Raw genomic sequence first — 47,706 nt, forward strand, 5'->3', positions numbered from 1 at the left:
GCGCCCGCCGCCAAGCCGAGCTCCGGAGGGTCCGGCGGTGGTGCGAAGAAGATCGTGATCACCATCTCCCAGCAGCGCCTGCGCGCCTACGAGGGCAACCGCGTCGTGCTCGACACGGTCGTCTCCACCGGCAAGCCCGGACACGCCACCCCGCGTGGCAACTTCTCGATCCTGTCGAAGACGGAGAGGCACTGGTCGACGCAGTACCACGTGTGGATGCCGTACGCGATGCGCGTCTACAAGGGCATCTTCATCCACGAGATCCCGATCTCTCCGGACGGCCGGCGCCTGGGCGCGAACCAGCTCGGACAGCCCGTCTCGGCGGGGTGCGTCCGGGTCGGCATCGGACCCGCGGCCAGCCTGTACCGCTGGGCTCCCGTGGGGACACCGGTCATCATCCAGTAGCCCCGGACGCCGGCCCCCGGGCGGGGCGTCACACAGGTAGGGGCGATAGCTCGGCCCAGCGGCGAGGTATCGCCCCCACCTGCGTGTCCGGGGGTCCCTGCGCCCTGAGCCGTGGACGATGACTCGGTCCATGATCGAGGTATCGCCCGCGCCTCCCACGCTGCCGGAGGGGTCGACGCCGGCGGTGGTCCATCGGGGGTCCGCCTGAGCGCCCCCGGGTGGAGCGGGCACGGACGTCACGGGCGCAGCGGCGTCCCGTCCCACGCGTGGGAGCACGGGCAGGAGCGGTCCGTCGGCACGCGCTCGACGAGGCGGAGCAGGGCCTGGCGCAGCGTGTCCAGGTTGGCCGCGAACATCCGGAAGACCTCGTCCATCGTGATCGGCTCGACCCCGTCCCCGTCGCGCAGGTAGGCGTCGTGGTCGGTTATCAGCGAGACGTTCACGTAGCACATCTCGAGCTCCCGGGCGAGGTACGCCTCCGGGTACTGGGTCATGTTGATGACCTCCCAGCCCGCCGACCCGAACCAGGCCGACTCCGCCTTCGTTGAGAAGCGGGGGCCCTGGATCACGACGACCGTTCCCCGCTCGTGCACCGGGAGCCCGGCCTCGCGCACCGCCTCGCAGGCGAGCGGCCGCAGCTCGGGGCAGTAGGGCTCGGCGAACGAGATGTGGACCGGGTCCGGGCCGTCGTAGAAGGTCTGCTCCCGGGAGTACGTCCGGTCGACCAGCTGGTCGCAGACGACGACGTGTCCGGGCTCGACGTGGCGTTGCAGGCTGCCGGCGGCGCACGGTCCGAGCACCCGGGTGACCCCCAGCTCGCGCATCGCCCAGAGGTTGGCCCGGTAGTTGACCCGATGGGCGGGGATCTCGTGCTTCGGCCCGTGGCGGGGGATGAACGCGACCGGACGTCCGGCCACCTCGCCGAGGGAGACCGGTCCGGACGGGGCGCCGTAGGGGGTCTGCACCTCCTCGGTCCGGAGGCCCTCGGCCAGCGAGTAGAAGCCGGACCCGCCGAAGATCCCGATCTCGGCGGTCACTTGTCCTTCGGCTTGCTCGATGTGTCCGAGCTCTTCGTGTCCGAGGACTTCGAGTCGGAGGACGTCGAGTCGGAGGACTTCGAGTCGGACGACTTCGAGTCCGAGGACCTGCTCTTCGAGCTACCCGAAGAGCCGTAGTCGGTCTTGTAGAACCCCGACCCCTTCAGGACGATCCCCACGGGGTGGTAGACGCGCTTCAGGGCGCCGCGGCAGGTCTTGCAGCGCTTCAGCGGCGGGTCGGACATCGACTGCACGACCTCGATCTCCTCGCCGCACTTCTGGCAACGGTAGGCGTACGTAGGCATGCCACCGAGTATGCACGTAGAGCGTCGTTGCCGCCCTCTACGCTGCGGCCATGGACCGCGTCCTGACGATGATGAAGGCGCCCACCGGGGGGTACGTGGGCGACGGGCACGTCCACCCCGCCGTCCTCGACGCGGCCCGGCAGGAGCTCGCGGAGGCGAGGACGGCCGGACAGGTGACCGACGGGTACGTGGTGAGGTGCGGCGACGACATCGCCCTCGTCGTCCTGCACGCGGGCGACGCCGCGGCCGTGGCCGCCCTCGGCTCCCGGACCTTCTCCCGGTGCTGGACCGTGGCCCGCGAGCTGGGACAACACGGCTGCCGGAACGGCGGACCCGTGCACGAGACGGTCTCCGTCACGCTCGACGGGGAGCCGGAGACGGTCCTCTGCTTCATGGCCGACAAGGCTCCCGCGGGAGCCTGGAACCTCTTCCTGTACCGGGTGTTCGCCGACCCCTTCAACACCCCGTCGCTGCTGAGCGACCCCCGGATGATCGACGGGTTCGGGTTCGCGGTGCGGGCACCCGACGGCACCGAGATGGCGTTCGGGCTGCCGGGCGACCTGCACGCGTTCCTGGGAGCGGCGTCTGGTAGCGCGATCGTCCGCCAGGTCGACTCGCGGTTCTCCAGTCGCACGGCGGCGGTGGCGTCGGAGGGGCCCGACCCGATGCTGGTGGTGCGCTGCCACGACGGGTTCCCGTCGGTGGGGGAGACGCTCGAGCCGTTCGCCTTCCCCTACGCGGTCGCCGGCCCGGCGGGCCCCCTCGTGCCGGTGTCCACGAACGAGGACGCCACCACCCGGGTGTTCGGACGGGCCATCGGGCTCGGGTTCCAGGTGACCGACGAGCGCCTCGTGGGCCCGCGGGACCTGTTGGGAGACAGGGCTTTCGACGGGTCGCGGCTGCGTGCCGTGGCGGCCGCCGACGACCTTCGGCGCCACGGACCTTTCTCGCCGGCGGCCGCCACCCTGCGTCCGTTCCACTCGCACGTCTGACCTCCGCTGGCCCCCCGGGCCGCGTCCTGGCATCCTTGTCCGGCGATGTCGGTGCGCAAGGCGGTCATACCTGCGGCAGGGCTCGGCACCCGCTTCCTCCCGGCGACGAAGGCTCAGCCCAAGGAGATGCTCCCGCTCGTCGACAAGCCCGCGATCCAGTACGTGATCGAGGAGGCGGTCCGGGCCGGTTGCGACGACATCCTCATCATCACCGGGCGTGGGAAGCGCAGCCTGGAGGACCATTTCGACCGGTCCTTGGAGCTCGAGTCGGTCCTGGAGGAGAAGGGCGACCGGACGTCCCTCGACGAGATGCGCGCCATCTCGGAGATGGCCGATATCCACTACGTCCGCCAGAAGCGGCCCCTCGGCCTCGGACACGCGGTCCTGGCCGCCGAGAAGCACGTGGGCAAGGAGCCTTTCGCGGTCCTGCTCGGTGACGTCGTGGTGTCCGAGCGCGACCCGCTGCTCTCGGATCTGATGTCCGTGTACGAGCGGTACGGACGCAGCGTCCTGGCCGTGCAGGAGGTCCCACGCGAGGACATCCACCTCTACGGGGCCGTCCTGCCGGAGCCGGTCGAGGAGGGGGTGGTCCGGATCCGCGACTTCGTGGAGAAGCCCCCCGTCGACAAGGCTCCCTCCAACCTCGCCTCCCTCGGGCGCTACCTGCTCACCCCGGAGGTCTTCGAGGACCTGCGCCGCACCGAGCCCGGGCGCGGGGGGGAGATCCAGCTCACCGACGCGATCCGGTCACTCGCCCAGCGTCAGGCCGTCTACGCCCACGTCTTCGAGGGGAAGCTCTACGACGTCGGCCGCAAGATCGACTACCTGCGGGCGACCGTCGAGCTCGCGTTCGAGCGCGAGGATCTGGGCAAGGAGTTCCGAGACTTCCTCACCGAGTTCGCCGTCCGGAACAAGCTGATCTAAGTGATCTCCGTCAACGAGGCCCGCGAACGGATCCTCCAGCGGATCGAGGTGCTCGACCCGCTCGAGCTCGCCGTGACCGAGGCCCACGGATGCGTCCTGGCCGAGACGGTCACCGCGCCGGAGGACCTCCCGGCCTTCCCGTCGTCCGCGATGGACGGGTTCGCCCTGCGGTCGGGGGACACGTCCGCCGCCGCGCAGAACCCGGTCAGTCTCACCGTCACCGGGGAGGCCGCCGCCGGACGCCCGTTCGCGGGCAGGGTGGCCTCGGGGGAGGCCGTGCGGATCATGACCGGGGCGGCGATCCCGGAGGGAGCCGACGCGGTCGTCGCCCAGGAGGAGGTGGCGGTCGTCGGGTCGTCGCTCGCGGTGGGACGGGTGGTCAAAGCGGGCGACAACGTGCGTCCGGCCGGTGAGGACGTGGCCCGCGGCGAGGAGGTCCTGCAGCCCGGACAGCGGCTGCGCGGCATGGACATCGGCGCCCTGGCCGCGCTCGGACGCAGCCGGGTTCTGGTCCGGCCGCGCCCTCGGACCGTCGTCCTCTCGACCGGAGACGAGCTGCGGGAGCCGGGCAGCGACCTCGGACCCGGCCAGATCCGCGACTCGAACTCCTTCACGATCGCCGGCATGGCCCGGGAGGCCGGGTCGGCTCCCGTGCGGGCCGGAATCATCCCCGACGACCCCGACGTGCTGAGGGAGACGTTCCAGTCCTACCTGCCCCAGGCCGACGTCTTCATCTCGTCGGGGGGAGTCTCGGTCGGGGACCACGACCACGTGCGCGACGTCCTGTCCCAGCTGGGCAAGGTCGAGTTCTGGAAGGTGTCCGTCAAGCCGGGCAAACCGCTCGCGTTCGGGTTCATCGAGGGCCGCCCCTTCTTCGGCCTTCCCGGCAACCCGGTCGCCGTAGCCGTGACGTTCGAGCTGTTCGTGCGGCCCGCCCTGCTGAAGATGGCCGGGCGGCGCACGCTCATGCGCCCCCAGATCGACGCCGCCTTCCAGGACGACTTCCGTCAGCGGCCGGGCCGGGAGACGTACCTGAGGGTGCGGGCGTGGCGGGACGCCGAGGGGTGGAAGGCCCGACTGACCGGGCGCCAGGGCTCCAACATCGTCTCGTCGGTGGCCAAGGCGAACGCGCTCGCGGTCATGCCTGGGCACCTCAGTCACCTGCGGCCGGGCGACCAGGTGCGCCTCATGCTCCTCGAGCCGCTCGAGGGCTGGTGACATCGAGCGCCCACCTCGACCCGTCCGGACGGCTGAGGATGGTCGACGTGGGAGCGAAGGCGGAGACCCGACGGACGGCCACGGCCGTCTGCCACGTCCACATGTCGGACGAGGCCCGACGCGCGGTGGCCGAGGGGACCGCGTCGAAGGGCGATGTGCTCGCGGTCGCGCAGGTCGCGGGGGTCCAGGCGGCGAAGCGCACCCCTGAGCTGATCCCCGGCTGCCACCCGTTGCGGATCTCGGGCGTGGACATCACGTTCGCCGCCACCGACGAGGGCTACACGGTCACCGCCCGGGTGAAGGGCACCGACCGCACCGGGTTCGAGATGGAGGCCCTCACGGCCGCGTCCGTGGCCGCGCTCACCGTCTACGACATGTGCAAGGCGATAGACCCGGACATGACGATCGACGGTCTGCGTGTCACGGACAAGACCGGCGGGACATCGGTCCGCGCCGTCCGGCTGGACGGCACCCGGGCCGCCGTCCTGACCGTCTCGGACAGGTCGGCCGCCGGGGAGCGCGCGGATGGGTCCGGACCCGCTGCCCGCGCATGGCTCGAGGCACGCGGCGCATCGGTGATCGAGACGAGGGTGGTCCGGGACGACCGCGGGGAGATCGCGGCCGCCTTGCGCGATCTGGCGGCGGCGGCCCAGCTCGTCGTGACATCGGGCGGCACGGGGGTGTCTCCCACCGACGTCACGCCCGAGGCCACGCTGGACGTGGCCGACCGGGTGGTGCCCGGACTGGCCGAGCAGATCCGAGCGGAATCGCTCCGGGTGACCCCCAACGCCCTGATATCGAGAGGCGCCGCCGTCGTGGTCGGGGACGCTCTGGTGGTCAACCTCCCCGGCAGCCCGAAGGCGGTGGGGGAGGCGCTCGACGCTATCGCCGCCGTCCTCCCGCACGCCCTGACCCTGCTCCGGGGGGAGCAGCCTCACGCATGAACCACATCGATGTGATCACATCATTGAAAGTATCGGCACCGGCTGCTAGGTTCCCCATCAGCACAAGCGGCCCGTCTTCGGTTGGCGCGGGAGCACAGTGTGGGGATACTTGTACTGGTACTCCTTCTCACAGCATGGGGTCTGGTACTAGGCCCGTCGCTCCTGAGGAACGCTCAGCAGACGTCCCCGATCCGGACAGAGATGATGTTCAACCGCGCGCTGAAGGCGATGAGCCAGCCGCGGCGCCCGCGGAACGCGGCGGGGGGCCGCTGGGTCATGGTGCCGCGGACCGCTGACTACCCCGTCTCCTACCCGGGGCCCGGCGGACGGCCTCCCTCGGGGGGGCCGCGCGGTCCTCGTCAGAGCGCCGCGGAGAGGCGTCGCCGGAACATGACCGCGCTCTCCGTCTTCGTGATCGCCACCTTCTTCCTCGGCCTGCTACCCCCGCTTCGGTTCCTGCTGTGGCCGTGCCTGCTCGCGTCGGTCCTGCTGATCGCGTACGTGGCGGCGGCGATCGCGTTCGCTGCGCGCGCGGCCGCGCCCGGCGCGCACCTGGAGCCGACGAGCGTCCGCCCGCCCGAGGCGGCGGGCGGGGGGTTGTAACACCGACAAGGAACCAGGGCGGTCCCGAGCCGACGCCCGTCGGCCGGGACCCCGTCCAGGGCGCGGGTCAGGCCGAGACCCGCGCCCACCTTTTCTCTATACGGGGCTCTCGCCGAGCGTCAAACCGCCTCGTCGGCGACGAGGCGCGCGACCTGCTCGCGGTGGTAGGTCGGGTCGCCCAGGAGCATCTCGTTGGCCTTGGCCCGCTTGAAGTACAGGTGCATGTCGTGCTCCCACGTGAAGCCGATCCCGCCGTGCACCTGGATCCCGGCCGAAGCCACCCGGGTGTACGCGTCCCCGCAGTAGGCCTTGGCGACCGAGGCGGCCAGCGGGAGCTCTTCGTCGCTCGATGACGCGGCCCAGGCCGCGTAGTACATCGCAGAGCGGGCCATCTCGACGTCCACGAGCATCTCGGCGCACTTGTGCTTCACGGCCTGGAACGAGCCGATCGGACGTCCGAACTGCACGCGCACCTTCGCGTACTCCACGGACATGTCCAGCACCTTGTGCGAGCCTCCCACCGACTCCGCGCAGAGCAGCGCGGTGGACCGCTGCAGCGCCCGCTCGAGGACCGGCCAGCCCGCGTCCGCCTCCCCCAGCACCGAGTCCGCACCGATCTTCACGCCGTCGAACGTCACCTCGCACCAGCGGCGGGTGGTGTCCATCGTCTTCAGCTGGTCGACGGACACACCCGACGTCTCGCGGTCGACGAGGAAGAGCGTCACCCCCTGGGTCGGGTCGCCGTCGCCCGTCTTCGTGCGGGCGGCCACGACGATGTGGTCGGCCAGGTGGGCATCGGGGACGAACGACTTCTTGCCGTCCAGCACCCACGCATCCCCTTCCCGCCGCGCCTGCATGGTGATGCCCCCGGCGTCGACGCGTCCGGACGCCTCCGTGTAGGCGACGGTCGCCCGGCGCTCGCCGGACGCGATCGCCGGCAGGACGGCCTTGCGCTGGGCGTCCGTGCCCGCTTCCTGGACCGCGACCGCCCCGAGGCAGACGCTGGCGAAGAACGGACCCGGCACCAGCGCCCGGCCCATCTCCTCGAGCAGGACGGCCAGGTCGACGTAGGACATCCCCTGGCCCCCGTGCTCCTCGGGGATGGCGATGCCCATCCACCCGAGATCGGCCATGTGCTTGTAGAAGCCGGCGTCGAACCCGTCGTCGGACTCCATGACCTTGCGGACGAACGCGGGCGGACACTCCTTGTCCAGGAAGTCCCGCGCGTACGTCTGAAGTGATTCCTGGTCCGGGTTCAGCCCGAAGTCCATCTGTCCTCCCCTTTGGTCAGCTGCGGCCGGGGTCCTTGGGGAGCCCGAGGACCCTCTCCCCCAGGATGTTCCGCAGGATCTCGCTCGTGCCGGCCTCGATCGTGTTGCCCTTGCTGCGCAGCATGCTGTACTCCCACAACCCCCCGTCGGGGGCGCGCTCGTCCCCCCGGCGCAGCTGATGCGCCAGACCCAGGACGTGCGTCGCCGTCTCGTTGAGGCGCTGGTTCAGCTGCGACCAGGCGAGCTTCACGACCGACCCCTGGGGGCCGGGGGCGCCCCGGCGCTGGACGTCCGTCAGCGTCCGGTAGATCGTGAAGCGCAGGGCCATGGCGTCCACGTGGTGGCGGGCCAGCTCGTCGCGCGTCAACCGGTCGGACGCGTGGCCGGTCCTACGGGCCAGCTCTACCAGCTGGTTCAGGGCGTTCTCCAGCTGGATCTGCAGCCCCGTCCCGAGGTTGGCCCGCTCGTGCATCAGCGTCGAGATCACCACGTTCCACCCACCGCCGACCTCGCCGAGCACGTTCTCCTTCGGCACCCGTACGTCGGAGAAGAAGACCTCGTTGAACTCCGCGTCGCCGGTGATCTGCACGAGCGGCTTCACCTCGACGCCGGGGGAGTGCATGTCCACGAGCAGCCCGGTCATCCCCGCGTGGCGGGAGCCCGGGTCGGGGTCGGTCCGGGCGATCAGCAGGCACCAGTCCGAGAGGTGGGCGTACGACGTCCAGACCTTCTGTCCGTTCACGACGAACGCGTCGCCGACGTCGACCGCGCGGGTCTTGAGGGCGGCGACGTCGGACCCGGCGTCCGGCTCTGAGAACCCCTGGCACCAGATCTCGGTGCCGTCCAGGATCTTCGGCAGGTACCGCGCCTTCTGCTCCTCCGTCCCGAGCTGGGCGATCGTGGGGCCGGCGATGTGGGTGCCGATCACGGTCGGGAAGCCGGGCAGCTTCGCCCGGGCGAGCTCCTGGTTGTAGATGGCGACCTGCATGGGGGTGGCGTCCCGGCCCCCGTAGGCGGACGGCCAGTGGATGCCGATCCAGCGGTCCGCCGCCATCTTCGCCTGCAGGTCGCGCAGGAAGTCGAGCCGGTCGGAGTGGGAGGTCCAGTCGCTGCGGTCCATGCCCTGCCAGCCGTCCGGCAGGTTCTGCTGGAGCCAGGTGCGCAGCTCGGCGCGGAACGAGGCCTCTTCGGGGGTGTCGCGGAAGTCCATCGGTCCGGCGATGCTACAGCAGGACTGTCTCATAGGGCGACTGGGAGCGAGGGGCGGGACGGCGCGCGGCTGTCCTGCGCGCGGCTGTCGCGCGCGCCCGCTCTCGCGCGCGCCGCTGTCGCGCGCGCCCGCTCTCGCGCGCGCCGCATCCCCTGGCGCCCACCGCCGGCGCACCCCGGGCTGGGTGCCAACCCATCCCCGTCCGCCGGCGGAGCACGCCGCATGCGGCGTCACCCGCCGGCGCACAGCGTCGCAGGGGGCTCCCGTCCGACCTGCGCCGGCGGCGGGCGACAACCGAGGGACCGCGGGGCTCCCGGTCAGGCCGCGCCCGCGGGCGGCGCGGCGCCCCCGTTAGGATGTCCGGGCCATGCCGGAGCTGAACGAGATCCAGGAGCAGATCCGGGACCGCTTCGACCGCAAGAGCGCGGGACGGGAGCTCGCCCTCCAGGGCGCCCGCCGCACCATCCGCTCGTGCGCGAACGCGATCCGGGCCATCCACCGCCACGAGTGGGACACCGCTCTCGAGCGGATCGCGGAGGCGGAGGCGAGCCTGCGGGAGGCCGAGGACGCGCTGCGTCCGTTCCCCGAGATCTTCTTCGCCGGGTTCCTGCAGGACGCCCAGATCGAGTACGTGGAGGCGCGGTGCACCTACGCGATCCTGCGGGAGGAGCCGTTCCCCTCCCACACCGACCTGCAGATCATGGAGGCTCCCTACCTCAACGGACTGGGAGACACGGTGGGGGAGTTGCGCCGCCACATCCTGGACCTGATGCGCCACGGAGAGCTCGAGCGGTGCGAGCAGCTCCTGCAGGCGATGGACGACCTGTACGTCGTGATGACCTCGATGGACTACCCGGACGCCATCACCGGGGGGCTGCGCCGCCGGGCGGACGTGGCCCGGTCCCTGCTCGAGCGCACCCGGGGCGAGTTCTCCATCGCCCTGATCCAGCAGCGGCTCGAGGCGAGGCTGGCCGCACACGCGGACCGGCTGCGCGAGTCCGGTGCATGACCCGGACGGACTCCCGGAGCGTTCACCTACCGTGACCAAGATCGCGACCGCCGCCTGCGTGCTGCTCGTGCTCGTGTCCGGGTGCGGGCGCGACCGGACATCGGACGCCCCCCGGAGCCCCTCCCCACGGACGGCACCAACCGGGGACGACGAGGCCACGAACGCCTCCGGACAGCCGGACGGCACCCGTCCGGGCTCCCCGCGGCCGGGGTCCGCCGCGCGTCGGACGCCCACCCCGGAGGCGCCGGGTACGCCGGTCCCGTACGCGAGGGTGAAGGAGAACGAGGCGGTCACCTGGGAGCAGGCCCTGGCCTGGTGGCCGTACCGTCCGCTGCTGCGCTACAACGGCCCTCCCAAGCCCGGGCTCGACGGGAGCGAGGCCGTCTTCGCCACCAGTCAGAAGGGAGGCCGCAAGGGCGATCCGCGCAAGGAGTTCAGCGTGCTGACCGTCTTCTGGCAGGTCCCCGGGACCGACTCGAGCAACTCGACCTACCTGGCGATGGTCGAGGCGGGGGGGATGGCTGTCTCGGCGCGCTTCTACCCGCCGTCGATCCCCTTCGAGAAGACGGCGCAGGGAGGGAAGGCGGTCGTCGTGCGGGGGACGAACGCCTGGATGACCGAGCTGCGGACCGACCGTGCCGAGGCCGAGAAGGAGTCGTGGCGCGAGTACGGCTCCCAGGACATCCGCTACATCCAGTGGCAGGAGTACCTACCGCGCGACAGCGGGACGATCGACTGGTTGGTCATGACCCACGCGACCGGCTGGACCGAGCGGGAGTCGGTCGACGCGGTCAACGCGATGGTGGAGGTCCGCTAGAAGAGCCCGGCTCCCGTCGCGCCCTGCACCATCGGCGCGTCGATCGTGTAGTCGGGGTCCGGTTCGGGCTCGGCTAGGCTGCGGCGTTCCAGCGCATCTGCATTCCAGGCGGCCACACGGCGAGCCCGGTCCGGCTCGGCGGCCGCGTCGCGGTCCATGAACTCCGGGAGCACCTCGCGTGCGAGCAGGTCGTACGACTCGCAGATGTCCTCGTGCCGGTTGTGTCCGCACTGGCTGAAGAAGATGACCTGGTCGACCCCGGCCTCCTCGTAGGCACGCAGGACCTCCCGGATCTGGTCCGGCGTCCCGATGCAGCCGCGGATGGCATCGGGGGCCTGTCCCATCATCTGCTCGCGGAACGAGACGAACGCGTCCCCGGTCTCGAGGTAGCGCTTCCAGATCTCGGACCTCCCCGGCGCGTGGGAGCCGAACGCGTAGTACCAGGCGAGCGCGTACGCGAAGAAGTGGGCTCCCTGCTCGCCCTTCGCCTTCGCCTCCTCCTCGGACGGACAGCACATCAGCGGGGTGACGATCGCCACGGACGGGTTGATCGCCTCGCCGATGGGCACGCACTCCTTGGCGATGGTCCGGTAGTAGTCGGACACCCACTGCTCGGCCTCCGAGACGGACACGAACGCGAACGCGAGCGCCCCCATCCCGCTCTGCGCGGCCAGGTGGATGGTCTCCCGCTGGCTGCACGCGAGCCACAGCGGTGGGTGCGGCTTCTGGACCGGCTTCGGCACGCAGTTGCGCGGCGGCATCTTCACGAAGCGTCCGTCGATCCCCGTGAAGGGCTCCTCGACCATGAGACGGACCGCCGCCCGCGTCCCCTCCCGCCACGCCTCCCGCTTATCGGACCGGTCGAGCCCGAACCCGCCGAGCTCGGCCACCGAGGAGGACTCGCCGGTCCCGAACTCGACCCGCCCCCCGGACACGAGGTCCAGCGTCGCCACCCGCTCGGCGACCCGGGCCGGGTGGTTGTACTGCGGCGGGGTCTGGATGATCCCGTGGCCGAGCCTGATGTCGCGGGTGCGCTGCGAGTACGCGCCGAGCAGCACCTCGGGGGCCGACGAGTGCGAGTACTCCTCGAGGAAGTGGTGCTCGACCTGCCATACGTAGCCGTAGCCGAGGCGGTCGGCGAGCTCGACCTGGTCGAGGATCTCGGTGAACAGACGCTGCTCGTCCCCCTGTTGCCAGGGCCGGGGCAGGTTGTGCTCGTAGAAGAGGCCGAACCGCATGTCCGGAAGCCTATCGGGACAGCCGCCGGTCGAGCAGGTACAGCGGGAGCCACAGCATGCCGAGCCCGGTGACCATCAGCCACAGGGCGTGTCCAGCGGCGCGGGCGGGCTCCCCGGTGGACATCAGCGCCCGCATCAGCTCGGTGCCGTGGTACAGGGGCATGAACCAGGCCACGGTGCGCAGCCAGTCCGGGAGCCGGTCCAGCGGGAAGAAGACGCCGGAGAACATGAACATCGGGGTGAGCAGCATCGTCCAGTAGTAGGCGAGGAAGTCGACGCGCCGGATGAAGTACGTGTAGCTGAGCCCCATCACCGAGAACACGAACCCGATCACCGCGATACCCGGGACGGTCAGCAGCCCCCACCACGAACGGTAGAGGCCGAAGGCGGTGGCGATCACCGCGAAGGCTCCTCCGTAGATGGTGGCGCGGGTCGAGGCCCACAGGACCTCCCCCAGAGCGACGTCGGGCACCGATACCGGGGTGGCGGACGCGGCGTCGTAGATCCGCTGCCGCTCCATCTTGAAGTGGGCGTTCCAGGTGGCCTCGAACGTGGCCCCGTACATCGCCGAGACCGCCAACAGTCCCGGCGCGATGAACTCGATGTAGCGGACGCCCCGCACCGACTCGAGGTACTGGCCGAGGCCCAGGCCCATCGCGACCAGGTAGATGACGGGCTCCATGAACCAGGCCATCAGCCCGAGCAGCCAGACGCGGCGGAAGACCACCGCGTTGCGGTTCCAGTACCTCAGCGCGTGGCGCAGCGACACGTCGAGCCGGCGCCGGGGAGCCGCGACCGCGCTCACTCGAGGAGCCCCCTCCCGGTGAGGACGAGGAAGACGTCCTCGAGCGACCCGCCGCGGAGCCAGACGAGTCCGGGGTCGATGTCCAGGGTGCGGATCCTTCCGAGCACCTTCTCCCCGTCCTCCGTGTAGATGAGCCACCTGTCCGGGAGCCTCTCGAGGCTGGCTCTGTCCGCGATCTGCTCGATCTCACCCTTCAGCTCGTCCGGGGGCTCGATCACCTCGACCACCTCGCTGGTCGTATGCGCCTTCACGAGCTCCCGAGGCGCACCCTCGACGAGTACCCGGCCCTCGTGCATGATCACGAGCCGGTCGCACAGCTGCGCCGCCTCCTCCATGTAGTGCGTGGTCAGCAGCAGCGTGACGCCCATCCGCTTGAGGGAGCGCAGCTTCTCCCAGACGAGGTGCCGGGCCTGAGGGTCGAGCCCGGTGGTCGGCTCGTCCAGGATCAGGACCTCCGGCTCGTTCATGAGCGCCCGCGCGATCAGCAGGCGCCGCTTCATCCCCCCGGACAACTCGGAGATCTCGCGCTCCCGCTTCTCGGAGAGAGCCATGTACTCGAGGAGCTCGTCCGCCCGCGAGATCGCGTGGGTCCGAGGCAGGCCGAAGTAGCGCGCGTAGATGAGGAGGTTGTCCAGGACGGTCACGTCCTCGTCCAGGCTCTCCTCCTGGGGGACGACGCCCATCCGGTCCTTGATGGCGCGGGGCTGGGCGCGGACGTCCATCCCCAGCACCTCGAGCGCCCCGGACGTCGGCGGCAGGGAGCAGGCGATCATCCGCATCGTGGTCGTCTTGCCGGCTCCGTTCGGCCCGAGGAAGCCGAAGCAGGACCGGGCCGGGACCTCGAACGAGACCCCGGACACGGCGACGAACTCCCCGTACGTCTTGACGAGGTCGCGCGCGACGACCGCTGGATCTGCTCTCACGGTTCCTCCCGGACGCGGAGCCTAGCAGTCCGGGAAGGCGAGGCCTATCCGGTCCAGAGGGTGAAGGTGCGGCCCATCTCGGTGCCGGCTCGCGCGAGGCTCGCGTCCATGCGCTGGACGACGATGAAACCACCGGCCGCGATATGCGTGAGGACACCGAGCGCCTGGGCGGGGGGCTGGGCGAGGCTCGGGAGCGTCGGGATCTCAGTGACGAGCACGCCGCTGCCGGAGTCGCCCGAGATCGCGGCCCCGTACCCCAGGACCCACGAGTCCAGCTCGAAATCGAGGCCTAGGCTGCGGCGGGACTGCGTCGCCGGGTTGCCCGGCATGATGCGGGTCCCCGCAGCGTGGACGCCGACGTCGGGGGAGCCGATCCCGATGCCCCAGCCGAAGTGCCGGAGCTCACGGACCGTGCTGTCCCGGGCCGTGAAGATGCCGGACGGGGCAGTGAAGGTGCACATCTGGGGAGACGCGTTGGCGCGTCCGTTCTCGTTCAGTCGGATCAGGGCGAAGTCGGTGCCTGCGCCGCAGCCGTTCCCAGCCGCGTCTCCACCCTCGCACCACCGGTAAGCGAGCTCCCCGATCGGACCCACGACGCCGTGCGCGTACACCGGGTCCCCGAAATCGGGAGCCCCGAGGGACTCCAACGTGCAGTGGCCGGCCGTGGAAACGTAGACATCGGTCCCGTCGGTGACGAGGAAGGACATGGAGCAGTACGCGAGCTCGAGCGGCCCCGCATACAGGACCAGCGCACCGCCCGGCCGGACCCCCGGACACGGGTAGGTGACGTCGCCATGATCGGTCCCGGCGCCGAGCGCTCGCGGCGCGAAAGCGATCCGCGCACACGACGCCGGGTCCTTCGGAAGCTCGGACAGGGCGTGAGCGGGGCTCGCGGCGCCGGCGAGGGCCGAGACGAGCAGGAGCGGGAGGACACGAGCTGCGATGCGGGTCACGGGGGCCTCCTGGACGCGGTTCGTTACCTCCGAGGTTCCACGCGGCAGCCGCTGTTCCTTCCTCCCCGGCGACGATATGATGCGTCCTCCGGGGGCGTAGCTCAGTTGGTAGAGCGCTGCGTTCGCAACGCAGAGGTCGACGGTTCGAATCCGTTCGCCTCCACCGGGAAAGCGCAGGTCAAACGGCCTGCGCTTCCGTTTGTCCTCGGGCCACTGTAGGGTCTGCCGACATTCTTGCCGACATTTCGGGAGGTGGCAGGCCAGGTGGCCCGGACGAAGCCCCGCGCCGGGAGGCGCGACAACCGGACCGGCTCCTACCGGTTCCGCAGCGCCAAGCGCCCGTGCGCGATCGAGCTGTGCGTGCGCGATCCGGAGACCGGGGAGCGCCGGTTCCGGACGGTCAAGGGTGTGGCCGACGACGACGCCGCTCGTCGGGAGCTCGCCCGCTTCGTGGCCGAGGTCGTCGACGGCAAGGTCGCTGCGAAGACCGGCCGCCGCACGGTCGAGATCGTGTGCCGTGAGTGGCTGGATCGCCAGCACGAGCGGGCCCGGTCCGGGCAGATCGTCCCGGGGACGGTGGCGAAGAGCCAGGCGATGGTGCGCCACATCATCCGTGAGGTCGGTCGGAAGCGAATCGACCAGCTGAAGGTCACGGACCTCGAGGACCTCTACAACGTGCGCCTCCCGAGCCGGCTGGGGGCCCGGACGATCTCCGACCTGGCGGGAGTGATGTACCAGGTTCTCCAGTACGCGCTCCGGCGCGACTACGTGCGAGTGAACGTGGCCGCGCTGGTGGAGGAGCGCCCACGTGTCGCGGACCGGGACGACGAGCCCCCGCAGGACGCCGACCTCCGCTCATATCTGGAGGCAGCGCAGGAGAAGGACTGGGACCTGTTCGCCTACCTGCTCGCGGCCGCCGCGTCGGGGGCCCGGCGTGAGGAGATGCTCGGCCTGCGACCCAAGGACGTGCTGCTCGACTCCGGGGAGCTGTGGTTCCGGCTGACCGTGTCGAAGCGCGGACACGCGAGGGACTTGGACGGGAACCTGCTCGATGGGCCGCCGATCATCGTGCGTCCGCGAGGGAAGACGCCGGCGGCGCGCCGGCGGGTCCAGGTGCCGGACGGTGTGGTTGCGGTGCTGCGGGAGCACCTGCGGCGACTGGACGAGAAGGCCCGCGAGCTGGGGATGCGGAGGTGGCCGGCGGACGGGTTCATCTTCACGGCGGAGCCACCGGGCGGGAAGGGTCCGTGGCTCATCGAGGGGGCCGAGGCGACCGGGAGGCCCTTGTATCCGGACACGGTGAACAACCGGATGGAGCGGTTGAGCCTGAAGACGGGGATCCACGTGACCCCGCACCAGCTCCGCCACTATGCGGCGACGGTGGTGGCGCCGTTCCTGACGGAGACGGAGATGCAGGGCCGGTTCGGCTGGAAGGACTCCCGGATGGTGCGACGCTACGCGCACTACCGTCAGGCCCGCGACGCGGTGGCGTCAGCGGCGCTCGGGCAAGCGCTCGGACTCACTCGTTCGGACGCAGCCTCTGAGGCGTGACTGCTCACGTGCCTATCGGCGCCGACTACCAGAGCGAGGCGAACCGGAGGTTTCGCGCCCGGGCTGTCCTTGGGGCGGTCGCAGTCCGGCAACGGTGACGTCGACCAAGCGGCGGATGGAAGCGGTCGAGGACATCTGTCCGGCGGCGGTGAGCCCGTGCAGGCAGTAGTCGGCGAGTTCACCGACCGGTACGTCGTCTCGTACCGTGCCGTCCAGGATGGCTTCCCGAAGCACATCTTGGATCAACCCGCGAAGTTCGGCTCTGGCTGTGGCCGAGTGTCCAGGTTGGTGGAGGACCGCTGCTAGGTCCGTCCCGGTGTGCCTTTGGATCTCCCGGGTGATGTGGGCCCACGCGTTGAGTACGGCTGTCAATCGCTCGGTGGGTTGAGACTTCGCGATCGTCTCCCTTAGGTGCTGCAGATGCCGGCGGATCTCGCGCTCGTGCCACGAGTTGAGGATCGTGGGGATGTCGCTGAAGTACTTGTAGAGGGTGGCTCGTCCGATGCCGGCGGTGTCAGCGATCTCTGACATCGTGATCGAGAGCGGGCCTCGCTCAAGGGCCAGCCGGGCTGCGGCGTCGAGGATCGCGTCGCGGACCTCTTCGCGGTGCTTCTCGATGGTGTGGGTCCACAGACGTGGCATGGATATATCCTACGCTCCGTTGCCGGGCGGACGCTCCGTCTAGACAGAGACGGTATGTCTCGATAAGCTCTGCCGACTATCCGACGGAAGGGAGGAAACCCCGGTGGAGCATCCCCCGCCTTCATCGTCTTCTGAGGAAGTTACCCCTGGACCGGTGGTTCGCGGCATGCCGGTGTGGGTGAAGGTGTTCTTGGGGGTCATAGCCGGGCTCGTGTTGTTGTTCGTCGTACTGCAGATAGCGACAGGGGGGCGCCATGGTCCCGGACGCCACATGGGCAGCGGGGCCCATGGCGAGGCCACCCGTGTGGCGGAGGGTGCTATCGAGATTCCCGTGACGGCGCGCGAGCTCGCGTTCGATCCCTCCGAGATCACCGTGGATGCGGGCACCGAGGTGGCGATAGTCCTTACCTCGGTGGACATGCTTCACGACTTCACGATCGACGAGCTGGATGGGCACGTGGGCGCTGGGCCGGGGGAGACGGCCAAGGGGGGGTTCAGGGCTGAACCGGCCGGCCGCTACACCTTCTATTGCTCGGTTCCCGGGCATCGGGAGGCCGGCATGGAGGGCATCCTGGTCGTCCGGGGGTCTTCGACCCGTGGTGGACATCGGCCACCTGCCGGGGGCCACGACGGGCGATGAAGTCTGGTCTTCGGAAGGTGGTCCTGACCGCGCATCTGTTCTTCTCGGTCGGGTGGACCGGAGCCGTTTGCGCCTATCTCGCCCTGGGTCTTTCCGCATCTAGGAGCGCAGAGGCTGGAACGATTCGCGCGGCGTGGATCGGTATGGAGCTGGTCGGCTGGTTCGTCATCGTTCCGCTGGCCGTCGGATCGCTCATCACGGGGATCCTGATTGCGCTGGGCACCAGTTGGGGACTCTTCCGCCACTATTGGGTCATCTTCTCGCTGGCCCTCACCGTGTTCGCCGTCGTCATCCTCCTCTTGCACATGCCGACGGTTAGTGCGTCGGCGTCGGTGGCCCGCCAGGCCGATATCGACCGGCTCACCCAACTCGGTGGCGACCTCTTCCATCCTGGTCTGGGTCTGGCTCTTCTGCTCGTGATCCAGGTGCTCAACGTCTTCAAGCCACGGGGGATGACCAGACACGGACAGAGGGCTCGGGCTGCACGCGGTTCCACCGCAGTTCCCGGTGGCCTCGTCTGACCTTCATCGCTTCGCCGTCAGGCCACGCAAGGCTTCGGCGGACGTTCCGTGCTCCTGGGCCCACGTGGCCAGGTCGATCCGACGGGACAGGCCCGTCTTTTCGAACAGCTTGTGGATATGGGCCTTCACAGTCGACTCCGAGATGCACAGCGTCTCGGCGATCTGGCGGTTCGTCAGACCCTTCACGACCTTCGAGAGCACCTGGGCCTCCCGGTCCGAGAACACACGGCTGTTGCGGCCCTCGAGCGCCTGCGCGTAGGACTCCCGCCACGTCTCCCACTGTCTCGGTGACGACAGCCCGTAGCCGGCCCCCGCGAGCCGGATGATGCCCGGCCACTGCTCGGGGGCCACCTCGTCGCGCAGGATCCAGGCGTAGACGCCCGCCGGCAGCTTCTCGTAGCTGTAGCGCTGGGCCACCTTCCGCAGGACGCACACCGCGCGGATGTCCATCTCGGCCAGCTCGGCGATCGCGTCGGGGGCGAGGATGCAGTCCTCGCAGCCGACGAGGACGTCGACCTGGTCCTCGTCCTGCAGGTGTTTCCGGACGGCCTTCCATGATCGGGACCCGAAGGCGAACCGTAGATCCGGTTCGCTGGTGATGATCGCCTCGAGGGCTCGTCGGGCAAGGGCATCGGCGTCGCAAACCGCGACGGTCATCTTCTCGGCCATCCATAAACACCTGCTCTCTCATGCGTCCGGTACTCCCGGCTCATCGGTCGACCCGGTCGGCCGGTCCTCCATGGCCGATGGGATACGAACAAGTGTACGGGTGGGAAGGACATCGCTTATACGCGTGTGTCAAGCATTGCGCGTTCGGTCGGTGGAGCCGCGCCCGTGGGCCCCCGATCTTTGACCGCTCGGCCAATGGCAGGGTTCGCCTGACCTCGGGCTACAACCCTTGGCATGGGTGACACGACACGCAAGGCCTACAGCCCGAACGAGCTCGCGAGGCTCATCGGCGTATCGCCGGGGCATGTCCGGAATCTGATCCGGCGGGGGACGATCCCGTCCGTCCGCTTCGGCGTCCGGATCGCCGTGCCGGCGGCCTGGCTGGATGCCTACCTCGAGGGTCGTGACTGGGCGCCGATGCGGGAGGCCGCCCATGGATGACGTCCAGGTGGGCGAGTTCTTCGCGGCCCACGCCGAGGCATTCGAGGACATCCTCCTCGCTGAACGGCTGGCGACGGCCGACCTCCCTCAGACGTGCCCGCGGCTGTTCGAGGGGCTGCGGGGGCCGGGTGGGTGCATCGTCCGGGTGTTCGAGCCGGACGGGACGTGGCGGATCCTTCCTCACCGGACCGGGCCCTCGTCGCTGTCACCCACCGGCTTCGAGTGGGGCTACGCCGGCGCCGGACCGTGCGAGCTGGCTCACGCCGTCCTGGCGGCCGAGCTCGGGCCCATCGAGGCGGAGCTGTTCGCCGAGCCGTTCAAGCGCGAGGTGGTCGCCAGGCTGCCGAGCCAGGCCTGGGCGTTCACGGGCGAGTTCGTGCGCGCGTGGGCGCGACGAAAGGGGATCGATACATGAGCGAGACGTATGTGGCCGAGCCGGAGGTGCTGGACGTCGAGCCGGCCGAGGATTCGAAGGCGATCCGTCCGTGGGCGCCGGAGGGCCACCGGGACCTGGAGGAGCTCGAGGCGCTGGCCCGCGCGTTCACGGCCTCCGGCTACTTCCCGGACACGCACAAGATCAGCCAGGCCATCGTGAAGATCCTGGCCGGACGCAGCTTCGGGCTCCAGCCGTTCAACGCCATGAAGGCGATCAACATCATCGACGGAAAGCCGGAGCTGTCCTCGACAGCGATCGCGTCGCTGATTCGCCGCCATCCGGACTACGAGTACGAGATCGAGCGGCTAGACGACGAGGTCTGCACGATCCGCTTCTACCGGGTCCGCCGCGGCGGTGACCTCGAGCGTCTGGAGCCTGGGTCGACGTTCTCGTGGGCGGACGCCGAGCGGGCGGGGCTCGCGACGAAGCGGAACTGGAGGCAGTACCCGCGGGCGATGCTGTTCGCCCGCGCTATGTCCCAGGGGGCCCGGCTGCACTGCCCGGACGTCTTCGAGGGCGAAGTCTACGCCGAGGGCGAGATCGGGGACACCGTGGACTCTGACCTGGCCGAGGTCGAAGCGGCCGCGGTGGCGGAGGCCGACGGGCCGGCGGTGGACCTCTGGGAGCGGGACAACGACCGCTCGGTGGCCATGCGCCGGATCCACTATACGGCCGGACAGCTCGGCGTCACGCACGAGGAGCTGTCGGCATGGGCGTGCGGTGAGACGGGGGCCGAGTCGATGGCATCGATCTCGGCCGGCCTCCTGCGCGAACTCGACCAGGGTCTGCGCCGCGGCGAGGGTCCACGGCCGGAGTCGATCCCGGTGGCTCCGAACGGCCCCCACGTGCCCGCCGCGTCGAAGGGGGAGCGGGCCAGGCGGGAGGACTGGAACCCGGCCGTCAACGCGGCAGCCGCGCACCGTGTGCAGCCTGGCCTGTTGCGTGGCGCGTTCCTGGCCCGGTACGGCTTCGAGCCGGACGAGGCCACGATCGCTCAGGCTCGGGACTTCGGGACGTGGCTGGGTCTGTGGCTGGGCGCCGGCGGGGACATCGGCCCGGTCGCGCACGAGCCGGCCGAGGAGGCGTCGTGACGCATGGCGTGGCGTGCTCAGGCGGCTGCGGCCGCGAAGTGGACCCGCGGAGGGCCTGGCAGCGGTTCACGATGCTCCGTCACCTGGGGACCAAGGGTGGCGGCCGCCAGCGGACGAAGGCCGGCCGGGGGGTCCAGGAGTTCTACTGCACGCTGTGCGCCGACCGTCTTGACCACGAAGCCAAGGGCCAAGCGGTCGGCACTCCGCTGTTCGAGGCGTGGTGAGGCGGCCGTGAGCGTCCGGGTCATGGGCTGGGTCTGGGACCACTCCACGGCGGCGGGGAGCGACCTTCTCGTGCTCCTGGCCATCGCGGACAGCGCCGACCACGACGGCACCAACGCGTGGCCGTCTCTCGAATCGCTAGCGAGGAAGGCTCGCATCGACCGGCGGAACGTCCGGCGCTGCGTTCGACGGCTCGAGGAGCTGGGCGAACTCCGGGTGGAGCTGAAGTCCGGAGGCCCTCCGGATCGTCGCAGAGATCGACGAACGAACCGCTACACGGTTGTGATGTCGAACGAGGGGGCGCCGACGCCCTCTCGTGGAATCGACGAGGGGGCGCTGGTGGTCGGACGAGGGGGCGCTGGTGGTGATCACGAGGGGGCGCTGGCGCCCCCCGACCCGTCCTTTATCCGTCCAGAACCGTCCGGGGGCCGAGATGTCGAAGCTGTGGAAAACCCAAGCAACCCGGAAGCGGTCGCTGCCCTAATCCAGTCAATCAAGGACAAGCTCAGCCGCAACCGGGCCGAGGAGATCCTCGCTGAGAGCCGAGCGCGCGGAGGCCCCCGATGAGCGTGAAGCAGCTCTACCGCATGGCCGAGCAGGTGAAGGAAACGGAACCGCGGCTCGCTCGGGACCTGCGCCGGATTGCTGCCCTACTCGATCAGCTTCCGGGGAAGGTCGCCTACGCGGCTCGGCTCCGGGTCGATGGAGACCGGACGCCGCCCAGCATTTCGTACAGGCCGGTGCAGCACGGCGGGCGACCGAGTCGTTCTCTGGAGGCTGTCGAACTCCTCATCGATGCTCAGCGGGCCCTCGAGGAACTGTGCTCAAGAGATCTCGGATGACCCCCGGCTTCCTGTCCGCGGCCGCAGCTACGATTGGGGGTCGTCACGAATCGCCCGTATGGGAGCTGCGGTGCCAATGGACCTACCCGCTGAACTGCTCGCCCTGCTTCATCATGTCGAGCTCAACCAGGCCGGATGGCGTTCGCGTACCCTTCAGCGCCTCATCCTGGCTGCCATTTGGTCAGCGGAAGCTGCAGAGGTGGGCAACCTCCCGAGTCTCATTGCGGACCTCACCGACATGCCCGTAGAGCACGAGAGATTGCAGCAAGAGGCGGAGCGCCTGATGGATTCTGGCGAGATCGTCGAGCTACCTGACGGGCGACTGAAGCTCTCCGAGGAATGCCGGACATCGCTAAACGACGAGGTTCGCGTTGTTGAGGCGAATGAGGCCGATGTCCATCAAAGGTTCGTCACATGCCTTCGCAGCCATCAGCCCGACGCGGATGTTGATTCCACGTGGCGGGCATTCAATGACGAGTTCCTGGTGCCGCTCATAAAGGATCTTGGGGCGCGAACTTTTGAATTGCTCGCTCCGGGAGGGCCGCAGGCGGGAGAACTCAAAGGGTTTCAGTCACTGATGGAACCCCTTGCCAGGCGGTTCGGGGAGCCCTTCCGAGACGCAGCCCTGGCGTTCCTCGACCCAGCAAGTGCCGAGGTGCGTCAGTACCTCCTTCGGCGGCTCGATGCCTTCTTCGCGACCCAGGCGGAATCTCTCGACGATGCGACTCTCGGAGCTATCGGAGCGGCCAGAGGGGGCACCCCGGAGCTTCGAGTATTTCTCGATACGAACTTCGTGTTCTCGATGTTGAATCTACACGACAACCCCTCGAATGAGGTTGCCTCGCGCCTCACCGAACTCATCGGGCAGATTTCCAGCCACGTCCGAGTGAAGCTCTATGTGCTTCCCATCACCATTGAAGAAGCACGCCGCGTACTTAGCGCGCAAATCTACAACTTGGAAGGGATACGAGTCGGGGGTGCGTTGGCCAGAGCGGCAGTCAGTCTTCCGATGTCCGGCCTGGCAACGAGATACCTAGAGGAAGCATCCCGTTCAAAGTCATGGTTGAGTCCGCAGGACTTCTTCGGACCCTTCGAGCAGAATCTGGTGCCAATCCTCAAGGAACACGGGGTAGAGGTATTCAATGACCCTGCAATCGAAGGGCTGAGAACCGAACAAGCTGTGCTTGATGACCTTCTTACGGAGCAGGAGGCACAACAGGCGCGCCCTCAGGGGGCCAAGCCGTACGAAACGAATCTTCATGACATGGTGTTGTGGCACTTCGTACGGAGCAGGCGACCGCAAGTCCTTGAGTCACCCCTCGACGCAGGGTTGTGGATTCTGACTCTCGACTTCGGACTGATTCGGTTCGACCGTAGAAAGGCGCAGAGAGGCGACCTTCCGTCCTGTGTGGCACCCGCCATCTTGATGCAACTGTTGCAGTTCTGGGTTCCTCGGAACGCAAATCTCGAAGCAGCGATCGTGGCTTCGATGCGGCTGCCGCTGCTCTTCGCGCGGTTCGATCCGGAGGCCGAGCGGGTGTCAATCAGAATCCTCCGTCGCCTCTCTCGCTACGAAGACATCGGGGATCTGAGTAGCGAGACCATTTCCCACGTCTTGACGAACGAGGCGCTAAGGCAGCGCATTGGCCAAGGCGTCTCGGAGGCCGAAGAAGAGGCCCTGGTTGAGAAAGCGTTCATCGAGGAGACGCAACGTTTGGAGGACGATCTTCAACAGGAGCGTCGTGTCCTCCAGCAGGAGAGGGCAGCTGCCGGAGACCGCGAGAAGGAACTGGCGGATGCTGCAGATCAAGCGAGCCAGCAAGTCGCATCGTTACGCGAGGAACTCCAGCAAGCTACGACTCGAGCGGAAGCGCTGGATGAGACACTAGCTTCGACGCGCCAACAGGGGAGAGTGCTCGAATCGGAGTTGGGGAATGTGCAGAGAGAGGTGCGCGAGTTACAAATCGAACGTAACCGCAGACGTTACGCGACCCGCACTCTCCTCGCGCTTGGTGTAGCGGTCGTGGGCACCCTGGCAGTGGGAGAGCTTATGAGCGCCATCCAGCTTGAAGCCGCACTCTCTCGTGTTATCGCTGTCGCTAGCGGAGTGGTTCTGTGGATCATCTCGTCGTCCGTTGCAGTCAAAGGCGAATGGGTTTTGGGTGACTGGTGGTTCGCGCGGATGTTCGTTCAGGCCAAAGGGCTACTGGTAAGAGGCCTTGGAGGAATCGTGCTCGGAGTTGCCGCGACCGCGCTATACGAACTCTTGTGGGGTGGCTAGCGCGCCCGTCCCGGCAGCACCTCGTGGAGCTCAGCCACGACCCGAACATCGTCATCCGAAACTTCGCGTAGAACTATGGGCGGTTGATTCAGGGTCAAGGAGTCCGGTAACAAGCGGATCTCGCTATGTCTCCACGAGCCGTCATCTAGTTCTTCCTTGGCGCTCTCCCAGATCTTGACCGTGAAGCTGCCTCCAAGATCCGGATCCGCGATGTCGCGATGTTCAACGAGTAGGACTCGACCCTGACGCGTACCTTCTACCGGGTGACGGAACACACAGTAGGCGCCGTTCGGGATCCGTCGGTTCATCGACTCTCCGAGCACTTGGGCTACGAACAGCCCAGGCCCGGGTCTCGTTCGCCCGCTGGGGCGTACCCAAGCTTCTGCTTCGACCGCTCGGGCGTCGTCTCCGAAGGTCCCCGCGGCGGCTCGGAGCGTCATGAGTGGGATGCAGTTCTCGTAGGGTTTCGCTTCTGCCTCTGGGACGATCTCGAACGGCACAGTTGAAAGCACCGGAGCACCGGAGGCTTCCTCCGCGAACTCGAAGCCGAGCTGAACGGCCTGTTCCAGCACGGTCTGGGTCGCCTTCTCGGACTTGTCCGGCGGATAGCCGTGCTGGCGAAGGATCCGGCGGACCATGCGGCGGAGGTTCGCCCGAGCCGTCTCCTTGACCGTCCAGTCGATCGTGGCGTTGCGCCGGACCGTCTCGGTCAACTCTCGCGCAATCATGCGTAGGTTCTCGTCGCCCAGCACAGCTACGGCGCTGTCGTTGGTCTCCAGCGCGTCGTAGAAGGCGAGCTCCTCGTCGGTGAGGCCCAGGTCCTCTCCGCGGCGCTGTGCCTCGCGCATTTGGCGGGCCAGCTCGATGAGTTCCTCGATGACCTGAGCGGTCGTAATCGCACGGGCCTGGTACTTGCGAAGGGCCGACTCAAGCATCTCGGAGAAGGCGCGCGACTGGACGACGTTGCGCCGGGCCCGCGTCTTGATCTCGTTGTTGAGGAGCTTCTGGAGCAGCTCCACGGCCAGGTTGCGGTGGGGCATCTCGCGTACGTCCGCCAGGAACTCGTCGGACAGGATGCTGATATCGGGTTTCTTGAGCCCGGCTGCTTCGAATACGTCGATGACGCCTTCGGGGGCGATGGCGTCCGACACGATTTGCTTTATGGCGTGGTCGAGGTCTTCCTCGGGGGTGCGTTTGCCGCGCTCGGTCTTAACGAGGGCGGCCTTGACGGTTTGGAAGAACGCCACCTCGTCTCGGACGTCCAGAGCCTCGGGCCTCGGGACAGAGAGCGCGAAGGCCTTCGAGAGCTCGACGACGGCTTTGACGAACCGGTCCTTGCCGTCCGGTTGCTCGAGGACCTGTTCCTGCGCGGCGGGCAGGAGGCGCATCCGATCCGCGGGCGACCCGGTCAGGAAGGCGGAATAGTCGAAGCCGTGGAACAGGTCACGGCATACCTCGAAGCGGGCGAGCATCACTGCGACGGCCTCGTCCTGATTCACAGCTGCCTCGCCCTTGCCTCCGCTCTCGGTGTAAGTGACCAGCGCCTTGCGGAGGTCGTCGGCGAGGCCCAGGTAGTCGACGACGAGGCCGCCGGGCTTGTCTCGGAAGACGCGGTTCACTCGTGCGATGGCCTGCATGAGCGTGTGGCCGCGGAGGGGCTTGTCTACGTACATAGTGTGCAGGCTAGGCACGTCGAAGCCGGTCAGCCACATGTCTCGGACGAGGACGACGTTGAATGGGTCCTGGGGGTCCTTGAACCGCTGCGCGATGCCCTCGCGGCCGCGCTTAGGCCGGATGTGTCGTTGCCAATGCGCGGGGTCGGAGGCGGAGCCGGTCATGACGACCTTGATCTGCCCGTCGTCGTCGGAGTCTGAGTGCCAGGCGGGGCGAAGCTTGACGATCTCGTCGTAGAGGTCCACACAGATGCGCCGGGACATGCAGACGACCATGGCCTTGCCGTCCATCACCTCGAGCCGCTTCTCGAAGTGGTCCACGACGTCCTTGGCGACGAGCTCAAGGCGCTTGTCGCTCCCGACGATCGCTTCAAGCTGCGCCCACTTGCTCTTGAGTCGTTCCTTTCGGGTGACTTCCTCGCCTTCGGTGACATCCTCGAAGTCCTCGTCGATCTTTGGCTTCTCGCTGTCGGACAGATCGAGCTTGGCGAGCCGGCTCTCGTAGTAGATGGGGACGGTGGCGCCGTCCTCGACCGCTCGCCGGACGTCGTAGATGTCGATGTAGTCCCCGAAGACGGCTCGGGTGTCGCGGTCGTCGAGCTCGACAGGCGTGCCCGTGAAACCGACGAAGGTGGCATTGGGCAGGGCTGCTCGGACGTTGCGTGCGAACCCGGCGATGAACCCGTACTGGCTGCGATGGGCCTCGTCGGCGATGACCACGATGTTGCGGCGGTCTGACAGTTCAGGAAAGGTGTCGCCCTTCTCCTCAGGCAGGAACTTCTGAATGGTGGTGAAGATGACCCCGCCCGAAGCTCGCGAGAGCTCCCGCCGCAGGTCCGCCCGGTCCCCGACCTGCTTGGGCGCCTGCCGCAGCAGCTCCTCCGATGAGGCGAAGACACCGAAGAGCTGGTCGTCGAGGTCGTTGCGGTCGGTGATGACGACGATCGTGGGGTTCTCGAGCTCGGGGGCCAGGACGAGCTTGCCGGCGAAGAAGGCCATGGTGAGGCTCTTGCCCGAGCCCTGAGTGTGCCAGACGACGCCTCCCCGGCCGTCGCCCTCACCGTCCGCCGCTCGGAGCGTCGTGGCGAGCGCCTTCCGTGCCGCGTGGAACTGGTGGTAGCCCGCGATCACTTTCCGGACCTCGGCGTCGTCGTGGAACACGATGAAGTGGCGGATGAGGTCGAGGAACCGGGCCTTGTCGAAGACGCCCTTCGTGAGCACCTCGAGCGGGTTCGCAGTGACTAGCGCAAGCTCCGTCCCCTCGATCGTGCGCCAGGGCAGGAACCACTCGCGCGGAGCGGTTAGGGAACCGAGCCGGGCATCTACACCGTCGGAGACAACGACCGCTTCGTTGAAGCTTAGAAGGGAGGGGATCTCCTGCTTGTAGGTCTGGACCTGGCGGTAGGCGTCCCAGATGTCGGTGTCCTCGTCGGCCGGGTTCTTGAGCTCGATGAGCCCCAGCGGGAGACCGTTCACGAACACGACGACGTCGGGGCGACGATGGCTGTGCTCGTGGACGGTGTACTGGTTCACCGCTAGCCACTCGTTGTTGTCGGGGTTGTCGAAGTCGATGAGTCGGACGCGAACCCCCCGTACGCCACCGCCTTCACGAGGTACTTCGATCTGTGGCGGGTCGACGAGCATGCGGTGGAACGAGCGGTTGTTGACGTTGAGCGAAGGGGAGTCGGTCCGAAGGACCTTGCGTAGCGCCTCCTCCCGCGCTTGTGGAGGGGCATCGGCGTTCAAGCGGACGATCGCGTCTTGAAGCCGCTCTTCAAGGACGACCTGCCGGTAGGACCTACGCTCAGCGTTGGGCATCCCCGGAGCGATATGGCCGCCGGACCGGGTCTCGTAGCCGAGATCCCTGAGCCACTCCATGAGGGCGGCTTCGGCCACCGACTCATCGAACCCGGGGGTTGACTCTATCGTCATGTTGACCTACGCAGCTTCGGTCGCGACACGAATTTCGCCGGAGATGAGCTTCGGGAGCAACGTATCGCGCAAAGCCGCGAGCGTCCGCACTTCGCCGATGAGATGTTCACTCCTCTTGAACATGGGACCGACAAGGCCTTCGAACGCCGCCACAAGGTCGGCAGGCGGAACGGCGAACCGCGGGTGCTTAAGGCCGTCAACCGACAACATGTTGACGGTCGTGCCGTGTGTGTATCCGATGACCTCGTTTCGCATTCGGCGCTCGAGGAGAAGGTGGTAGATGAAGAGGCGCGTCAGGGGTGAACTCTCAAGAGCACGAACGCGGTAAAGGTGGTGGCTGAACAACGCGTCGTGGCCGAACGTGCCGGGCACGATCGCCGGGCAACCAATGAGTAGGTGGTTGTGGCCCTGCTCTGTGTTGGCGACGATTAAATCTCCAGGCTTAGCGAGATGACGTCCCTTGTACTCGCCGGCGTACCACTTGATGCCTTCGTACTTGTAGCCGCCGCCCTCAAGAACTGAGTTCAGGTTGTGGAGCGGCAGCCCCTCGCGCTCGCCGACCAAGCTCGCTCCCCGGTAGCTGAGACCTCGCACGACCTCGATGTGGTCACCGAGAGGTTCGGCCTGCCACCCTTCGGGAATCTGGCCGATGTCCGACTCCAGCAGGCCGTCGGGGAAGAGGTCCGTGATGGGGTTGGGGAGCCCGAGGTCGCGCCCTTCGGCCTTTGCGCGGATGGGATCGAAGTCAACGAACCAGGCCTTGAATATCGCCCGAGCAATCTCCGCGAGTGTCACGCTCATCCGTCGGTTCAGGTCAATCTTGTCGTCCAGAGCCCCGACCATGGTTGCGATGGCGAGTTGTTCGTCCTCGGGAATCGGCGGCCAAGTCAGGTCGGAGAGCTGTCTTGCGGATACATTCGGAAAGGTGGATCCGGTTGCTTGGGCCAGTAGCCCTCTGAGTTCGCCTTCAATCACCCCGCGGACAAGCGGCTGGAGGTGTGGCCGAGTCCTGTGACGGATTGCTGCCACCCCCCGGCCGATCGCGTACTCGCGATCTGCCCAGTTCATCCTTCCCGTGGTTGAGCCGCGAACGCAGAACAGGATGTCTCCGGTGCGGGCCAGCTTCCGGGCGTCGGTTGTGAACTGCACGGGAGACGGATGGTGAGGACCGAACTCAGTTGGGCCATTCAACAGGGGCACCCCCTCGCCTCGATCGTTGCAGGTCCCTCCCGGGGGGGACTGACCCATAACAATTTCGGCAACCTCACCGAGCGTTTTAGCCACTGCCAAGCCTTCCTAGATCCTCTGCGATTGTGGCGTCGAGCCTCGCGGCCTCAGCCTGCTGTTCAAAGAGGAGCGCGGTGAGACGTTTCATCTTCTCCTCGAATTGCTCTTCGTCTTCCTCCGCATCCTCGGCCCCCACGTAACGTCCGGGTGTGAGGACATGGCCGTGTTGACGGATCTCCTCCAACGTTGCCGACTTGCAGAAACCGGGGACGTCGTCATAGGCGGCAGCCGTAGCACGCCAAGCGTGGTAGGTCTCCGCGATCCGCGAGATGTCCTCGTCGGTGAGTTCCTTCTGGGTGCGGCTGACCATGGTCCCGAGCCTTCGGGCGTCGATGAACAATACGCTGCCCCGCCGGTTCCGCAGGGCCTTGCCGCCCTTGGTCGGCTTCCCGGTCTTGTCGCGTGCGACGAACCACAGGCATGCAGGAATCTGGGTTCCGTAGAAGAGCTGACCCGGCAGGGCGACCATGCAGTCGACGAGGTCGGCTTCAACGATGTTCTTGCGGATCTCGCCTTCACCGGAGCTGTTCGAGGACATGGAACCATTCGAGAGGACGAGGCCCAGCATGCCATTGGGTGAGAGGTGATGGATCATGTGCTGCATCCAAGCGAAGTTAGCGTTGCCCACCGGGGGGGTGCCGTAGCGCCATCGGACGTCATCCCGTAGTCGGTCGCCTCCCCAGTCGCTCATGTTGAAAGGTGGATTGGCGAGGATGAAGTCCGCCTTCAGGTCGGGGTGCAGGTCAGTGTGGAACGTGTCGGCCGCCCTCTCGCCGAGGTTGGCTTCGATGCCGCGGATGGCTAGGTTCATCTTGGCGAGCCGCCATGTGGTGGGGTTGGATTCCTGGCCAAAGATGGAGATGTCGCCGAGGCGTCCGCCGTGGGCGCGGATGAACTCCTCGGACTGCACGAACATGCCGCTGGATCCACAGCAGGGGTCGTAGACGCGGCCCTTGTATGGCTCAATCATCTCGACGAGGAGACGGACGATGTGACGCGGCGTGTAGAACTCGCCGGCCTTCTTGCCTTCCTTGCCGGCAAACTGGCCGAGGAAGTACTCGTAGACGCGGCCGAGCACGTCCTGGGACTGGTTGTCGCGTCCCCCGAGCCCGATCCCTGAGATGAGGTCGATGAGCTCGCCGAGGCGACGCTTGTCGAGCACGGGTCTCGCGTAGTCCTTCGGCAGCACGCCCTTGAGGGAGGGGTTTTCGCGTTCGATGGCGTCCATTGCGGAGTCGATGAGGGTGCCGATCTCGGGCTGCTTCGCGGCGGCCTGGAGCTTGTCCCATCGCGCGTCAGGGGGAACCCAGAAGACGTGCTCGGCCCGGTACTCGTCGGGGTCCTCGGGGTCTGCACCCTCGGTCTTCTCCAGCTCGAGGAGGTGTTGGTGTCGGGCCTCGAAGGCGTCGGAGATGTACTTGAGGAAGATGAGGCCGAGGACGACGTGTTTGTACTCAGCGGCGTCCATATGGCCGCGCATCTTGTCTGCGGCGGCCCAGAGCGTGGCCTCGAGGTTGAGCGGTTTGAACTTCTTGTTCTTCTTCTTCAGCCATGCTTCGACGGCGTCCTTCTCGAAGACGAGGGTCTCGTACCCGGACAGCGGCGCGGGGAAGTCGCTGCCCTGCTTCTTCCGCCACTGGGTGACCGCCGGTACCGAGACGCCCGCCATAGCCGCGATCTCGTCGATGCCGATGATCTGTGCCGCTCTCGTCGCCACGCGTGCTCCTTAATCGGGTTAAGGCAGCATTGCTTAACCCGGTTAAGCAGTCAAGACCCGAACTGTTGTTTGCACGCGTCCTCGCCTCGCGCTAGCATGGTCGCTATTGGGAGACGTTCACCCTTCGGCCGGGCCCCCAGCCCGGCTTCTTCCTTTCATGAAGACCCTCAACATCGACTCCTACCTGCACGAACAGGCGAAGGCCGACCCTGCCCCCGAACGCCGACGGCGACTCGAGGAGGCCCGCCGAGTGGGACACGACGTTCGCGGTGTCCGCGGCCTGCCTGGAGAACGGGAGAACGCGGTCCGGACGGCCCGGCTCTTGAAGGACAACGGCTGGAGCGTCCGTGACATCGCCGCCTTCTTCGACGGCTCCTACAGCCGGTCGCAGATCGGGCGCTGGGTCCGCGGGAGGTGAGCCGGTGCCGCGGAAGCCGCCGGGTCGCTGCTCGGCCCCCGGGTGTCCGCTGCCAGCCGGGGCCCGAGGCCGGTGCCGGACGCACGCCCTCGAGGCTGACCGCCAGCTGAAGCGACGTCAGCCCTACAGGGACTACGGCGCCGCCTGGCAACGTCGCCGGCGGCAGGTCCTGCGGGAGGAGCCGCTGTGCCGGGTGTGCGGTGCTCCGGCCGTGGACGTGGATCACGTCCGTCCCCTTCGGCTGGGTGGCGGACACGAGCTGTCGAACCTCCAGCCGCTCTGCCGGCGGCACCACGCGCAGAAGACGGCCCGCGGGCTGTAGGCGGCCCGGCCCCGGACCGGCGTACCACCGGTGGACGCCGGGGGCATGGACCGTCCGCCGAGGCCGGACGCGCGCCGGAAATACCTCCGGAAAAGTCGGGAGACCACGATGACTGGACCGAGGGGCGGACGCCCCCGTAAGCCGACGCGGCTGAAGCTTCTGCACGGCGACGAGCCGCGGCACGTCAACCACCGCGAGCCCCAGCCGGCCGTGGCGGACAAGCCCCCGGCGCCGTTCCGTGAGATGAGCGCCGAGGCGAAGAAGGTGTGGCGGTCGCTGGCGCGCGACCTGCACGCCGCCGGGTTGCTCACCCGCGTGGACCGCTGGTCGCTGCGTATCCAGTGCGAACGCCTGGCGCTGATCGAGCGGATCGAGGGCCTCGGCGTCCTGTCCCGGCTGCTGGTCCGGGACCGCGACGGCGACCTGCGCACGAACCCGCTGTGGCGGCAGTGGCGTGACGTCACCCGGGCCTCCGAGCTGTGGTTCCGCGAGTTCGGGATGACCCCGGCGAGCCGCAGCGGCATCGAGGTGCCCGACCAGCGCACCGAGGAAGAGCTCGCCCGGCTGCTCTTCGGCTGACCTGAGGCGGCTTTAGCCGCGTGGAGAGCGTGATGATCCGAGACCGCATCCTTGAGCTCCGCCGTGTGCCGGCGGGTCAGCTCGAGCCCAACCCGCGCAACTGGCGGCGCCATCCGGAAGCTCAGTCAAGGGCCGTCCGGGCCGTGCTGGAGGACGTCGGATACGCCGACGCGCTCCTGGCCCGCGAGGACGACGGCCGGCTCGTCCTGATCGACGGCCATCTCCGGGCCGAGACCACGCCCGACCAGGAGGTGCCCGTGCTTGTGCTTGATGTCACCGAGGCCGAGGCGGACAAGATCCTCGCCACGCTCGATCCGCTGGCCGCGATGGCCGAGCCTGACCCCGAGGCGCTGCGCGAGCTCCTCGAAGAGGTGGAGATACCCAGCGAAGAGTTGGCCCGCGAGCTTGATCGGATGGCCGAGGTCGAGCGGAGCGGCGGACGGACGCCAGCCGACGATCTCCCCGATGAGACACCCGCGGTCACGAAGCCGGGCGACCTGTGGGTGCTCGGCCCCCATCGGCTGCTCTGCGGCGACTCGACCAAGCCGGAGGACGTCGAACGGGTCATGGCCGGGAGGAAAGCAGCCCTGTTCGCTACCGACCCCCCCTTCGGTGTGCGGTACACAGGTGAGCGGCCGTCCCGCTCCAAGAAGGGCGGGGACTCGGGCAAGGACTGGACCGAGAAGGGTTGGCACGACATCCCCGAGGCCGAGTACGGAACGTTCCTGCGCGGATTCACGTCGGCCGCAGCGCCGCATCTCCAGGACGATGCGGCCTGGTACATCTGGCACGCCCACCGCCACGCGGGCCTGATCCAACAGGTGTGGCGCGTGTTGGACGTGCTGGACCACCAGCAGATCGTCTGGGTGAAGCCCGCGCCCATGTTCGCCACCGCGTACTTCAACTGGCGACATGAGCCCTGCCTGTTCGGATGGCGGCGGGGCCACCGTCCGGATTGGGTGGATGCCCATTACGCGGCCAAGGTAACGAGCGTTTGGGAGGTGTCCTACGACGAGGGGCGGCGCAAGCAGCAGGCCGAACATCCCACGCAGAAACCGGTCGAGCTGTTCGCGATCCCGATGCGCATCCACACGCATCCCGGCGATGTCTGCTTCGAGCCGTTCTCCGGATCGGGGTCGCAGCTCGTCGCCGCGGCGCAGGAGGGCCGGGTGTGCTGCGCGATCGAGCTCGAGCCGAGGTTCTGCGACCTGGCTGTGCGCCGGTGGGAGGAGTTCACCGGTGAGGAGGCTGTCCTCGAGGAACCCGCCGGCCGATGACGTGGCTCCACCCGAGATCCGGTTCGATGAAGAACGGGCCCTGTGGGCGGAGCGGTTCTTCGAGCGGCTTCTCCGCCACACGAAGGGCCGATGGGCCGGGCAGCTCTTCCGCCTGGCCGACTGGCAGCGCGACGAGATCATCCGGCCGTTGTTCGGCACCGTCCGACAGGGCGAGGACGGCGAGTGGACACGTCTGTTCCGGATGGCGTGGCTCGAGCTGGCCCGCAAGAACGGCAAGAGCGAGCTCCTCGCCGGGATCGGGCTGTACCTGCTCATCGCCGACGGCGAGGAGGGGGCCGAGATCTACGGCGCGGCCCGGGACCGCGACCAGGCGTCGATCGTGTGGGACGTGGCGCAGCGGATGGTCGAGCTATCCCCGTACCTGCAGGGGCGGCTTCGGATCTTCCGGCAGACGAAGCGGATCGTCGACGAACGGACGTCCAGCTTCTACCGGGTCATCGCGGCGGACGCGGCCGGGAACTTGGGCTGGAACCCACACGGTGTGTTGTTCGACGAGGTGCTCACCCAGCCCAGCCGCGACCTGTGGGATGCGCTGAGGACGGCGATGGGATCCAGGACTCAGCCGCTGATGGTGGCGGCGACGACGGCCGGCAACGACCCGTCGAGCTTCGCCGCCCACGAGCACGAGGAGATGGCCCGGGTTGCCGAGGACCCGGCCCGGGCGCCCCACGTTTTCGTCTACATGCGCAACACGCCGCGGGACGCCGACCCGTGGGACGAGTCGAAGTGGCCGCACGCCAACCCGGCCCTCGGGGACTTCCTCGACATCCGGGCGCTGCGCGAGGAAGCCGTGGAGGCCCACAACGACCCGGCCAAGGAGAACGCGTTCCGGCAGTACCGGCTGAACCAGTGGGTGCAGCAGACGACGCGCTGGATCCCGCTGCACCTGTGGGAGGCGTGCGCGGACGGCGAGCTGTTCCCGCGTCCGGACTGGCCGGACCGCGAGCTGGCCGGGCAGGCCGCCTTCGGAGGCCTCGACCTGTCCTCCAAGGAGGACCTGACGGCGCTGTGCTGGTTCTTCCCGGACGTGCGGAACACGGCTGTGTGGCGGTTCTTCCTCCCAGAGGAGCGGCTGGGTGACCTCGACCGGCTCACCGGGGGCCAGGCCGCGGTCTGGGCCCGGGAGGGCTGGCTGACGCTGACGGAGGGCAACGTCATCGACTACGAGGCGATCTACGCCCAGGTCGAGGAGGACGCCCGCCGCTACAAGGTGACGGGGATCTCGGCCGACCCGTGGCTGCTCGAGCCGGTGCGGCAGGAGATCGGGAAGCGGACCGGGATCGAGATCTCGCAGGTCCGGCAGACGTACGCGGGGATGTCCGAGCCGCTGAAACAGCTCATGGTCCTGGTCCGCAGCGGCGCCCTTCGCCATGGCGCCAATCCGGTGGCTCGCTTCTGCGCTGACTCGGTCGAAGTCCGGCAGGACGACGCCGAGAACATCAAGCCGGTCAAGCCGGACCGCGGCGCGTCCGGACGCCGCATCGACGGCATCGTTGCCCTGGCCATGGCCATCGACGCAGGGATCTTGCGGCGCCCGCGACGGAGGAGAGGAGCGGCGTTCTTCTGATGACCGAGATCTACGAGCCCGGGCACCCGCTGTGGTGGGTCCGCCGCCTCGAGGAGCGCCTCGCTTCCCGGCGCGGCCACCTCGAGAGGTACGCCCACTACTACGCCGGCGACCACGACCTGCAGTTCGCGACCGAGAAGTTCAGGGAGGCCTTCGGCGGGCTGTTCCGTCACTTCGCCGACAACTGGTGCGACCTGGTCGTGGATGCGGTGGAGGAGCGGCTCAACGTGGACGGTTTCCGCCTCGGTGACGACCCGGCCGGGGACAAGGGCGCGTGGGAGATCTGGCAGCGCAACCAGCTCGACGCCGACAGCCAGATCGCGCACACCGAGGCGCTTGTCCACGGCATCTCCTACGCGCTCGTGTGGTGGGGCGAGGACCGTCGGCCCGCCGTGAACGTGGAAAGTCCGTTCCAGACCGTGGTTGCCTTCGAGACCGGCAGTCGCCGGCGCCGGGCGGCCGCGCTGAAGAAGTGGCGGGACGACCAGGGCTACGAACTGGTCACCCTGTACCTGCCACAGGAGATCTACAAGTGGCGTGGCCGCCACCGCGTCTCCGACGGGCCGCAGGTCGGGAGCGTCGATCCGATGCGGCTGGTCGAGCGCGAGGTGGCGGACGAGCCGTGGCCGCTGCCCAACCCGCTCGGCGTCGTGCCGGTGGTCCCGCTGGTGAACAAGCCGACGCTGGGGGCCGAGGCCGGGCAGAGCGAGATCCACAAGGTCATCCCGATCCAGAACGCGGTGAACAAGCTGACCGCCGACCTCCTGGTGGCTTCGGAGTACGCGGCCTTCCGGCAGCGATGGGCGACCGGTCTGGAGATCCCGCGGGACCCGGAGACGAACCAGCAGATCGAGCCGTTCCGATCCGCGGTCTCCCGACTGTGGATCTCCGAGGACCCGGAGACCAGCTTCGGAGAGTTCGGGGAGACGAACCTCGAGAACTACGTGAAAGCCATCGAGATGCTCGTCCAGCACATCGCATCGCAGACACGCACGCCGCCGCACTACTTCTTCCTGCGCGGCCAGTTCCCGTCCGGGGAGAGCATCAAGGCGGCCGAGACCGGACTGGTCACCAAGGCGCGCCGCAAGATGCGCCACTTCGGTGAGGGCTGGGAAGAGGTCATGCGCCTGGCGCTTCGGGTGGCCGGCGACGAGCGCGGCGCGCAGGCGTGGGGGATGGAGACGATCTGGGCCGACCCCGAGTCCCGGACGGAGAGCCAGCACGTCGACGCCATCCTGAAGAAGCTCCAGCTCGGCGTCCCGCAGCAGCAGCTCTGGGAGGACGCCGGCTACACGCCCCAGCAGATCGAGCGCTTCCACGCCATGCGACGACGCGAGGCCCTGGAGGCATCGACGGCCGGCGGGGACCTGCGTCGCCTGTTCGACGCGGATTCCGAGCCTGCGCCCGTCTCTCCGGAGAGGCTTCGGTAGTGAACCGCAGTCGTCCTGGAGATACCCTGGCACGAGGACGTCCAGATCTGCGGAGGGCATATGCGCCGGGAGAGAAGGCTGTCGCGATGCCCATTGATGTATGTGACGTTTGTGCTCATAGCGTTTGTGTGGGCGGGCTGCGGCTCAGGCGAACCAGTGACGACGACGGGGTCAGAGATATCCACGGAGCTGAGGAAGCGACTTGGAGATACTCAGGGCGCTCCTGTCCGAGACGCATACTGCCCCAATGAGCGCCTAGTCGAGGGTGACACCGTCACGTGCCGAATCGTCTTCGGCGACGGGTCGTATCGAGACTTCGACGTGACGGTTGGTGAGCGGGATGGAGACGTCCACTTGGAGATTGACGTTGCACGCTGATGAGACTCCGCCGTCCGACGTAATGAGTGAGCAGCCCCGCCCGCCAGCCGTGCCGCGATGGGTTTCGCTGGTTCTCCTTGGGCTCCTGCCTTTGGCTTTGGCCTCGTGCGGTGGCTCTGATGTTGGTCGAGAGGTAGAAGAAGATAGCTCCACACGCGGCGACCTGGCCGCCCAAGACATGGAGGAAGCCGATCGAGCCTGCCGCGCTGTAAATCTCTATCTTGGAGAACTGCATCCTACGCGGCAGGCAATGGCCGAGCGCATCCTCTCGAGGAATCCTTCGTCGACCGCTCCGGGCCCTATTTCTCGCGAACTCTGGGGAAAGCTTGAAGACGTCGCTGCCCAAGAAGATCTCGACTCCGGTGGCAATGCTGGAACACTCTTGGTGGAGGCCTTCGAGCAGTGCATGTCCCTTGGCCTGTGGGCGGGGGGGCAGCCCACGGCGGAATCGCCCTCGGTGCCGCCGAGGACGGGCAACGATTACCTCACGCCGAGCGTCTTCAGCAGTTTCCTCGATCTGATTGCAGAGGAAGCGTCCCGACAGGTTGGCGACACTGTCACTCGCGATGGACTCACTTGCCATCCCCCAGAAGAAGGCGCTCGGGAAGGAGAACCCTTCTATTGCCAGTTCGCAGGGAGGAAGGGGAGTGGCGAACTCGAGGCAGTCATTCAAGACGCAGATGGAGGCCGGGTTTCCGTGAAGATTCTTCTCTACGAGAGTGTCTGAGGACTCCGTCGCTCAACTCGATGTAGCGAAGCGCGCGTTTCTGTCGCTGACGAACCGGGAATCGACCATCGAGCGAGCTGGCCGCGCAGCAATCGGAGCGGCTACTCAGCGCAACTACCTCTACCGACCGGGTCTCTCCCCCCACGAGAGGCAGGTTGTCCGCCGAGGGTGGGTAGCTGAACTCTTTGAGATGGGGAAGAGGTACCGCACCCCCCTCTCGCGTGCAGACTACGAGAGTGACGTGCTCTCGCTACAGGCGAGGATGAACGAATGGCATGCTCCAAGTTTCCGAGCTGACCCGCATCCTCGGTACGCCTATGCCCCTGGATTCCGGCTATCTCACTCTCAGAAGAGCATCGGCTTATACCTCAAACATCTTTGGTGCCTCGATCTTATCCCTGAGCCCCCGGCTTGCCCCGTAGACCGCATCGTTCTACTGGCCGCCGGTGTTAGGCCGGCCGACGCGCGGTGGGCCTACATGAATGACGTCGAGGACTTCCGCAAGAAGGTCGCAATCCTCGAGGGTTGCGCGGAAGTCGCACGCGTCACGCTGCCAGTGTGGGAGTTGACACAAGGGTGGCGCGTCGGACGTGGAGCGCCGTAGGGGGCGACCGCTCCTACTCACTGCTCCAGCGCCGCACACGAGGTCGCGCCTTGCCGCTGCCGTCGGCTTTGCGCGTTCGGGTTCACCTCAGGAGGATTCGCGATGGCGGCACGCCGCGAGAGCATGGCCCTCACCGACGCGTACCGGCGCGCCCTGGTCCGGGTGAGAGGCAGCGCGACGCGGATCCTGCTCGACCTGTTCGACGCTCGCGTGCGGGTCGACGACATCGACCGAACGGTCCGGCGCTGGACCCCCGCGGCCGCCGAGACCGTGGTGGCTGGCCAGAGAGAAGCCGTCCGGCTGACTTCCGCCTACCTGACCGCGTACATGGCAAGCGAGACCGGGGAGCCACAACCTCCGCAGGACCTGGACCTGGAGGCCTTCGAGGGTACGGCCGGCGGGCTCGAGCTCGCGGCTGTCCTCAGGCTCACCGGGGCGGCCATGAAGCACGCGTCTGCGGCCGGGCTCCCGCCGGCTGCGGTCCGGCTGGCCGGGGAGGCCCGGGCCGTGCGGACCGTGCGCGCTGAGGTGATGGGCGCGGCCCGCCGGGCGCTCGCCGATGCGATGCACGCGGATCCGCGGATCGTCGGCTGGACCCGTGTCACGTGGGGGACCTGCGGCGCTTGCCTCGGCCTGTCCGGGACGAGTTTCGCGAGCAACGTCCGGATGGATACCCACCCGAACTGCCGGTGCGTGGCCGAGCCCCGCGTCGCCGGCGTACGTGAGCGGTGGCGGCGTCCGACCGGTGAGGAGATCTTTGCCCGGATGTCCCGAGCCGAGCAGGACGCCCTGTTCGCCGGGCGCGGGGGAGCCGACAAGGCCGATCTCGTCCGGTCGGGCGCCGTCCCGCTCCACCGGCTCGTCCGCCGCTACGAGCACCCCGAGTGGGGGTCGGTGCTGTCCGAGGCGCCGCTGGCGGAGCTGCAGAAGACGTCCTGAAGGAGGCGAGATGCCGGAGAACGAGGGTCAGGAACCCCAGAACCAGCCCGACGGCGGGCAGGCCGGACAGGATGCCGGCCGCACCGGGACCGACGGCACGCCGTGGGACCCGGACCGCGCGAGAGCGCTCATCGAGAAGCTTCGCCCCTTCGAGAAGAAGGCCACCGAGCTCGAGCGTCGCAACGCCGAGCTCGAGGCGAAGCTCGCCGAACACGAGAACGCCAGGCTCTCCGACCAGGAGCGCATGTCGAAGCGGTTGAAGGAGCTGGAGACCGAACGGGAGACGTGGGAGCGCGAACGCCGGGAGATCCGGGTCGCCCAGGCCCTCACGTCCGCGGCCGCCGCAGCGGGGGCCCTCTACCCAGAGGATGTCGCCCGTCTCGCGGACCCGTCCACGCTCGAGTTCTCCGACGACGGACGGCCGTCCAACGCCGAAGCCGTGGTGGAGAAGTTCCGTGAGCGACGCCCTGAGCTGTTCCGGCCCCGCGGGCCAGGTTCAGCAGACGGCGGTCCTCGCGGGACACCCGCTCCGGCCAGCGACATGAACGCGCTCATCCGGAGAGCCGCCGGAAGGAGCTGATGAGAGATGCCCTACGACAACGTGATCAGCCGCACCGACGTCGCGGCGCTCATCCCCGAGGAGGTGTCCAACGCCATCCTCACGTCGCTGCGGGACCAGTCGGCGGCGCTCACTCTGTTCCGGCGCATCACCGTGCCCCGGAACCAGAGCCGGCTGCCCGTCCTGTCTGCCCTGCCCACGGCCTACTTCGTCAACGGCGACACCGGCCTGAAGCAGACGACCGAGATGGCGTGGGCGAACAAGTACATCAACGTCGAGGAGCTGGCGGCCATCGTGCCGATCCCCGAGACGGTGCTGGACGACGCGTCCTTCGACGTCTGGGGTGAGGTGCGGCCGTCACTCGAGTCGGCGATCGGACGCACCTTCGACGCCGCCGTCTTCTTCGGTGTGAACAAGCCGGCGAGCTGGCCGGACGACATCCTCACCGGCACGACCGCCACCGGGAACGTGTACGCCCGCGGAACGAACGCGGAGAACAAGGGTGGCATCGCCGAGGACCTGAACCAGCTCATGGCCTTGGTCGAGGAGGATGGGTTCGACGTCAACGGGTTCGTCACGGCGCGCACGTTCCGGGCCCGGCTGCGGGGCGCCCGCGCCACCGACGGACAGAAGCTGCTAGACGTCTCGACCAACGAGCTCGAGGGCGTACCGGTCCGGTACGCGATGCCGGGCCTGTGGCCGCAGGGACCGGGCGAGGTGGAGATGTTCGCCGGCGACTTCGCGCAGGGCGTGGTCGGGGTCCGTCAGGACTTCACCTACAAGGTCCTCGATCAGGCCGTGATCCAGGACAACACCGGCGCCATCGTCTACAACCTCGCCCAGCAGGACATGGTGGCGCTGCGGGTCACGTTCCGAGTGGGGTTCCAGGTGGCCAACACGATCACGTGGGAGAAGCAGGCGGAGGGTGACCGCTACCCGTTCGCGGTCCTGACCGCACCGACCGCATAAAGGAGGACGTGATGCCTGACAAGAAGATGAAGCAGGGGTCCACGTCGCCGGACGAGGCCAAGGCGGCCGAGGACGAGAAGGGTTACCTGGGTCAGACCCCCGACCCGACACCGAACGAGCACTACACGGTGCCCGGCGTTCTGGCCGGAAAGCCAACGCCGGAGACCGACGACGATCTCGCGGCGAAGGCCAAGGTGAACCTCAGGAGTTGAGGTTTCGGGCTTGCTCTGCGGCATGGAAGGCCTCGGCCATGCGGGCCCAGTCGTCGTCCACTCGGTTCACGCCGCCTGCGTTGCGATTGTTCGTGCCGATCGGGCCTGTGTGCGCTTGGCACCAGATCTCCGCGGTGCCGAATCGGAACGGCCTGGCGATCGCCTCATCGACAGATGGTGAGGGCGGGTTGCCAGCCGCGATCGCGACAGCATTGAAGGCGCTCTTTCCCAGACATACGGCAAGGACGGGACGGACGATCTCGATCTGAGGGATGGCGAATTCGCGGGCAGCACGGACGAGGTCTCGCGTGGGGATGGCGGCGCTCATCCCTCCCAGCTTCACGAATGGAAAGACGTTCGTCGCGAAGACGTTGGAGAGGTCCATGTCGAAGTGCCGCCGTAGCAGCGCCTTGAGTTGCTGGTTCGTCCGACGGTGTGGGTCGTGACCGAACTCGATCCGCTCCGGCAGGACCGGCCCCTGCAGCACGTCTTCGGACGCCCAGTCCTGAAGCAGGATCATCAGCGGCGAATCAACGTTGCCCGCCGACTTGGTGTAGGGCGAAACGAAGTCGCACTCGTAGATCCCGTCGTGGTAGTCGCCGATGCTCCCGTAGCCCGGCCATCTGGTGGCCTTCCGTCGGGCGGCGAGTTCGAGGAGCCGCGCGCTCTTGTCCATGTCGGCCAAGGCTACCCAGGCATCAGGTGCCACATTGACCGCATAGGAGAGCTATGGCCCTCGCCGGAGCTGAGGAACTCGTTCATCTGGTCGGCACGGAGGTTGATCAGCTCCGCGCCGAGCGCTGTCTCGAGCTGGTCTCGGCTGCCATCAAGGGTGAGGCGGGCAACGAGGTCGAGCGGCGCGACGGCCATGAGGTTCGGCTGCGCGGGACGTGGCGGACGGAGCTGTGGCTTCCCAACCCGCCGGTGCTCTCCGTCGATGTGGTCGAGGTGGACGGGCAAACGTTGCCGGAGGGCGGCTGGGAGTGGCGCCGGTCAGGCTTGCTGCTCCGGTCGGCGCCGCCGCTGTCCAACGCCCGGCCGGTGTGGGGGTGGGGCGGACCGCGAACCGAGATCCGGATCGTGTACAGCCACGGCTTCGATCCGGTGCCGGGTGACCTCCAGGCCGTCTGCCTCCAGGCGGCGGCACGGCTGTACGCCAACCCGGGCGGAGTACAGGCCGAGTCGATCGGGTCATACAGCGTCACGTATCCCCACAGCGGGGGTGAACTGCTCACAGCGGAAGAGCGGCGGGTCTGCCGGCGCTACAGGCAGACGGCATGACGTTCCGCGGCCTGCTTCGAGGCCAGAGCGTGGAGGTCGTTCATCGCTCGTTCGCGACGGACGACTACGGGCAGCGCATCGAGTCCGCCACGCAAGAGGTCACGTATCCGGCCTACCTGGAGCAGACCTCGGAGCAGGAGGTCACCGGGGGCGCCGAGGCGGCCATCAGCGACTGGCTGATCGTGCTGCCGCCCGAGGCAACCGGCATCCGGCCGCTCGACCGGATCCAGAGCGAGGGCCGGGTATTCGAGGTGGTCGGTTCTCCGCGGCTGGTCCGTCGGCCGGCGACCGGCGAGCTGCACCACGTTGAGGCACGACTGAGGTTCATCGAATGGCAGACCGGATCACCGTAACCGTGCATGGTGCCGACGAGCTGGGCCGGAAGCTGCGCCGGCTCGACCGGGAGCTAGCCGGGAAGGCCACCCTGCTCGCCCTGGCGGCCGCGGGCGAGGTGGTGCGAGGCACGGCCGCCACGAAGGCCCCCGGCGGCCCTGGGGGCGAACTGGGGCGGTCCATCCGCGTGGAGCCGCGCTGATGCCCCGCCGGATTACCGTCCACGTGGGCAGTGACCTCTTCTGGGCCCCCGTCCACGAGCGAGGCGCGGTCATCTCGGCGAAGCGAGCCCGGATGCTGCGCTTCCAGGCCGGCGGACGGACGGTGTTCGCGCGCCGGGTCCACATCCCGGCCCGGCCGTTCCTGCGGCCAGCGTTGGACGCAGGCAAGGGCCCGGCCGTGGCCGCCTTCGGGACGACGCTTCGAGTCCAGATCGAGCGGATCGCTCGTGGAGGCTGAACGGGCACTGCGTGATCTGCTGCTCGCCACCCAGGATGTGGCCGAGCTCGTGGGCGACGGTATCCACCCCGTCCACCTGCCGCAGGGCTTCCGGCTCCCGGCCGTCAGCTACCAGCGGATCTCCGGTCCCCGGATCAGGGCACACGAGGGTCCGTCGGGGCTGGCGAGGCCGCGGATCCAGGTCGATTGTTGGGCCGAGACGTACGCGGCGGCCAAGGAGCTGGCTCGCCGGGTCCGCCAGTCCGTGGACGGGTGGCGCGGCGAGTCCGCCGGGATCCGGATCAACGACGTCTCGGTGGTGACGGAGATGGACGGCTACGAGCCGGACACCGGCATCTGGCGCGTCCAGCTCGACCTGATCGTCTGGCATGAGGAGGCAACTTCGTGAACTACACAGAGCGCGACTACCGAGGGCGCACGCAGTACGACTGCCGGCGCTGCCCGTTCACAACGTCGCGGCGGGACGGTATCGAGCGCCACGCCCGGGAGCGCCATCCGGGCCCCGCATTCGAACCGGCGGCCGAGCCCGACGGCGAAACCAAGCGCAAGACGCGGAAGGAGGGATAGCAGATGGCGATCGGCGCACAGGGAACGCAGCTCCAGCGGGAAGACCCGGCGACCCCGGGAACGTACACGACGGTGGCCGAGGTGAGGAACATCGGGGGGCCAGGACTGTCCGTGGACACGTCCGACGTCACCTCGCACGACTCGGGTCCGTGGCGCGAGTTCATCTCGACGCTCATCGACCCCGGCGAGGTGTCGCTCGATCTGAACTTCCTGCCCGACGACCCCACGCAGACGGCCCTGCTCGACGATCTGCAGGCGCGGCGCGTGGGGACGTGGCGCCTGCTGTTCCCGAACGGGGCGACATGGGGGTTCCCGGCACTCGTGACCGGCTTCGAGCCGTCATCGCCCCACGACGGCGAACTGTCGGCCAGCGCCACGCTGAAGGTGACAGGACAGCCCGACTTCGCCGCCGCCTAAGGAGACGCGCATGTATCTCGACAAGGAGCAGATCCGACAGGCTCAGGACATCCCCTCAGAGGACTCGGACGTCCCCGAGTGGGGCGGCCGGGTCCGCGTGTGCGGCCTGACCGGCAAGCAGCGCGACGATTACGAGGCTTCCATCGTGAGGTTCCGCGGCGACCGGCGCGTCCTCGACCTGCGAAACGTCCGTGCTCGGCTCGTTGTCCTGTGCGTCGTTGACGCCGACGGGCGCCGGGTCTTCGCCGACACCGACGTGTCCTGGCTGACCGAGACGTTCTAAGGAAGCGGCCGGGTGCCTGGCCGATAACGAACAGTTGAGCGCGCCTACCGGTGTTGTCGAGGGCAAGCGCTACCAGGTCCTTGAATGTCTGCCGCTTTCGCATCGCGTTGCTCCCGGTATCCCATCGCGACAGTTTGAACTCCGCCACCCGTAGATTCGTTTCTAGGTCGAAGGGTCTCGTGGGGTCATTGCCGGCGGCCAGAGACGGACGTCCGCGAATCACTTCCCCGGGCTCAAGGAGACTAGGCAGGGCCAGTACGATCGCTGCCGCATGGATGAGGTCGTTGATTCGTCCGAAGCTGTTGCGGAAGCTCACAGCTGCGTCGAACAACTCCTGCGTGACCCTGGCTCGTGTGGCGATTCCCCTCGTTGCTTCGGCTTCCGTGCCTTCCAAGAGGTGCTCGAGGGATGCAATCGTGCTCGTCAGGTCGCCACTCTTCTGGTGTAGGAACCCTAAGAGGATCTCTGCCGCCCTCTCGAGGGGCAGTTCCTGCGTGTGGGCAGGACCGTTCAACTGGAGACACTTCCGTTCGAAGTCATGAGGGCGCTGTCCTTCGCCCCCTAGCACCAGAGGGTTTCCACCGGTAGCGCGTTACTTCAAGCTCTGAGGGATCGGGCGCCCAGGAACGCCATGCTCGTACGCGCCCCCCACTCGCTGCGGGCGCAGGGTCGTTCCGATTCAGGTTGATGCCCGTGACGACTATGAGGATCGTTCGGCCCGGATTCCGAAGAGCATGACGAACCTCAGCAGCCGTTAGCTCCACTGTTGGCTCCGGCCCGATTGTGCCCTTCACCTCGACGAAGTACGGGGCGGAGTTCCTTGTCTTGCGACCCTCAAGGTCCCACGACTTCTTGCGAGAGACATGCTCTACGAGCGGCCATCCATTCTTCAGGCACCAGGCCTTAGCGGCCTGCATCGCTCGATCCTCTACCGCCAGTCGCTCAGCTAGGGAGAGGCGTCCCTGTCCTCCACGCCTCTGTCTCGGCGGAGCAGCTGGCTTCCCTGTCAGCCCCCACCGAGAGAGCACGCTGGAGTCCTCGACGAGAAGCCAGCCATTCGGCCTGAAACGCATGCCGGCGGGTCTTGGCAGGTCAATCTTACGTACGGGCCGATACCGGAAGGCAAGGACGTACCCACTGTCCGGACCACGAACCGTGTAGTAGTGACGCCGGACGCGCTGGGCATCTAGACCGAGACCTGCGGCTATCAGGCGACTGGCCTCTGCCTTTGAGTTGTAGGGCTCCTTTACGACGTGCAGTGCCTCGACCTCCCAGCTCATCCTTCCGCCGCCGGGCCATGAGTCGACCAAGACAACCCGCGAGCCTTGGGTTAGAAGGGCGTACGGATGCTGGCGAACCTTCCACAGATTCCAGTGCGAACCGTTTGCATCGCTGCGTGAGGGGAAACCAGGATCCTCGTCGTTCGACCAGTTCAGGAAGAGCATCGTCAGCAGTCGAGCCTTTGGAGAGCAGCGTCATACGCGGCCGCCCGGTCATCGGATAGTTCGCCGTTGATCTGGACAAGCAGGTTGCCTTTGACGAAGGTGTGCGAGTAGAACATGGCGCTCTCGCGTCCCAAGCTGTCGTAGTACTCCTTCGTCTTGTCGCGATCCTCGGGAGTTTCGAACGAGAGGACTCGGCCGCCGCTGTCTTCCCCAAGGGATGGGATCAAGAACCTCGTTCCTTCATTCGCGACGAGCGGAGCAGCTCCGTAGTCGTCACGCGTCATCGGGCGGGGGCCCTCGACTTCCAGGCCTGCGTCTGCGAAGGCCTCGATGGCCGCGTTGCTTTGACACTTGGTGAATGGCGCTGGGGTTGGAGTGGGGGTGGGTGTAGTTCCCTGGCGTCCACGCTCCGTAGGCTCGCTTCCGTCCGCGCAACTGGCGCCGATCAAGATTGCGAGTGCCAGAACTAGAGCGGCGCGGGCTCCCATGCGTTTCCTCCAGTCAACTGACATCGGCTCTCCAACCTACCCGCTAGAAGAACCACGATGACCCTTCCGGGGGATGGTCGGTATGAGCGAAATCAAAGACTATGGAGGTGAGCTTACGATGGCTGGTCGATTGGGACTCCAGCGTGGTCGAGCCCGGCCCGTCGTGCAGCGTCGGCGAGGTCGCGGTCCCACGTGACCATCACGGTGTCCTCGAGGCCAAGCGTAAGCACCGATGCGAGGTGGACCGCGTCGTATCCCCGGAGGCCGCGCAACTCGGCGAGGTCGCCGGCGCTCCGCGTGACATCCTCACTGACTTCGATCAGTTCCATCTCCGCGAACCGCTCTTCCAGGGCCGACTTCGCGTCATCGAGTTGGCGTCGTGAGATGCGCCCGCTTCTTCGGGCGGCGGCGAGAGCGGCTCGCGCCTCGGGGTAGGAGAGCCGGCTGGTGACGAGGAGGTCGGCACCGTTCCAGATGTCGGAGGCTTCGGTGGATCCTTCCTCCGCTACGACGAGCTTGATGATCGCCGACGTCTCGAAGTAGACGTTCACCGCCGCTGTTCACGAACCAGGTCCGAAACGGTGCCCTTGGCTCGGATCCGGCGATGAGCGGAATCAGGTCTGCGCGGTCGCTTGGCCGGTGTGATGATTCCTGCGGCGACGAGGCGGTCGTAGGGGACCGGTGCCGAGGCGCCGATGAGGCGCGCGACTGGGCGGCCTCGCTCCGTGATGGTGACTTCTTCGCCGCGGCCGACTGCGTCGATCCAGCGGCGGAGGTGGTCTCGGAGTTCTCGGATGCCTACTTCCAAAACGGTACACCTCCTTTCCTGCCCACGGTACACCTTTGCCGACATTCTTGCCGACATTTGCCCCCGGACGTTTTCCCTGGTCATCGGCTGAAACCGGACTTGACCTGCGGAAACGGCGATTGCGCCTGATACCGCTTGTAACGCCCTGACCGGCCCCCGCCTCGTTCGCAACGCAGAGGTCGACGGTTCGAATCCGTTCGCCTCCACGGGAGTACACGCGTCAGGCGAGAGGCTCTGGCACCTCGACGTCCTGGACCCCACGTCGAAGAACTGATAGTTCGCGAAGGGACGGAGTACGCGGATCTGGCAGTCGCGGAACCGGCAATGGACGAAGCCGATCCCGCGCGCAGGGCATGCAATCTCCACGTCAAACCCATCGAACTCACACCGGCTGACGAAGGTCCAGGCGGAGATGCGCATCGGAGTGACGTGGCGGTCCCGCTTGAGCCATATGACTCATGTTCCTGGACCTCATGCAGCATACGTTCGCATCGACCGGGGCAGATGGAGGATCCCACGCCCAGGTTGTGGACATCGGGCTGGATGCAGACGGAAGCGACGCTGGAGGGGACAGATCATGAGGGGGCAGCGGATCCGACCTCTGTCGATATGGCTGACGGTCCTCGTCGCCGCGACCACCACGCCGCTCGCCCACGCCGAGCGCGTGGAGGACCGCGCCGGGTGCGTCGCCGCCACCGTGGACCCGTCGGGATCAGAGACGTGCACATTCACGGCCTCCGGGGCCGTTGTCTACGCCGCCGGCTACACGGGTTCGTGGGAGATCTCGCTGTTCAGCGGACCCGACGGGTGGCGGCGATTCGGCGGGGGATCCCCCGGCGAGTCACCTCGTCCAGCGGGGGTCATCCCAGCCGTGCGGGGGGAGCCTGTCCGCATCAGGATCTGGGCCGGCTCGGGCATGGTGCTGGCGGCGAACCAGATGGCCGCGGCGGACCGGCTCCCGCCGGTGGCTCTGCCACCGACGCCGCCGCTGCCTCCTCTGCCGGAGGCGCCGCCCGTACCGGAC

At 67.7% G+C, this 47,706-nt stretch carries 52 protein-coding genes, 1 tRNA gene and 1 pseudogene; 37 read left to right on the forward strand and 17 right to left on the reverse strand.

The window, feature by feature from the left end; all coding sequences use genetic code 11:
- Nucleotides 1-405, forward strand: a 405-nt coding sequence (locus tag VM840_13410; GenBank protein HVL82582.1) for a L,D-transpeptidase, incomplete at its 5' end; no start/stop codon positions are given.
- Between the two features lie 236 nt (nucleotides 406-641).
- Here the strand turns inward: VM840_13410 and VM840_13415 are convergent.
- Nucleotides 642-1,442, reverse strand: a complete 801-nt coding sequence (locus VM840_13415) for an S-methyl-5'-thioadenosine phosphorylase (GenBank protein HVL82583.1) — start codon at nucleotides 1,440-1,442, stop codon at nucleotides 642-644.
- On the reverse strand, nucleotides 1,439-1,747 hold the full coding sequence (locus VM840_13420) for an FmdB family zinc ribbon protein (protein HVL82584.1): 309 nt from the start codon (nucleotides 1,745-1,747) through the stop codon (nucleotides 1,439-1,441). Before VM840_13420 ends, VM840_13415 begins: the two co-directional genes overlap by 4 nt.
- Before the next feature lie 50 nt (nucleotides 1,748-1,797).
- Between VM840_13420 and VM840_13425 the strand changes: the two genes are divergently transcribed.
- From VM840_13425 to VM840_13445, 5 genes are all read left to right on the forward strand, one after another.
- Nucleotides 1,798-2,739: a fructose 1,6-bisphosphatase gene (locus VM840_13425; GenBank protein HVL82585.1), complete on the forward strand. Its 942-nt coding sequence runs from the start codon at nucleotides 1,798-1,800 to the stop codon at nucleotides 2,737-2,739.
- A gap of 45 nt (nucleotides 2,740-2,784) precedes the next feature.
- Entirely contained in the window at nucleotides 2,785-3,663 is an 879-nt protein-coding gene (gene galU / locus VM840_13430; protein HVL82586.1) for a UTP--glucose-1-phosphate uridylyltransferase GalU, read from the forward strand.
- Nucleotides 3,664-4,881 (forward strand): gephyrin-like molybdotransferase Glp, encoded by a 1,218-nt coding sequence (gene glp, locus VM840_13435; protein HVL82587.1) that lies wholly within the window; start codon nucleotides 3,664-3,666, stop codon nucleotides 4,879-4,881.
- Nucleotides 4,878-5,825 (forward strand): bifunctional molybdenum cofactor biosynthesis protein MoaC/MoaB, encoded by a 948-nt coding sequence (gene moaCB / locus VM840_13440; protein HVL82588.1) that lies wholly within the window; start codon nucleotides 4,878-4,880, stop codon nucleotides 5,823-5,825. Before glp ends, moaCB begins: the two co-directional genes overlap by 4 nt.
- 390 nt (nucleotides 5,826-6,215) lie before the next feature.
- Nucleotides 6,216-6,428 (forward strand): hypothetical protein, encoded by a 213-nt coding sequence (locus VM840_13445; GenBank protein ID HVL82589.1) that lies wholly within the window; start codon nucleotides 6,216-6,218, stop codon nucleotides 6,426-6,428.
- 119 nt (nucleotides 6,429-6,547) lie between these two features.
- Here VM840_13445 and VM840_13450 read toward each other — a convergent pair whose 3' ends face one another.
- Together VM840_13450 and VM840_13455 are read right to left on the reverse strand one after the other, a co-directional pair.
- Nucleotides 6,548-7,699 (reverse strand): acyl-CoA dehydrogenase family protein, encoded by a 1,152-nt coding sequence (locus VM840_13450; protein HVL82590.1) that lies wholly within the window; start codon nucleotides 7,697-7,699, stop codon nucleotides 6,548-6,550.
- Nucleotides 7,700-7,715: 16 nt separating this feature from the next.
- Nucleotides 7,716-8,909, reverse strand: a complete 1,194-nt coding sequence (locus tag VM840_13455; protein ID HVL82591.1) for an acyl-CoA dehydrogenase family protein — start codon at nucleotides 8,907-8,909, stop codon at nucleotides 7,716-7,718.
- A gap of 367 nt (nucleotides 8,910-9,276) precedes the next feature.
- On the opposite strand from VM840_13455, the gene VM840_13460 reads away from it, so the two are divergent.
- Complete coding sequence (locus VM840_13460; GenBank protein HVL82592.1) at nucleotides 9,277-9,918, forward strand: haloacid dehalogenase; 642 nt, start codon at nucleotides 9,277-9,279, stop codon at nucleotides 9,916-9,918.
- A gap of 31 nt (nucleotides 9,919-9,949) precedes the next feature.
- Nucleotides 9,950-10,735 carry a hypothetical protein gene (locus VM840_13465; protein ID HVL82593.1) on the forward strand — a complete coding sequence of 262 codons (786 nt, stop codon included), beginning with the start codon at nucleotides 9,950-9,952 and terminating at the stop codon, nucleotides 10,733-10,735.
- Here the strand turns inward: VM840_13465 and VM840_13470 are convergent.
- From VM840_13470 to VM840_13485, 4 genes are read right to left on the reverse strand one after another with little or no spacing between them, the layout of a single operon-like run.
- Nucleotides 10,732-11,973, reverse strand: coding sequence for an LLM class flavin-dependent oxidoreductase (locus VM840_13470; protein HVL82594.1), 1,242 nt, complete (start codon nucleotides 11,971-11,973; stop codon nucleotides 10,732-10,734). The two genes, VM840_13465 and VM840_13470, sit on opposite strands and share 4 nt — an antisense overlap.
- 10 nt (nucleotides 11,974-11,983) lie before the next feature.
- Nucleotides 11,984-12,778 carry an ABC transporter permease gene (locus VM840_13475; protein HVL82595.1) on the reverse strand — a complete coding sequence of 265 codons (795 nt, stop codon included), beginning with the start codon at nucleotides 12,776-12,778 and terminating at the stop codon, nucleotides 11,984-11,986.
- Nucleotides 12,775-13,701 (reverse strand): ABC transporter ATP-binding protein, encoded by a 927-nt coding sequence (locus VM840_13480; GenBank protein HVL82596.1) that lies wholly within the window; start codon nucleotides 13,699-13,701, stop codon nucleotides 12,775-12,777. The genes VM840_13475 and VM840_13480 overlap by 4 nt, the downstream gene beginning before the upstream one ends.
- A gap of 44 nt (nucleotides 13,702-13,745) precedes the next feature.
- On the reverse strand, nucleotides 13,746-14,654 hold the full coding sequence (locus VM840_13485; protein HVL82597.1) for a hypothetical protein: 909 nt from the start codon (nucleotides 14,652-14,654) through the stop codon (nucleotides 13,746-13,748).
- 90 nt (nucleotides 14,655-14,744) lie between these two features.
- On the opposite strand from VM840_13485, the gene VM840_13490 reads away from it, so the two are divergent.
- Nucleotides 14,745-14,817, forward strand: a tRNA-Ala gene (locus VM840_13490).
- 101 nt (nucleotides 14,818-14,918) lie between these two features.
- Nucleotides 14,919-16,205 (forward strand): site-specific integrase, encoded by a 1,287-nt coding sequence (locus VM840_13495; protein ID HVL82598.1) that lies wholly within the window; start codon nucleotides 14,919-14,921, stop codon nucleotides 16,203-16,205.
- A gap of 12 nt (nucleotides 16,206-16,217) precedes the next feature.
- Here the strand turns inward: VM840_13495 and VM840_13500 are convergent, their stop codons facing one another.
- On the reverse strand, nucleotides 16,218-16,847 hold the full coding sequence (locus tag VM840_13500; GenBank protein ID HVL82599.1) for a TetR/AcrR family transcriptional regulator: 630 nt from the start codon (nucleotides 16,845-16,847) through the stop codon (nucleotides 16,218-16,220).
- 178 nt (nucleotides 16,848-17,025) lie between these two features.
- On the opposite strand from VM840_13500, the gene VM840_13505 reads away from it, so the two are divergent.
- Entirely contained in the window at nucleotides 17,026-17,487 is a 462-nt protein-coding gene (locus VM840_13505; GenBank protein ID HVL82600.1) for a plastocyanin/azurin family copper-binding protein, read from the forward strand.
- A gap of 17 nt (nucleotides 17,488-17,504) precedes the next feature.
- Nucleotides 17,505-18,008 (forward strand): DUF2269 domain-containing protein, encoded by a 504-nt coding sequence (locus VM840_13510; GenBank protein ID HVL82601.1) that lies wholly within the window; start codon nucleotides 17,505-17,507, stop codon nucleotides 18,006-18,008.
- 3 nt (nucleotides 18,009-18,011) lie between these two features.
- Here the strand turns inward: VM840_13510 and VM840_13515 are convergent, their stop codons facing one another.
- Nucleotides 18,012-18,677, reverse strand: coding sequence for a response regulator transcription factor (locus VM840_13515; protein HVL82602.1), 666 nt, complete (start codon nucleotides 18,675-18,677; stop codon nucleotides 18,012-18,014).
- A gap of 234 nt (nucleotides 18,678-18,911) precedes the next feature.
- Here VM840_13515 and VM840_13520 point away from each other — a divergent pair, with 234 nt between their 5' ends.
- The 7 genes from VM840_13520 to VM840_13550 all read left to right on the forward strand — a co-directional run bounded on the left by VM840_13520 (nucleotide 18,912) and on the right by VM840_13550 (nucleotide 23,990).
- Complete coding sequence (locus VM840_13520; GenBank protein ID HVL82603.1) at nucleotides 18,912-19,118, forward strand: helix-turn-helix domain-containing protein; 207 nt, start codon at nucleotides 18,912-18,914, stop codon at nucleotides 19,116-19,118.
- Nucleotides 19,111-19,533, forward strand: a complete 423-nt coding sequence (locus VM840_13525) for a DUF6166 domain-containing protein (protein ID HVL82604.1) — start codon at nucleotides 19,111-19,113, stop codon at nucleotides 19,531-19,533. Before VM840_13520 ends, VM840_13525 begins: the two co-directional genes overlap by 8 nt.
- Entirely contained in the window at nucleotides 19,530-20,645 is a 1,116-nt protein-coding gene (locus VM840_13530; protein ID HVL82605.1) for a hypothetical protein, read from the forward strand. Before VM840_13525 ends, VM840_13530 begins: the two co-directional genes overlap by 4 nt.
- Nucleotides 20,642-20,869: a hypothetical protein gene (locus tag VM840_13535; protein ID HVL82606.1), complete on the forward strand. Its 228-nt coding sequence runs from the start codon at nucleotides 20,642-20,644 to the stop codon at nucleotides 20,867-20,869. Before VM840_13530 ends, VM840_13535 begins: the two co-directional genes overlap by 4 nt.
- 7 nt (nucleotides 20,870-20,876) lie before the next feature.
- Entirely contained in the window at nucleotides 20,877-21,434 is a 558-nt protein-coding gene (locus VM840_13540; protein ID HVL82607.1) for a helix-turn-helix domain-containing protein, read from the forward strand.
- Nucleotides 21,431-21,709 carry a hypothetical protein gene (locus VM840_13545; GenBank protein HVL82608.1) on the forward strand — a complete coding sequence of 93 codons (279 nt, stop codon included), beginning with the start codon at nucleotides 21,431-21,433 and terminating at the stop codon, nucleotides 21,707-21,709. The genes VM840_13540 and VM840_13545 overlap by 4 nt, the downstream gene beginning before the upstream one ends.
- A 199-nt stretch (nucleotides 21,710-21,908) precedes the next feature.
- Complete coding sequence (locus tag VM840_13550; protein HVL82609.1) at nucleotides 21,909-23,990, forward strand: hypothetical protein; 2,082 nt, start codon at nucleotides 21,909-21,911, stop codon at nucleotides 23,988-23,990.
- 533 nt (nucleotides 23,991-24,523) lie between these two features.
- On the opposite strand, the pseudogene VM840_13555 reads toward VM840_13550, so the two are convergent.
- The 3 genes and pseudogenes from VM840_13555 to VM840_13565 form a co-directional block, all read right to left on the reverse strand.
- Nucleotides 24,524-27,595 (reverse strand): annotated as a pseudogene (locus VM840_13555) (type I restriction endonuclease subunit R).
- 6 nt (nucleotides 27,596-27,601) lie between these two features.
- Nucleotides 27,602-28,744, reverse strand: a complete 1,143-nt coding sequence (locus VM840_13560) for a restriction endonuclease subunit S (GenBank protein ID HVL82610.1) — start codon at nucleotides 28,742-28,744, stop codon at nucleotides 27,602-27,604.
- Nucleotides 28,745-28,871: 127 nt separating this feature from the next.
- Nucleotides 28,872-30,362: a class I SAM-dependent DNA methyltransferase gene (locus tag VM840_13565; protein HVL82611.1), complete on the reverse strand. Its 1,491-nt coding sequence runs from the start codon at nucleotides 30,360-30,362 to the stop codon at nucleotides 28,872-28,874.
- Between the two features lie 394 nt (nucleotides 30,363-30,756).
- Between VM840_13565 and VM840_13570 the strand changes: the two genes are divergently transcribed.
- The 10 genes from VM840_13570 to VM840_13615 all read left to right on the forward strand — a co-directional run bounded on the left by VM840_13570 (nucleotide 30,757) and on the right by VM840_13615 (nucleotide 40,601).
- Nucleotides 30,757-31,017, forward strand: coding sequence for a hypothetical protein (locus tag VM840_13570; protein HVL82612.1), 261 nt, complete (start codon nucleotides 30,757-30,759; stop codon nucleotides 31,015-31,017).
- 430 nt (nucleotides 31,018-31,447) lie between these two features.
- Nucleotides 31,448-31,918 carry a P27 family phage terminase small subunit gene (locus VM840_13575; protein ID HVL82613.1) on the forward strand — a complete coding sequence of 157 codons (471 nt, stop codon included), beginning with the start codon at nucleotides 31,448-31,450 and terminating at the stop codon, nucleotides 31,916-31,918.
- 32 nt (nucleotides 31,919-31,950) lie between these two features.
- Nucleotides 31,951-33,195, forward strand: coding sequence for a DNA modification methylase (locus tag VM840_13580; protein HVL82614.1), 1,245 nt, complete (start codon nucleotides 31,951-31,953; stop codon nucleotides 33,193-33,195).
- Nucleotides 33,158-34,783, forward strand: a complete 1,626-nt coding sequence (locus VM840_13585) for a terminase TerL endonuclease subunit (GenBank protein HVL82615.1) — start codon at nucleotides 33,158-33,160, stop codon at nucleotides 34,781-34,783. The genes VM840_13580 and VM840_13585 overlap by 38 nt, the downstream gene beginning before the upstream one ends.
- A complete protein-coding gene (locus tag VM840_13590; GenBank protein HVL82616.1) occupies nucleotides 34,783-36,213 on the forward strand; it encodes a phage portal protein in 1,431 nt (476 codons plus the stop codon). The genes VM840_13585 and VM840_13590 overlap by 1 nt, the downstream gene beginning before the upstream one ends.
- A 628-nt stretch (nucleotides 36,214-36,841) precedes the next feature.
- A complete protein-coding gene (locus VM840_13595) occupies nucleotides 36,842-37,318 on the forward strand; it encodes a hypothetical protein (protein ID HVL82617.1) in 477 nt (158 codons plus the stop codon).
- 706 nt (nucleotides 37,319-38,024) lie between these two features.
- Complete coding sequence (locus VM840_13600) at nucleotides 38,025-38,861, forward strand: hypothetical protein (protein ID HVL82618.1); 837 nt, start codon at nucleotides 38,025-38,027, stop codon at nucleotides 38,859-38,861.
- A gap of 10 nt (nucleotides 38,862-38,871) precedes the next feature.
- The gene (locus VM840_13605) at nucleotides 38,872-39,441 is read left to right on the forward strand and encodes a hypothetical protein (protein ID HVL82619.1); all 570 of its coding nucleotides are present in this window, start codon (nucleotides 38,872-38,874) and stop codon (nucleotides 39,439-39,441) included.
- 6 nt (nucleotides 39,442-39,447) lie between these two features.
- On the forward strand, nucleotides 39,448-40,389 hold the full coding sequence (locus VM840_13610) for a phage major capsid protein (GenBank protein ID HVL82620.1): 942 nt from the start codon (nucleotides 39,448-39,450) through the stop codon (nucleotides 40,387-40,389).
- Nucleotides 40,390-40,400: 11 nt separating this feature from the next.
- On the forward strand, nucleotides 40,401-40,601 hold the full coding sequence (locus VM840_13615) for a hypothetical protein (protein ID HVL82621.1): 201 nt from the start codon (nucleotides 40,401-40,403) through the stop codon (nucleotides 40,599-40,601).
- On the opposite strand, the gene VM840_13620 is transcribed toward VM840_13615, so the two are convergent.
- Nucleotides 40,591-41,277: a uracil-DNA glycosylase family protein gene (locus VM840_13620; protein ID HVL82622.1), complete on the reverse strand. Its 687-nt coding sequence runs from the start codon at nucleotides 41,275-41,277 to the stop codon at nucleotides 40,591-40,593. The two genes, VM840_13615 and VM840_13620, sit on opposite strands and share 11 nt — an antisense overlap.
- Nucleotides 41,278-41,330: 53 nt before the next feature.
- Here VM840_13620 and VM840_13625 point away from each other — a divergent pair, with 53 nt between their 5' ends.
- From VM840_13625 to VM840_13655, 7 genes are all read left to right on the forward strand, one after another.
- Nucleotides 41,331-41,882: a hypothetical protein gene (locus VM840_13625; protein HVL82623.1), complete on the forward strand. Its 552-nt coding sequence runs from the start codon at nucleotides 41,331-41,333 to the stop codon at nucleotides 41,880-41,882.
- The gene (locus tag VM840_13630) at nucleotides 41,879-42,235 is read left to right on the forward strand and encodes a hypothetical protein (protein HVL82624.1); all 357 of its coding nucleotides are present in this window, start codon (nucleotides 41,879-41,881) and stop codon (nucleotides 42,233-42,235) included. The genes VM840_13625 and VM840_13630 overlap by 4 nt, the downstream gene beginning before the upstream one ends.
- The gene (locus VM840_13635) at nucleotides 42,214-42,417 is read left to right on the forward strand and encodes a hypothetical protein (GenBank protein ID HVL82625.1); all 204 of its coding nucleotides are present in this window, start codon (nucleotides 42,214-42,216) and stop codon (nucleotides 42,415-42,417) included. The genes VM840_13630 and VM840_13635 overlap by 22 nt, the downstream gene beginning before the upstream one ends.
- Nucleotides 42,417-42,674, forward strand: a complete 258-nt coding sequence (locus VM840_13640) for a hypothetical protein (GenBank protein ID HVL82626.1) — start codon at nucleotides 42,417-42,419, stop codon at nucleotides 42,672-42,674. Before VM840_13635 ends, VM840_13640 begins: the two co-directional genes overlap by 1 nt.
- Nucleotides 42,664-43,062 (forward strand): DUF3168 domain-containing protein, encoded by a 399-nt coding sequence (locus VM840_13645; protein HVL82627.1) that lies wholly within the window; start codon nucleotides 42,664-42,666, stop codon nucleotides 43,060-43,062. The genes VM840_13640 and VM840_13645 overlap by 11 nt, the downstream gene beginning before the upstream one ends.
- A 182-nt stretch (nucleotides 43,063-43,244) precedes the next feature.
- Nucleotides 43,245-43,658 (forward strand): phage tail tube protein, encoded by a 414-nt coding sequence (locus VM840_13650; protein ID HVL82628.1) that lies wholly within the window; start codon nucleotides 43,245-43,247, stop codon nucleotides 43,656-43,658.
- Between the two features lie 10 nt (nucleotides 43,659-43,668).
- The gene (locus VM840_13655; protein HVL82629.1) at nucleotides 43,669-43,941 is read left to right on the forward strand and encodes a hypothetical protein; all 273 of its coding nucleotides are present in this window, start codon (nucleotides 43,669-43,671) and stop codon (nucleotides 43,939-43,941) included.
- A 1,447-nt stretch (nucleotides 43,942-45,388) separates the two neighbouring features.
- On the opposite strand, the gene VM840_13660 is transcribed toward VM840_13655, so the two are convergent.
- The 3 genes from VM840_13660 to VM840_13670 all read right to left on the reverse strand — a co-directional run bounded on the left by VM840_13660 (nucleotide 45,389) and on the right by VM840_13670 (nucleotide 47,102).
- Nucleotides 45,389-45,670, reverse strand: a complete 282-nt coding sequence (locus tag VM840_13660; GenBank protein ID HVL82630.1) for a hypothetical protein — start codon at nucleotides 45,668-45,670, stop codon at nucleotides 45,389-45,391.
- 317 nt (nucleotides 45,671-45,987) lie between these two features.
- Nucleotides 45,988-46,425: a type II toxin-antitoxin system VapC family toxin gene (locus VM840_13665; protein ID HVL82631.1), complete on the reverse strand. Its 438-nt coding sequence runs from the start codon at nucleotides 46,423-46,425 to the stop codon at nucleotides 45,988-45,990.
- Nucleotides 46,422-47,102, reverse strand: a complete 681-nt coding sequence (locus VM840_13670) for a type II toxin-antitoxin system prevent-host-death family antitoxin (GenBank protein ID HVL82632.1) — start codon at nucleotides 47,100-47,102, stop codon at nucleotides 46,422-46,424. Before VM840_13670 ends, VM840_13665 begins: the two co-directional genes overlap by 4 nt.
- Nucleotides 47,103-47,259: 157 nt before the next feature.
- Here VM840_13670 and VM840_13675 point away from each other — a divergent pair.
- Nucleotides 47,260-47,706: hypothetical protein (locus VM840_13675; protein HVL82633.1), on the forward strand; the 447-nt coding region annotated here is incomplete at its 3' end.

It is taken from the genome of Actinomycetota bacterium, assembly GCA_035540895.1.
GTDB lineage: Bacteria > Actinomycetota > JAICYB01 > JAICYB01 > JAICYB01 > DATLFR01.

Excerpts from the sequence above, each read along its gene's own strand:
- VM840_13610 (HVL82620.1), top strand. The coding sequence starts at position 39,448 with ATGCCCTACGACAACGTGATCAGCCGCACCGACGTCGCGGCGCTCATC.
- VM840_13660 (HVL82630.1), bottom strand. The coding sequence starts at position 45,670 with ATGACGCGTGACGACTACGGAGCTGCTCCGCTCGTCGCGAATGAAGGA.
- VM840_13425 (HVL82585.1), top strand. The coding sequence starts at position 1,798 with ATGGACCGCGTCCTGACGATGATGAAGGCGCCCACCGGGGGGTACGTG.
- VM840_13460 (HVL82592.1), top strand. The coding sequence starts at position 9,277 with ATGCCGGAGCTGAACGAGATCCAGGAGCAGATCCGGGACCGCTTCGAC.
- VM840_13600 (HVL82618.1), top strand. The coding sequence starts at position 38,025 with ATGGCGGCACGCCGCGAGAGCATGGCCCTCACCGACGCGTACCGGCGC.
- VM840_13470 (HVL82594.1), bottom strand. The coding sequence starts at position 11,973 with ATGCGGTTCGGCCTCTTCTACGAGCACAACCTGCCCCGGCCCTGGCAA.
- VM840_13625 (HVL82623.1), top strand. The coding sequence starts at position 41,331 with ATGGCCCTCGCCGGAGCTGAGGAACTCGTTCATCTGGTCGGCACGGAG.
- VM840_13620 (HVL82622.1), bottom strand. The coding sequence starts at position 41,277 with ATGGACAAGAGCGCGCGGCTCCTCGAACTCGCCGCCCGACGGAAGGCC.
- VM840_13575 (HVL82613.1), top strand. The coding sequence starts at position 31,448 with ATGACTGGACCGAGGGGCGGACGCCCCCGTAAGCCGACGCGGCTGAAG.
- VM840_13635 (HVL82625.1), top strand. The coding sequence starts at position 42,214 with ATGGCAGACCGGATCACCGTAACCGTGCATGGTGCCGACGAGCTGGGC.
- VM840_13640 (HVL82626.1), top strand. The coding sequence starts at position 42,417 with ATGCCCCGCCGGATTACCGTCCACGTGGGCAGTGACCTCTTCTGGGCC.
- VM840_13445 (HVL82589.1), top strand. The coding sequence starts at position 6,216 with ATGACCGCGCTCTCCGTCTTCGTGATCGCCACCTTCTTCCTCGGCCTG.
- VM840_13655 (HVL82629.1), top strand. The coding sequence starts at position 43,669 with ATGTATCTCGACAAGGAGCAGATCCGACAGGCTCAGGACATCCCCTCA.
- VM840_13420 (HVL82584.1), bottom strand. The coding sequence starts at position 1,747 with ATGCCTACGTACGCCTACCGTTGCCAGAAGTGCGGCGAGGAGATCGAG.
- VM840_13545 (HVL82608.1), top strand. The coding sequence starts at position 21,431 with ATGAGCGTGAAGCAGCTCTACCGCATGGCCGAGCAGGTGAAGGAAACG.
- VM840_13630 (HVL82624.1), top strand. The coding sequence starts at position 41,879 with ATGACGTTCCGCGGCCTGCTTCGAGGCCAGAGCGTGGAGGTCGTTCAT.
- VM840_13670 (HVL82632.1), bottom strand. The coding sequence starts at position 47,102 with ATGCGCATCTCCGCCTGGACCTTCGTCAGCCGGTGTGAGTTCGATGGG.
- VM840_13615 (HVL82621.1), top strand. The coding sequence starts at position 40,401 with ATGCCTGACAAGAAGATGAAGCAGGGGTCCACGTCGCCGGACGAGGCC.
- VM840_13500 (HVL82599.1), bottom strand. The coding sequence starts at position 16,847 with ATGCCACGTCTGTGGACCCACACCATCGAGAAGCACCGCGAAGAGGTC.
- VM840_13525 (HVL82604.1), top strand. The coding sequence starts at position 19,111 with ATGGATGACGTCCAGGTGGGCGAGTTCTTCGCGGCCCACGCCGAGGCA.
- VM840_13590 (HVL82616.1), top strand. The coding sequence starts at position 34,783 with ATGACCGAGATCTACGAGCCCGGGCACCCGCTGTGGTGGGTCCGCCGC.
- VM840_13455 (HVL82591.1), bottom strand. The coding sequence starts at position 8,909 with ATGGACTTCCGCGACACCCCCGAAGAGGCCTCGTTCCGCGCCGAGCTG.
- VM840_13650 (HVL82628.1), top strand. The coding sequence starts at position 43,245 with ATGGCGATCGGCGCACAGGGAACGCAGCTCCAGCGGGAAGACCCGGCG.
- VM840_13450 (HVL82590.1), bottom strand. The coding sequence starts at position 7,699 with ATGGACTTCGGGCTGAACCCGGACCAGGAATCACTTCAGACGTACGCG.
- galU (HVL82586.1), top strand. The coding sequence starts at position 2,785 with ATGTCGGTGCGCAAGGCGGTCATACCTGCGGCAGGGCTCGGCACCCGC.
- VM840_13565 (HVL82611.1), bottom strand. The coding sequence starts at position 30,362 with ATGCGCGGCCATATGGACGCCGCTGAGTACAAACACGTCGTCCTCGGC.
- VM840_13595 (HVL82617.1), top strand. The coding sequence starts at position 36,842 with ATGGCCGAGCGCATCCTCTCGAGGAATCCTTCGTCGACCGCTCCGGGC.
- VM840_13515 (HVL82602.1), bottom strand. The coding sequence starts at position 18,677 with ATGGCCGAGAAGATGACCGTCGCGGTTTGCGACGCCGATGCCCTTGCC.
- VM840_13530 (HVL82605.1), top strand. The coding sequence starts at position 19,530 with ATGAGCGAGACGTATGTGGCCGAGCCGGAGGTGCTGGACGTCGAGCCG.
- VM840_13570 (HVL82612.1), top strand. The coding sequence starts at position 30,757 with ATGAAGACCCTCAACATCGACTCCTACCTGCACGAACAGGCGAAGGCC.
- VM840_13580 (HVL82614.1), top strand. The coding sequence starts at position 31,951 with ATGATCCGAGACCGCATCCTTGAGCTCCGCCGTGTGCCGGCGGGTCAG.
- VM840_13520 (HVL82603.1), top strand. The coding sequence starts at position 18,912 with ATGGGTGACACGACACGCAAGGCCTACAGCCCGAACGAGCTCGCGAGG.
- VM840_13605 (HVL82619.1), top strand. The coding sequence starts at position 38,872 with ATGCCGGAGAACGAGGGTCAGGAACCCCAGAACCAGCCCGACGGCGGG.